Raw genomic sequence first — 45,909 nt, 5'->3', positions numbered from 1 at the left:
GCGGGGATGGTGGTGTTGCGCTCGATGAGCTTGGTCATCACGCCGCCCATGGTCTCAATGCCCAGGGACAGGGGGGTCACGTCCAGCAGCAGCAGGCCCTTTACGTCGCCCACCAGCACGCCGCCCTGGAGGGCCGCGCCGATGGCCACGCACTCGTCGGGGTTGATGCCCTTGAAGCCTTCCTTACCGGTCAGCTTCTTCACCATGTCCTGCACGGCGGGGATACGGCTGGAGCCGCCCACCAGCAGCACCTTGGAGATGTCGCCGGAGCTCAGGCCGGCGTCGCTCATGGCCTGACGGACGGGGCCGGCGGTGGCATCCACCAGAGAGGCGGTGAGCTGGTCGAACTTGGCCCGGGTGAGGGTCAGGTCCAGATGCTTGGGGCCGGTGGCGTCGGCGGTGATATAGGGCAGATTGATGTTGGTGGAGGTAACGCCGGACAGCTCGATCTTGGCCTTCTCGGCGGCCTCCTTCAGGCGCTGCATGGCAACCTTGTCGCCGGTCAGGTCGATGCCGGAGTCCTTCTTGAACTCAGCGGCCATCCAGTCCATAACGGCTTTATCGAAGTCGTCGCCGCCCAGGCGGTTGTTACCAGCGGTGGCCAGCACCTCGATGACGCCGTCGCCAACCTCCAGCACGGACACGTCGAAGGTGCCGCCGCCCAGGTCGTACACCATGATCTTCTGGTCGGTCTCCTTATCCACGCCGTAGGCCAGAGCCGCGGCGGTGGGCTCGTTGATGATACGCTTCACGTCCAGACCGGCGATGCGGCCGGCGTCCTTGGTGGCCTGACGCTGGGCGTCGGTGAAGTAGGCGGGAACGGTGATAACCGCCTCAGTGACAGGAGAGCCCAGATAGGCCTCGGCGTCCGCCTTCAGCTTCTGCAGGATCATGGCGGAGATCTCCTGGGGGGTGTAGGCCTTGCCGTCGATGTCCACCTTGTAGTTGGAACCCATCTCACGCTTGATGGACATGATGGTGCGGTCGGGGTTGGTAATGGCCTGGCGCTTGGCCACCTGGCCCACCATGCGCTCGCCGTCCTTGGAGAAAGCTACGACGGAGGGGGTGGTGCGGTTGCCTTCCGCGTTGGCAATGACGACAGCCTCGCCGCCTTCCATAACGGCGACACAAGAGTTGGTTGTACCGAGGTCGATACCGATGATCTTAGACATAATCAATTCCTCCAATATATCGTAAATTGTTTTTTAACATAGGGATAACGGGCGCGGTGCGCGCCCTGTTGTCACGCTTCCCACGCCTCGCGGGCGGGTCGCCTTCCCGCCGTCTCGGGCTGGTCTGCGGGCCGCTTTGTGGCCCTTCGCTCGCCCTCGCTCCGGTCCAGGCTCCCCTGCTCGGCGGCTCAGCGCTTCTTAGTTGGCTACCTTAACCATAGCAAACCGGATGACCTTGTCTCCGGTGCGGAAACCGGCCTGGAAGACCTCCACAATGGTGTTCTCTCCGGCGGCCTCATCCTCCACATGCATCACCGCATTGTGCAGGTTGGGGTCAAAGGTTTCGCCCAGGGCGGGAATTTCCTCGATGCCCAGCTTGGCGAGGACTTCTTTCAATCCAGCCATGGTCATCTCCACGCCCTTTTTATAGGCCTCGTCGGCGGTCTCCTGTTTGAGGGCCCGCTCCAGGTTATCGTATACCGGCAGGAAGGCGGAAGCGGTCTCCGCCTTGGCGTCTGTCCAAGCAGATTCCTTTTCCTTCTGGCTGCGGCGGCGGTAGTTTTCATACTCGGCGGCCAGGCGGAGGAACCGGTCCTCCTGCTCCGCCCGTTCCTGCTTCAGAGCCTCCAGCTCCTCCAGAAGCGGGTTGGAAGCCTCCTCCCCGGTCTCAGGGGCGGCGGTCTCTACGGTCTGCTCCTCGGGGATGACCTCTTCAGGCTGTTTTTCTTTCTTACTCATGGAACCTATTCATCTCCTATTTATGATCGTCGCTGCCGCCCGGCAGCTCGCCCTGCCCGAACAGCCGAGACAGACCCTCGGCCAGATAGGAAAGGCGGGCGGTAATTTTGGCATAATCCATACGGGTGGGACCCACCACGCCGATGACCCCCCGCATGCCGTCGCCAATGTCGTAGCTGGCCACCACAACGCTGGTATCCTTCAGCGCGTCGGCCACATTTTCCGGGCCGATGAGAATTTTCATGGCGGCGTCCTTGGGGATGGGGAAACGAGCGGGGTCGGCGTCCTCGGAGAGGTAGCTCAGCAGGGGCTGGGCCCGCTCCAAGGAGCGGTACTCAGGCAGCTCCAGCAGATGGGCGATGCCCGAGGTGTGAACGGTGCGCTGCTCCAGGCTCTCCAGTACCTCCATGGCAAAGGAGACCACCAGGGAGATGAGGCCGTAGGCCTCTCCGGCAGCGTGCTGGGCCACCCGCATCAGCTCCGGTGTAATTTCATCCAGAGGCAGGCCGGTAAAGGTGGTGTTGAGCAGGGTGTTGAGCATTTGCAGCTGGGCCTCCGTCAGATCGGAGGGCAGCCGGATCAGCCGGTTGCGCACCACGTTGGTATCGGTCATGACCACAATAATAAAGGCATTGTGCTCTACCATCAAAAGATCAAACCGGCGAATGGTCACCCGGCCCATACCAGAGGACAGGGCGAAGGCGGGATAGTTGGTCAGCTGGGATACCACCCGGCCGGCCTGGTCCAGCACCCGGTCCAGCTCCTGCATCTTCATCCGCAGAGCCTGGTTGATCTTCTGGGTTTCCTGAAGGGAGAGCTTGTGCTCCTCCATCAGCTCATTGACATAGAACCGGTATCCCTTGGGAGAAGGGATACGCCCGGCGGAGGTGTGGGGCTTTTCCAACAGCCCCAGACTCTCCAAATCAGCCATCTCATTGCGGATGGTGGCGGAGGAGATCTCCATACCGATGGAGGAGGCAATGGCCTTGGACCCCACCGGCTCCGCCGATTGGATATAACTTTCAATGATGGCGCGCAGGATTCGCTTTTTACGCTCTGTCAAATCCATAGCTGCCACCTCACTTCTGATTTAGCACTCCAACTCTCTGAGTGCTAAAGATAATGTAGCACCGTCTGGGGAAAAAGTCAATAGGCAGGGTTGTAAATTAAATGTGAACGAAAAAAAGATAGCAGAGCGGCGGAGAGATTGCGAATTGGGGCGGTTGACGTGGGGGCCGTTCAATGGTATTCTATCCAGGAAAGAACACGAATGACAAACGAGAGGGGTGTCTCTGTGGACGGTACGGTGCCCGTGGAGATCATTGACTATGAGGAACGCTACAAGCAGGCTCTGGAGGACATCTCCCTGCCCTGGCTGCTGGAGTACGACCTGTTGGAGCCGGTGGATCTGGAGATGCTGGCCGATCCCAACCGGTTTCTGGCCGGAGGCGGCCGGGTGCTGCTGGCCCGCCGGGGCCAGGAGATCGTGGGCATGGTGATGCTGGAGCTCCAGGGGGACGGGGTGTGCGAGGCTCTGAAATTTGGCGTGAAGGCGGAGTACCGGCAGAACGGCATTGGCACCGCTCTGATGGAGGCGGTGATCCAGGCCGCCCGGGCGGCAGGGCAAAAGACCATGGTTGTCACCTCGAACCACAAGCTGAAGGCAGCTCTGCGGATCTATGAGAAGCTGGGGTTTGAATACGTGGCGTATTCTGACAAATGGTTTCAACTTTCCGACGTCAGAATGGAACTGGAATTATAAGAAAAGGACGCGCTGCAAAGCGCGTCCTTTTCTTAATCGGCAAATTCATAGACCGCTCCGGCGGTGAGGTGGTGGAGCCGGTCCCCCAGTTCCTCCTGTAATAAAGCGTAGGCGGGAGCGCCGGTGCAGTGGCCGGTATAGATATCCTTCACCTTCAGGTCATCCCGCAGCGCGGCGGCCATGGCCCGCACCTTCTCGGGGGCAGGGCCCAGGGTGGAGGTGCCACCCTTTCCCATCAGGTGGAAGCCTCCCAGCACCGCCCGGATGGGCTGGCCGGAGAACCTCTCCTTTAACTGAGCGAGAATGTCCACCACCCCGGCGTGACAGCAGGAATTGAAAACCACCAGACCCTCCGCCGTTTCGGCTACCAGGGATTGCTCGTGCTTTACCCGGTCGGGGATCAGGTGGAGGCCGTCCGCCAGATCCCGGGGACCCTCCGCCAGGTCGAACCGCTTCTCATGCCGGCAGAACATACCCATGTTGATGCCGATATATTCCTTTTCCGCCCAGATCTCCGGGTCGGTGATCCTGGGCCGGGCATAGACCGGCGCGGCGGAATTGACCCGGAAGAAGGCGCTGAAGCCGTCGGCGTGGTCGTAGTGACCGTGGGACAGGACGGCCTTGTCCACCTGGGACAGGTCCACCCCCAGTTTGCTGGCATTGTACAGCACCGCGCCGCACTCCCCCGCATCCAGCAGATAGCGCCCGCCCCGGTATTCCAGGTAGAAAGACAGGCCGTGTTCACAAATCAGCCCTTCCTGGGCGGAGTTTTCCATTAAAACAATGATTTTCATGAGCTGACCTCCTCCTTTCCATATTGGGTCACGTCGTTGATCCAGGCCCGGGAGCGGAACCGGGGCACGCCAATGAGGAACTTAGTGATCTGCTCCATGATAACGCCGATATAGACCCAGAAGATGCCCCACTTCAGCACCAGCCCGAACAGGGCGGACAGGGGCAGGGCCACCAGCCACAGGGGGCACACGTCGATGAGGGAAGCGGCCCGCACGTCGCCGCCGCCCCGGAGCACCCCCACGGTATTCACCGAGTTGAACGCCCGCAGGGGGAGGCACACCCCGATCATGGTGAGCATCATGGTGGCGATTTCGCCGGCCATGGGAGACAGGTGGAAGAAGGGATAGACCCACAGGGGGAAGAACGTGTGGGTACAAATCACCAGCAGAGCTCCAATGACCAGGCCGCAGGCCATGGCCAGGGTATTGAGGGTGGCCCCCACCTCATAGATGTGTTCCCGCCGTCCTGCGCCGATCTCCCGGCCGATGATGATGGCGGTGGTGCCGCCCACAGCGAAGATGGCCACGGTACACAGATCCTCAATGTTGCCAGTCAGGGCCCGGGCGGCCAAAATTTCCGTGGAATGTTCCATATGACCCATAACCACCTTGTGCATGGAGGTGCCCAGCCCCCACAACGTCTCGTTGAGGACCACCGGGCCGGAGTAGCGGAAGAACTTGGCCAGCAGGGGGCGGCCGGGCCGGAACAAAACGGCGGGCTTCAGGCGGAACCGGCGGTTGGTGCAGGCATAGGTCATGGTGATAATAAATTCCAGCACACGGGAGAGCAGGGTGGCGATGGCGGCCCCCTCCACCCCCAAAGCGGGAGCCCCCAGATTGCCGAAAATAAACACCCAGTTGAGAAAGGTGTTGGTGCTCATGGAGATGGCAAAGACGATCATGCCCAGCTTGGGGTTTTCCATGGACCGGTGAGCCCCCACATAGACTCCGGTGATGCTGTTAAAGAGGTAAGAGGGCCCTACGATACGGGCATAACTGGCGGCCAGGGGGATCAGGTCGGTGTTGTCGGTGAGCAGTCCCATAAGCTGGGTGGGGAAGAAGCACATGACCGCCGCGAAGAGGGCGGCAATGGCCCCCGCTACATAACAGCCCAGACCGATGACCCGGTTGATGGTGTCGGTATCTCCCTTGCCCCAAAACTGGCTGATCAGCACAGAGGAGCCGCTTTGCAGCCCAAAGATCACCAGCTGGATAACGAACACCGGCAGGTTGGCCTGGGCCACAGCGGCCAGAGGGGCCTCCCCCAGACTGCCCACCATAAAGGTATCCACCAGGCCCAGCAGGGTGGTACACAGATTTTGCAGCAGGATAGGCAGGGCCAGCAGGACCACGTCTCGATAAAAGGCCCGGCCCCGGTTCAGATAGGAAAACAAAGCCTCACCTCATTGCAATGCGGGTTTGGGTGATCTCGGTCAGAGCACTGGCCAGGGCGTCGGCATCCAACCGGGTGCTGTCCGGGCCGAAGGAGATCCGCAGCACCCCCATCAGGGTACGCTTGGGCAGCCCAAGGGCGGCAAAGACATGGCTGGGCTTGCCCTTGTGGCAGGCCGAGCCGGAGGACACATAGATGCCCCGGTCGGACAGGTCCCGCACCAGCATCTCACTGGGATAGCCGGGCAGAGAGATGGCGCAGATGTGGGGGGCGTCCCCGGGACTGACCACCTCCAGGCCGGGGACAGCGGAGAGGACCTCCAGGGCGTGGGCCTTTACCGCCGCGATACGAGCGGGGGCCTCCCGGTCCCAGGCCTCACAGGCGGCGGCCAGGGCGGCCAGCTGGGCGGTGGGCTCGGTGCCGGAGCGCAGTCCGCTTTCCTGCCCGCCCCCCAGCAGCAGGGGCTTCAGATCCAGCCCCTTGCGGATGTATTGGGCTCCGATGCCCTTGGGGGCCCGGATTTTGTGGCCGCTGATGGTGAGCAGGTCCACCCCCAGCTCCTTGGGGGTGAAGGGGACCTTCAAAAAGGCTTGTACCGCATCGCAATGGAGCAGGGCGGGGCAGCGGGCGGACTGAATGGCCCGGGCGGCCTCCGCCACCGGCTGGAGGGTGCCCAGCTCATTATTGACCAGCATCATGGATACCAGCACTGTGTCGGGCCGTAGCGTGCGGGCCAGCTCCTCCGCTGATACATGGCCGGACTTGTCCGGCTTGAGATAGGTGACCTCGTAGCTCTGGGCGGCCAGGGCACGGATGGGCTCCAGCACGGCGGAGTGTTCGATGGCAGTGGTAATGATGTGCTTTCCCGTCCGCTTGCCGTATTCCACAGCGCCACGGATGGCCCAGTTGTCCCCCTCGGTGCCGCAGGAGGTAAAGGTGAGCTCCTCCGGCAGACAGCCCAGCCTGTCTGCCACCACGGCACGGTACTCCTTGACTTTGGCAGCGGCGGCCTGGCCGATGGCGTAGCCGGAGGAGGGATTGCCGTATCCCTCCGTCATGGCCTCATAGGCCGCTTGGGCCGCCTGGGGGCAAACTGGGGTCGTGGCGGCGTGATCGAGATAAATGGACATGGAGTCAGTCACCTCAGACAAAAAAATTACGGTTTCGCAATTCTTCATTGTAGCCTTACACAGAGGGAAAGTCAAGGCGGGCAGAAGGGCAGAAAACAGACGTGACAGTTTATCCCATACCGCTTGACAAGGGAGAAATAGGATAATATACTGTGACCTGCTAGGAAATATTTTTTCAAAAATGGAAAGGAAGAAACCGACATGAGCGCGATCAAGCTGCGTGAGAATCTCTGGTCTGTGGGTGTGCTCAACCCCACCCTGCGGGTCTTTGATATCGTGATGGAGTCCAAGTACGGCACCTCCTACAATGCCTACCTGCTGACCGGTGAGAAGAACGTTCTCATTGAGACGGTGCACACCGACTATTTTGATGAATATGTGGAAAACATCCGCCAGATCATCCCCCTGGAGGATGTGGACTACCTGATTATGAACCATAACGAGCCCGACCACTCCGGCAGCGTGGCCAAGCTGCTGGAGATCTGCCCCAAGCTGGAGGTCATTGCCACCAAGGCGGGCAAGAAGCACCTGCAGGATATCACCAATCTGGATCTGAACTGCCGCACCGTGGCCGCCGGAGACACGCTGGACCTGGGGGACCGGGTACTGGAGTTCATCCCTGCCCCCATGCTCCACTGGGCCGACTCCATGTTCACCTGGGACAGCAAGGGCAAAACCCTCTTTACCTGTGATTTCCTGGGCGCTCACTTCTGTGAGCCCACCATGCTGGACAAGAACATCCATGCCAAGGAGGCCTACGAGGGCGAGTTTGCCTACTACTACGCCGGAATCTTCGGGCCCTTCAAGCCCAGTGTGCTGGCCGGCCTGGACAAGATGCCCGCCGATGTGGAGCTGGTGTGTCCCAGCCACGGCCCCTGCCTGACCGAGACCATTGGAAAGGCCAAGGAGCTCTACCGGACCTGGAGCACGCCTGCCCCCAAGACCCAGCGTACCGCGTTCATCGTGTACGCCTCCGCCTATGGCTGCACCCGTACCCTGGCTGAGGCCGCCGCCAAGGCCCTGGAAGGGGAAGGCTATGCCGTCACTGTGGCCGACGTTACCGTGGAGCCCTACGAGTCCTGTGTCAAGCTGGCCCATGAGGCCGACGTGCTGCTGGTTGGTTCCCCCACCATCAACCGGGCCGCGCCCAAGGCGGTGTGGGATGTGCTCACCTCCATCGACCCCATCAACCTGAAGGGCAAGGCCGCTGGCGCCTTCGGCGCCTACGGCTGGAGCGGCGAGGCCGCCCCCATGCTCCATACCTTCCTGAAGGGTCTGCGCTATGCCGCTCCCGAGGCGCCCTTCCGGGTGTTCTTCACCCCCACCCAGGCCGATCTGGACGCCATGGCCGATTACGCCCGGAGCGTGGCTGCCCTGTGCACCGTACCGGTGGATGCCCCCGCCGCTCAGACTGACGGCGGCAAGTGGGTTTGTTCCCTCTGCGGCTACATCTATGATCCCGCCGAGGGCGATCCCGCCCACGGCGTGGCCCCCGGCACCCCCTGGGAGCTGGTGCCCGCCACCTGGTCCTGCCCCCTGTGCGGTGTGGACAAGGATATGTTCAAGAAGGCTGAGTAAGAAAAATTAAACATAAGGACGCAGGCCGCGCAAGAAATTGCGCGGCCTGCGTTTTTTCGTTTTTTAGACAGAGTATGAGGAGAGCGAGGAGGTCAATTCCCCCACAACATCATTGGGAATGGCATAGTAGGCGTGGGATTTCATGGTGCGGCCGGAATAGCCAAAGTAAAAGTCTGCCCGGCCATCCGACCAGAGAGACAGCTGATAGAGCTCCCCGAAGCGGAGCACCAGATTCGCCTCATCGTCCTGAAAGGGAGAGGTGGCGGTCCACTGGTCGGTGTGGAGCAGGGTGTCCAGGCCGGAATCCTCCGTAATGGTGTAAGAGGCGGTATCCCAGAGCGCGGTGGCGCCCAGGTCCAGCTGCTCCGCCGCCGCCTGGGGGGTGAGCAGGGGATTATTCTCCCGTAAGGCTTCCGGCGGGCCAAATACACGGCACCACAGCCAGAAAGCCCCCGCCGTGAGCAAAACGAGAAAGAGCAGCGTTCCGGTCAGGGCGATCAGGTTCCAGCGCTTTAATTTGCGGGCGTATGCTTCGGTCATGGTGCATCCCTCTTTTTTCCCTAGTATACCAGTGGGAAAGGAAAGATGGGTAACAGCCCGGTTACATCTTTCTGACGATTTTCTGTCGAAATCCTTTATAAAGCGGCGGCAGAAAAAATAAAATGGCCGTCCTGCCAAAACATGGCGGGACGGCCGGAAAGCTTTGATCTTACTTCATGGTCCGGACAGGGACATTCCAAATGTCCTTGGCGTAGTCCTGAATGGAGCGGTCGGCGGCAAAGATGCCGGAACGGGCGATGTTCATGAGAGACATCTGGTTCCACCGCTTGGGGTCCTGATAGGCCTGACCGGCCCGGACGTGGGCGTCCCGATAGCTCTCGAAGTCGGCCAGCAGCAGATACTCGTCGGCGGGGCCGCCGTCACCGAACAGGAGCCGGCGGGCCAGATCGTCGTAGTTGATGCCGTCGCCAAAGCCCAGGTTGAGCTGCTCCACCACAGAGCGCAGGTCAGAGTTGTGGATATAGTACTCATAGGACTTGTAGCCGTTGTGCTTCAGCTCGGCCACCTCGTGGGCCTTCAGGCCGAAGAGGAAGATGTTGTCGTCGCCCAGCACCTCGTGCATCTCCACGTTGGCGCCGTCCAGCGTGCCGATGGTAACGGCGCCGTTCATCATGAACTTCATGTTGCCGGTGCCGCTGGCCTCCTTGCCGGCGGTGGAGATCTGCTCGGAGAGCTCGGAGGCGGGCATCAGCTTTTCGGCCAGGCTCACCCGGTAGTTCTCCAGGAACACCACCTGAAGCCGGTCCTTACACACGGGGTCCTTCTCAATCATCTGGGCCACCGAGTTGATGAGGCGGATGATCCGCTTGGCCACAGCGTAGCCGGGGGCCGCCTTGGCGCCGAACAGGTAAGTGCGGGGGGTAAAGTCAAAGTGGGAGTCGTTCTTCATGTGCTGGTACAGGTAGATGATGTGCAGCACATTGAGCAGCTGACGCTTGTACTCATGGAGCCGCTTCACCTGTACGTCAAACATGGCGTCGGTGTTGAGGAAGATGCCGTGCTCCCGGGCAACCCAGGTGGCAAAGGCCTTCTTGTTGGCGGTCTTGATCTCGCCCAGGCGGGAGAGCACACCGGCGTCGTTCTTGAACTTCTCCAGCTCCTTCAGCGTGTCGGGCTGGAGCAGATACTTGTCGCTCTTGCAGCAGTCCCGGATCAGCTCATCCAGACGGGGGTTGCACTCGCTGAGCCAGCGGCGGTGGTCGATGCCGTTGGTCACGTTGGTGAACTTGTCGGGGGTGCGCAGATAGGCGTCGTGGAAGACGTCCTTCTTCAGAATGTCGGAGTGAAGGGCGGATACGCCGTTGATCTTGAAGCAGGCGCACACGCACAGATTGGCCATGCGCACCTCGCCGCCCCAGATGATGGCCATGGGAGCCACCTTGGACAGGTCGCCGTGGAAATAGTCGGTGAGCACCTTCTGATACCGGTTGGAGATCTCGATCAGGATCTGCCAGATGCGGGGCAGCAGGGACTCAATGAGCTGCTGGGGCCAGCGCTCCAGAGCCTCGGCCAGCACGGTGTGGTTGGTGTAGGCGATGGTGTGGGTGGTGATATACCAGGCCTCGTCCCAGCCGTAGCCCTCCTCGTCCAGCAGGATGCGCATCAGCTCGGGGATGGCCAGGGTGGGGTGGGTGTCGTTGATCTGAATGACGTGCTTCTGGTGGAAGTTGCGCAGGGTGCCGTACTCCGCCCGGTGCTTGCGCACAATGGACTGGATGGTGGCGGACACAAAGAAATACTGCTGCTTCAAACGCAGGGACTTGCCCTCGTAGTGATTGTCCTCAGGATAGAGCACCTTGGAGATGGACTCGGCCATGGCCCGCTGCTCCACCGCCTTCAGGTACTGGCCGGAGGAGAACAGGTGCATATCCACCGGCGTGGGGCTCTTGGCGTCCCACAGGCGGAGCAGATTGGCGTGATCGGTGTGATAGCCGGAGATCTCCATGTCCTTGGGCACAGCCAGTACCACGTCGTAGCCGGTGTGCTTGATGCGGTGGTGGCCCAACTCATCCCAATCGTCCTCCACCTTGCCGCCGAAGCGGACCTCCTCGGTCTCATCCATCTTGGGGATGAGCCAGGCGTCGCCCAGGCCCAGCCAGTTGTCGGGCAGCTCCACCTGCTGGCCGTCCACGATCTTCTGCTTGAAAATACCCAGCTCATAACAGATGGAGTAGCCGGTGGCGGGGATCTCCAGGGTGGTCATGGAGTCCAGATAGCAGGCGGCCAGACGGCCCAGACCGCCGTTGCCCAGACCGGCGTCGGGCTCGGTCTCAAACAGGTCGGGGGCGGAGAAGCCCAGGCCCTCAATGGCCTCCTTCAGGGGCTCCAGCACGCCCAGATTGTAAGCGTTCTTCATCAGGGAGCGGCCCATCAGAAATTCCAGGGACAGATAGTGGACCTGACGCTGGTGCTTCTCGATCACCTTGTCCTCGGTCTTCATCTGACGCTCAGAAATAATATCCCGCAGCACCATGGCGCAGGCTTTGAACATATGCAGACTGGTGGCCTCTTCCACATCGCGGCCAAAATTACGGCGCAGTTTACCGGTAATGAGGGTCATCAGTTCTTTTTTTGTGTAATTATGCAATGCAGACATCTCCTATACAGTTAGGATAGCAACAAAATAAGCACTCCGCAGGGAAATATCCTCTGCGGAGCGGAATTTTATCACAACACCCTTCTATTTGTCAAGAGAAGGAAATCCAGAGCCTTACTTTCCAGTAACCCAGCCGTAGATCTCCCGGTAGGCCGCGGCGGAACGGGTCCAGGAGAAGTCGGTGGACATGGCGTTTTTCTGCAAGCCCTTCCAGGCCTTCTTGTCGTTGTGATAGAGGTCTACCGCCTCGGCCAGCACGCCGGTCATCTCGTGGGCGTTGATGTTGGCGAAGGAGAAGCCGGTGCCCTCGCCGGTGAACTTGTTGTAAGGGAGGACAGAATCCCGCAGGCCGCCGGTCTCCCGCACCACGGGGATAGTGCCGTAGCGCATGGCGATCATCTGGCTCAGGCCGCAGGGCTCAGCGATGGAGGGCATGAGGAAAATATCGGCTCCGCCGTAAATGGCGGTGGACAGACTGGAGGAGTAGGTCATATGGGCGGCAAAGCGGCCGGGATACTGATTCTGCGCCTGCCGGAAGGCCTCCTCAAAGTTCCAGTCGCCGGTGCCCAGCACGATCATTTGCACATCCATGCCCATAATGTCGTGGATGACGGCGGTGACCAGGTCGAAGCCCTTGTGCTTCACCAGCCGGGACACGCAGGCTACAATGGGGGTGTCGGGAGCGTCCCGCAGGCCGGACATCTGCTGCAGGGCGGCCTTGCAGTTTTTCTTGCCGCCCATCTGCTTGATGGAGAACTGCTTGGTGAGCCCCTTGTCCTGCCAGGGATCGTACACCTCGGTGTCGATGCCGTTGAGGATGCCCCGCAGCTTGTGGCGGTTGTCGGCAATGACGCCCTCCAGCCCGTGGGCATAGAAGCTGTACTGTAGCTCATCGGCGTAAGTAGGGGACACGGTGGTGACATAATCGGCGGCGTAAATGGCGCCCTTCATCAGGTTTACGTCCCCGTGGTACTCCAGCATATGCTCGTTGAAGTATCCGGCGTTCAGGCCGAAGAGGTCCTTCAGGGTCTGGCTGCCGTAGCGGCCCTGATACTCAATGTTGTGGATGGTAAACACGCTCTTGGTGTCGCAGAGCTGAGGGATACGGTGGCGCTCCTCCAGCAGATAGATGGGCACCAGAGCGGTCTGCCAGTCGTTGCAGTGGAGCACGTCGGGGTGCCAGTCCAGGTGGCCCATGGACTCCACCACGGCCCGGGAGAAGAAAGCAAAGCGCTCGCCGTCGTCATAGTGGCCGTAGATGGAGGAGCGCTTGAAATAGTACTCGTTGTCCACAAACCAGTAGGTAACGCCGTCCCGCTTCAGCTCAAAGATACCGCAGTAGGGGGTGCGCCAGGCTACCGTTACATGAAAACATTGCAGAAAGGTCATTTGGCTGCGCCATTCTTCGCCGATCCCCTCGTAGAGAGGCAGGATCACCCGGACGTCGTTGCCCTCCTTGGCCAGGGCCTTGGGCAGGGCGCCAGCCACGTCGGCCAGTCCGCCGGTCTTGATGAAGGGAGCGCACTCAGAAGTGGCAAACAGGATATTCATACATTACCTCCAACCATAAGATTCTTTTGTCAGGCAGAGAGGCGGCGGCACGCCGCCGCCGCCTCCCCGTACATCGGTCAGACGATTTCGTTTTTGGCAATGGCCAAAGGATAGGTGCTGTGGCCCATCAGCATCCGGCCGGGGTTGACCCGGACGTTCTTGTCGGTGATAGCGTACTTCAGCACAGCGCCGGCCTGGATGGTGGTGCCCTGCATCAGAACGCAGCCGGACACCTTGGCGCCCTTCTCCACCCGAACGCCCCGGAAGAGGATGGAGTTCTCCACTTCGCCCTCAATGATGCAGCCATCGGCCACCAGAGAGTTGAAAGAGCGGGAGTCGGGGCCGTAGTAGGTGGAGGGGTCGGAGCGGTCCTTGGTGCGGACGGGGCGGTCGGGGACGAAGAGCTGCTCCCGCACCTGGGGGTCCAGCAGCTCCATGCTGCGGGCAAAGTAGCCCGCCACCGACTGCAGCCGGGCGGCGTAGCCGTCAAACACATAGGGGCAGATCTTCAGCTGGCCCACCATGCTCTGGAGCACGCCGGTGCTGAAGGAATAGATGTTGTGGGCAGCACAGTGGTCCACCAGAGAGAGCAGCAGCTCCTTGGAGAGCACATAGACCTCCAGGGATTCGCAGCCCTGGGCGATGGGGGGATGGATCGACACGTCGGTGATCCGCCCGCCGGCACCAATGGTAAAGTAGTCGCAGCCCTTGGGGTCGCCCTTGGGGTGGCCGGTGCATACGGCGGTGATATCGGCGTCGTTGCGGATGTGAGTCTCAAAGATGTCCTTCAGAGGCAGGTTGACCGCCAGATCGCCGCCGGCCAGCACCACATAGTCCTGCCGGATGTTCTGAATGTAGGAGCGGATACCGGCCAGGGCGTCCATACGGCCCCGGTAGAGGCCTTCCCGCTTGCCGGAGTAGCTGAAGGGAGGCAGGATGCGCAGGCCGCCGTGCTTGCGGGACAGGTCCCAATCCTTGCCGGAGCCCACGTGGTCCAGCAGGGACTGGTAGTTGGCGTGGACGATGAGTCCCACATCGCTGATACCGGCGTTGACCATATTGGAGAGCATGAAGTCGATGACACGATACCGGCCGCCGTAGGGAATGGAGCAGGTGTTGCGGTTCTGGGTCAGCTCCCGCAGGTCCGGGTTGGAAAGGTAGGAGAAGATGATGCCGTGCAGTTTGTTCATCATTTCACCCCACCTCCTTTCACATTACGAGTAATCATGGCCTTGGGAGAGACCACCGCGTCCTGGCCCACTGTCAGATTCTGGGCCACCACGGCCACGCCCCAGTCGTCGCTGCCGTCGGGGGAGGCGCCCACACGGGCCCGCTGGCCGATGACGCTGTTCTCCGCCACGATGGAGTATTCCACCACGGCGCCGGCCTTTACCACAGTGCCGGGCATCAGGATGGAGTAGCGCACCACGGCGCCCTCCTCCACGATGACAGAGTGGAACAGGACGGAGTTTTCCACCGTGCCGTACACCTCACAGCCGCCGGTGACCATGGAGTGGTCCACCTTGGCGTTCTTGCCCATGAAGTGAGGGGGCTTGGTGGGGGTGCGGGCAAAAATGGGCCACTCCGAATCGTACAGGTCGATGCCGTTGTCGGGGGAGAGCATATCCATATTGGCGTCCCACAGAGAGTCGATGGTGCCCACGTCCTTCCAGTAGCCCTTGAAGCGGTAGGCGGTCATCTTCTCGCCGGCATTCAGCATGGCGGGGATGATATTCTTGCCGAAGTCATTGGAGCTCTTCTCGTCCTCCTCGTCGGCGATCAGATACTCCCGCAGTTTCTTCCAGGTGAAGATATAGATGCCCATGGAGGCCAGGTTGCTCTTGGGCTTTTTGGGCTTCTCCTCAAACTCGTAGATGTCGTCGTTCTCATCCACGTTCATGATACCGAAGCGGGAGGCCTCCTCCATGGGAACCTCCAGCACGGAGATGGTGCAGGCGGCTTTTGCCTCCTTGTGGCGGCGGAGCAGATCGGCATAGTCCATCTTATAAACGTGATCGCCCGACAGGATGAGCACGTAATCCGGATCATAGGTATCCAGGAAGTTGATGTTCTGATAGATGGCGTTGGCGGTACCCTTGTACCAGGTACCCTTCTCACCCTCCCGCATGTAGGGGGGCAGGATGTGGACGCCGCCGTAGGAGCGGTCCAGATCCCAGGGCTCACCGTTGCCGATATAGGCATTGAGTTCCATGGGGCGGTACTGAGTGAGCACGCCTACGGTATCAATGCCGGAGTTGATGCAGTTGGACAGGGGAAAGTCGATGATGCGGTACTTACCGCCGAAGGGGACTGCTGGCTTGGCCACGTGGCTGGTGAGGGCGTGCAGGCGACTGCCCTGCCCGCCGGCCAGCAACATGGCGACACATTCCTTTTTCATTCTATCACCTCAGAGTTTGAACTGGGACTTGGCAAGATAAACTCCGGTCCGTCCGGAGAGGGGTCACTTTTCCTTCTTTTTCCGCACCGCAGGCTTGGGGGCCTCCGCCTTGACGGCAGGGGCCGGGGCCTTTTTGCGTACGGCGGGCTTGGGGGTCTCGGCCTTGACGGCGGGAGCGGCGGCCTTCTTGCGCACCGCAGGCTTGGCGGCGGGGGCCTTCACAGCAGGAGCGGCAGCCTTTTTCCCTGCGGCAGGGGCGGCCTCCTTGTCCGCTTTCTTTTTGCGGACGGGGAACTTGCGGGTACACTTGTAGATCACCGCGCTCATGGGCGGCAGGGAGATGGTGATGGACTGCTCCCGGCCCTGGCTCTCCACATAGCGGCTGCGGACCGGCTCATGATCGCCGCCCCCCTTACCGCCGAAGTCCAGCTCGTCGGAGTTGAAAATACAGGTATATACGCCGGGAATGGGTACCCCGACGGTATAGCCGGTGCGGTCCACCGGGGAGAAATTGCACACAATGACCAGAGCCTCCCCCTTGGCGTCCTTGCGGAGGAAAGCCACGGTGTTAGCCTGATTGTCGTCGGCCTCGATCCACTCAAAGCCCTCCCAGGAGAAGTCCAGCTCCCACAGTTCGGGGTGGGCCAGATAGAGGGCGTTGGCCTGCTTGAAGAACTGCTGCAGCTGGCGGTGGGGTTTGGACCACTCCTGATCGGGGTCCAGCAGGTGCCAGTCCAGAGAGTGCTCATAGTGCCACTCGTTCCACTGGCCGAACTCGCTGCCCATCATCAACAGCTTTTTGCCGGGGTGGGTGAGCATGTAGGTGTAAAAGGCACGCACACCGGCAAACTTCTCCTCGTTGCTGCCCGGCATCTTGTTGATGAGGGAGCCCTTCATATGTACCACCTCGTCGTGGGACAGGGGGAGCACAAAGTTCTCCGAAAAGGCGTACATCAGGGAGAAGGTAATATCCTTGTGGTTGAACTGACGGAAGTAGGGGTCCAGCTTGATGTAGTGGAGGATGTCGTTCATCCAGCCCATGTTCCACTTCAGGTTGAAGCCAAGGCCGCCCTCCAGACCGCCCACGCCCACCGGATGAGAGACCCGGGGCCAGGCGGTGGATTCCTCGGCGATCATCATGGTGTCGGGATGCTCCTGGAAGATATGGCCGTTGAGCTCCTGAAGGAAGTCCACCGCCTCCAGATTCTCATGGCCGCCAAACATGTTAGGCACCCACTCGCCGCCCTGGCGGCCGTAGTCCAGATAGAGCATAGAGGCCACCGCGTCCACCCGCAGGCCGTCGATGTGGAATTGTTCCAGCCAGAAGAGGGCGGAGGAGAACAGGAAGGAGCGGACCTCGTGGCGGGCGTAGTCGAATACCCGGGTGCCCCAGTCGGCATGCTCTCCCTTGCGGGTGTCGGCATACTCGTAGCAGGGCTCCCCGTCAAATTCGTACAGACCGAAGGCGTCCTTGGGGAAGTGGGCGGGCACCCAGTCCAGAATCACGCCGATACCGGCCTGGTGGAGCTGGTCCACCAGCCACATGAAGTCGTGGGGCGTGCCGAAGCGGCTGGTGGCGGCAAAGTAGCCGGTACACTGATAGCCCCAGGAGGCGTCCAGGGGGTGCTCCGTGATGGGAAGCAGCTCCACATGGGTAAAGCCCATCTCTTTCACATAGGGGATCAGGTAGGTCCCGATATCCCGGTAGGAGAGCATCTGATCGTCGGCGGTGCGCCGCCAGGAGCCCAGATGGACTTCATAAATATTCAGTGGCTTCTGGTAAATGGGATTCTTTTTCCGGTACTCCATCCAGCTGTCGTCTCCCCAGCCGTAACCGGACAGATCGTAGAGCTTGGAGGCGGTGCCGGGGCGGGTCTCCGCGTGGAAAGCATAGGGGTCGGACTTGGCCAGAACCCGACCGGAGGCGGTATGGACGGCATACTTATAGCTGTCGTACTGTTGCAGTCCGGGGATAAAGGTCTCCCAGACGCCGTCGCTGAGCAGTTCCATAGGGTGATCGGAGTCGTTCCAGCCGTTGAAATCGCCCATAACAGCTACGGATCGGGCATGGGGGGCCCAGACCCGGAATACCCAGCCATCCTGCCCGTCGCGGACCGCGGGGTGAGCGCCCATAAAGTCCTGTGCCCGGATCGCGTGTCCCTGCGAAAAGTCCTGGAGGATTGTATTCGGTTTGGTGGAAGCCATAGGTATCCTCTCCTTGTCGGCAACCTCCCCAGAAAAACTGGAATGGCGTAAACTGGGGGTTCTTGTCATTGGTAATAAATAAAATCCAAAATAATCAGATTTTATTTGTGTAAAGTATACAACGATATAACGAGATAGTCAAGACACGGTTTACCAATCGAGATGTAAAATTTCCAGAAATATATGCAATATCTTTTGTAAAGAACGCGCAAGGCCTGCCGCAGCTATTCCGCGGCAGGCCTTATAGGGGCTGGAGATCAGCCGGCCATCAGCAATGTGCGTATCAGGCGCAGGAAAATACCGGGGGTACTGAGCCGGGCAACGGCCTGATCGGCCACAATTGGGATGGAGGCCAAGGTTTCCTCCCCGGCGGTGACCGTCATTTTACCCAACGTCTGACCGGCCTCCACCGGGGCCTCCACATTCTCGCACAGCTCCAGCTGGGTGGTTACCTGATTGACCAGGGAGCGGTTGACCAGAATACGGCTGGGCTGGGCCAGCGCAGGCTGTACCGTCTCCGTTTCACCCAGCAGCACGTCCACCGGCGGCAGGGCCTGGGCGGGATATACGTCCATCAGCGTGTAATTGGCAAAGCCGTAGTTGAGCAGGGTCTGAGCGGCGGCCGTGCGGGTATCCTTGGTGGGGGACTTGAGGATTACGGCGATCAGCTCCATGCCGTCCCGCTCCGCTGTGGCGGACAGACAATAGCCCGCCGCATCGGTGGAGCCGGTCTTCAGTCCGGTAGCCCCCTCATAGAACCGGATGAGCTTATTGGTGTTGGCCAGCTGGAACTGACCGCCCCGAAGGGAATCCATCCAGATGGTGGTATAGTCCCGGATAGAGGGGTGGTTGAGAATCAGTTCCCGGCTCATCAGGGCGATATCGTAGGCAGAGGTGAGATGGCCCGCCGCCGGCAGGCCGGTGCAGTTGACAAAACAGGTATCCGCCATGCCCAGCTGGGCGGCCCGCTCGTTCATTTTGGCCACAAAGGCCTCTTCACTGCCTGCCAGGTGCTCGGCCAGGGCCACCGAGGCGTCGTTGCCCGAGGCCACCGCCACCGCCTTCAGAAGGTCGTTGACGGTCATCTGTTCCCCTTCTTTTAAATAGACCTGGGAGCCGCCCATGGAGGCGGCGTAGGCGGACACGGTGACCAGATCGTCTCTGGACAGGCTGCCGCTGTCGATGGCCTCCATCACCAGCAGCAGGGTCATTACCTTGGTGACGCTGGCGGGCTCCAGCTTGTCGTGGGCGTTTTGCTCATACAGCACGGTGCCCGTCTCCTTTTCCATCAGCACGGCCCCCGCCGCGTCTACGGTGGGCGCGCCGGCGGCGGCTGGGGCGGCCTCGGCGGCCTGGACGGGCAGAGCCAGTAGGGTGGCGGCCAGCAGGGCCGCGGCCAGTTTTTTCATCGTCTGTGACGCCTCCAATGCTCAAATGCTCTGTTGGAGAGGATATGGAGAGAAAAACACTTCTATACAGATTTTGACCGGGGTAATTTTTTCTGATAAAATAACAAATATTTGAAAAAAGCTGGGAGATAAGGACATGGGTCATACCATTGCAGTTATTTTGTCCGGCGGGCGGAGCAGCCGGATGGGCCGGGACAAGGCAGAGCTGCCGCTGGGGGGAGAGACCTTTCTGGAGCGGCTCACAACGGGCCTCACCCCGCTGTTTGACAGGGTCTATGTGTCGGTGGACCGGCCGGGGCGCTACCCGGGGCGGCGGGAGCTGCCCGACCTGCGGCCGGGACAGGGGCCTCTGGCAGGGCTGGAAGCGGCCTTCCGCTCCACGGCGGCGGAGGCGGTTTTTCTGGCTGCTGTGGATCTGCCCTTTGCCGCGCCCGCCCTGGCGGCCAAAGTGCTGGAGCGGGCGGGGGAGGGGGACGCCTGCGTCATCCGGCGGAGGGATGGAAAGGCCGAGCCCCTGTTCGCCTTGTACCGCCGGAGCTGTCTGGGTCCTTTGACCGGCTGCCTGGACCAGGGGCGGCGGGCCGTTATGGCGTTGCTGGATCGGGTGGACTGCCGCTGGCTGGCGGAGGAGGAACTGCCGGAGTTTGATCTGGAGCGGATGCTGTGGAATATCAACACCGGCCAGGAGTATCGCTGGGCCGTGGAGGAAGAGGGGTAAAATCGGAAAATTCCTCTTTACAATAATGCTTTAGTGTGGTAACATACGAAAGCAACCACGACATATACGGTTTGGAGGAATGTACATGAAACGCAGATGGACTGCTCTGGCTCTTGCGCTGGGCCTGACTGTCTCCCTGACCGCCTGCGGCAGCGGTACCACCGGCGCCGCCAACACCCCTGCGGGAGGCAACAATGAAGGCCCTGCCGGCAATTCCAATACCCCTGCCGCCGAGAGCGATCTGGCCTATGTGAAGGAAAAGGGCGCCCTGGTGGTAGGCATCACCGAGTTTGAGCCAATGGACTATCAGAACACCGACGGAGAATGGGTTGGCTTTGACGCCGACATGGCTAAGGCCTTTGCCGAGAGCCTGGGGGTGGAGGTCCAGTTCCAGATCATCGACTGGGACAATAAGGTGATGGAGCTGGACGGCAAGACCATCGACGTGGTGTGGAATGGTATGACCCTGACCGATGGGGTCACCTCTGCCATGGAGTGCACCAACGCCTACTGCAACAACGCCCAGGTAGTGGTGCTCCCCGCCGATCTGGCTGAGCAGTATCCCGACGTCGCCAGTATGAGCGACTTGAACTTTGCTGTGGAGTCCGGCTCCGCCGGTCAGGCCCAGGCGGAGGCCAACGGCTTCACCTATACTGAGGTTGTGGACCAGGCCACCGCCGTGTTGGAGGTCAGCTCCGGCACCGCCGATGCCGCCATCATCGACTCCCTGATGGCGGGGGCCATGGTGGGTCCGGGCACCAGCTACGCCGATCTCACCTATACCATCCAGCTCAACAGCGAGGAGTACGGCGTAGGCTTCCGCAAGGGCTCCGATCTGGCCCAGGAGCTGAACCAGTTCTTTGTGGACAGCTATGCCGACGGCACCATGACCCAGCTGGCCGAGACCTACGGCGTCCAGGCCGCTCTGATCCCGCAGGGATAAAACTGCTTTCCAACCAGTCCCTAAAAAGAAGAACGGTTATATTTTTGTTCGGTTTGTTGAAAAGCTTCTCTTGTAAGGGAGCCTCGCAGAGTTCCGCCGCCCGCAGGCGGCGGAATCAAATCAAAATCCGTCCTTTCCGGGGACATGTGCCTCGGAAAGGACACTTCTCATGACGGATGAGGTGACAATTTCGCAAGAAATCGAACCCCATCCGTCATGCAACCCTTTGTCTAAAAAGACCTACAGGTCTTTTTAGACAGCCTCAGCAGAGAACAGTTGCGTTCTCTGCTTTTGGCCGGTTTACGCCCTTGAAACACTTTGACTAAAGGTAGGTTCCGCCTATGTTTCTCACGGTCATCGGGGCCCTGAACGAGGGCTTTCTCCAGACGCTGAAGCTGTTCGCGGTCACGCTGATCGGCGCCATCCCCCTGGGGCTGGTGGTCTCCTTCGGCTCCATGAGTTCCTTTTTGCCCCTGCGCTGGCTGACCAAAACCGTGGTGTGGATCATCCGGGGCACGCCGCTGATGCTCCAGCTCATCATCATCTTCTACATACCCGGCTATGTGCTCCCCGGCGGCAGTCCATGGCCCAGCGGCGAGGGAGGGCGGTTTCTGGCCTCCGCCGTGGCCTTCATCATCAACTACGCCTGCTACTTCTCCGAGATCTACCGAGGCGGCATTCAGGGCGTGCCGGTGGGCCAGCAGGAGGCAGGCCAGGTATTGGGCATGACCAAAAGCCAGATCTTTTTCCACGTCACCCTGCTGCAAATGGTCAAGCGCATTGTGCCCCCCATGTCCAATGAGATCATCACCCTGGTGAAGGACACCTCTATTGCCCGCATCATCTCCATGCAGGAGATCATCTGGGCGGGCTACGCCTTCCTGAAGGGCTCCCACGGCTATTCCGGCCTGCTGTGGCCCCTGTTCTTCACCGGTGTGTACTATCTGGTTTTTAACGGGGCCCTCACCCTGCTCTTTGGCTGGGTGGAGAAGAAGCTGGCCTATTTCCGCTGAAAGAAGGTGCTGAAATGGCGATTTTGGACGTACAGAACATTGAAAAACATTTCGGCGCCACCCGGGTGCTGGAGGACATCAGCTTTTCCCTGGAGCAGGGACAGGCTCTGGCCATCATCGGCTCTTCCGGTTCGGGCAAGACCACCCTGCTGCGGTGCCTCAACTTTTTGGAAACCCCCAACCAGGGCCGTATCCTGGTTAATGGGGAGACCCTTTTTGACGCCGCCGACCCTGCCACCCAGCGGGAGGCCGAGGTGCGGAAAAAGCGGCTCCACTTTGGGCTGGTGTTTCAGTCCTTCAATCTGTTTCCTCAGTATACCGCTCTGGAGAACGTGACCCTGGCCCCCCGGTTGCTGGCCCAGGAGCGGCCCGACTTCAAGCAGAATAAAAAGACGATTTTGGAACAGATCCAGGCCGAGGGTCAGGAGCTGCTCCAAAAAATGGGCCTCAGCGACCGGGCCGGTCATTTCCCCTGCCAGCTCTCCGGCGGTCAGCAGCAGCGGGTGGCCATTGCCCGGGCCCTGGCCCTGAAGCCGGATATCCTCTGCTTTGACGAGCCTACCTCCGCTCTGGACCCGGAGCTCACCGGCGAGGTGCTCAAGGTCATCCGCGCGCTGGCCGAGCAGAAGACCACCATGATTATCGTCACCCACGAGATGGCCTTTGCCCGGGATGTGGCCGACCAGGTGATCTTTATGGATGGCGGCGTCATTGTGGAGCAGGGGCCCGCCCGGCAGGTCATCGAGTGCCCCAGAGAGGAACGGACCCGTCAGTTTTTGTCCCGCTATTCCGAGAATTGAAAAGTGGCTGAAAGCGTGGTATCATAACAAAGATGCTACGTTTCGGGCTGTTGAAAGACCTCCTCTATCAGGAAGCCTCGCAGAGTTCCGCCGCCCACAGGCGGCGGAATCCGATAAAAATCCGTCATTTCCGGGGACATGCGCCTCGGAAATGACACTTCTCATGGCGGGTGGGGTGACAATTTCGTCAGAAATCGAACCCCATCCGTCATGCAGCCCTTTGTCCAAAAAGACCTTTCGGTCTTTTTGGACAGTCTCAAGCGTGGTATCATAACAAAGATACCACGCTTTTCAGCTGCAAGGAGTTGACACCATGGATCAGGACCTGTTTTTACCGGTGCTGTCCCACTTTGAAAACGATAATTTCTGGACCGCTAGCGCCGGGCGGATGCGCTACCGGGTGGACCCGGTAAAGGGGGAGGGGGATACCCCGTCCTCCCTGACCGCCCAGGTGTGGGAGGGGCCCTGGCGGCTCCAGGACAGCACGGTGGAGGAGACCACCGCCTTTCCCATGACGGAAGAGGGACTGGAGGGGCTGCGGGACTGGGTGCTGGCCTGGCAGGAGAAGATCAACGCCCGCCCGCCCAGAAGCGTGGCCGAGACCATCCAGGCCAGAGACGCCCGCCGGGCGGCGCTGGCGGCGGAGGAGGCGGAGCGGCCGGAATGAACGCTGGACGGGGATGCGCATAGGATGACCGGGAGGGGTTGCCAATGCGCATCACAGAGCATATTCTCACCAACAGCGACTGCTACAAGGCAGGGCGCACCATCAAGCCCAAAGGGATCATGGTCCACTCCACCGGGGTGGCCCAGCCCGACGTCAACATCTTTCTCAAAGCCTGGGACAAACCGGGGGCCAACGCCTGTGTCCACGCCATCGTTCACCGGGAGGGGGTCACCGAGACCCTGCCCTGGAACTGGCGGGGGTGGCACGCCGGCGGCGCCGCCAACAACACCCACATCGGCTTTGAGATTCTGGAGCCCGCCGGACACACCTATGCCGGCGGCACCATGATCGGTTATGATCCAGTGAAAAACCAGGCCTATTTTGACACGGTCTACCGCAACGCGGTGGAGCTGTGCGCCTATCTGTGCCAAACCTACGGCCTGGACCCGGAGAAGGATATCATTGACCATGCGGAAGGCTGTAAGCTGGGCCTGGCCACCAACCACAGCGATGTGGGGCACTGGTTTCCCAAGCATGGCAAAAGCATGGACACCCTCCGCGCCGATGTAAAGGCGCTGCTGAAGGGGGGTGAACCGGAGATGACACAGGCGCAATTTGACGCCGCCCTTGCCGCCTATGAGAAGGAACGCTCCGCCCAGACGGTGAGCGACTGGGCTAAGGAGGCCTGGAAGAAGGCCAAGGACGCGGGGCTGTTTGACGGCACTGCCCCCGGCGCTCCCCTGACCAGGGAGCAGGCCGCTCTGCTGCTGGAGCGGCTGGGGCTGCTGAAACAATAATTGGAAACTGAGGAGGACGTGTAACATGACCTGGGGAACCTACTATTTCTTTTACGAGTGCCCGCAGTGCGGGAAGAAGTACCGCTATGAGCTGGAGTTTGCCTCCGAGCCTGAGTTCGGCTTCTGCCCGGACTGCCAGGTAATGGGCACCTTTGTGGGAGAGACCAAGGACAACAAGCAGGGCGAGGACAAATTCGCGGATTACGAGTTTGTATAAGCCGGTTAAAATGAGAAAAGGACGCCTTCCGGCGTCCTTTTCTCATTTAATCGTATCGTTTGGCGGTGCCGCTCTGGGTGATGTCCAGCATATCGGCGGTAATATCGGTGGTGTAGGGGTTGAGGCCGGAGGTGTTCACAATATCCAGCACCTTGTCGGGGTAGAGCTCATAGCACCAGGTCCATCCCTTGTAGGTCACGGCACCGTCCCCCGGCAGGGAGGTGGTGGTCACGTTGTCAAAGTCAAAGCTCAGCCCCTTGTCGGCGAAGAAGGCTAAGTCGGACAGCTTCAGGTCGGTCTCTACATTTTCCATAAAAATATCATAGTAGGTGGGCAGGTTCAGAGGCTGGGAGACAGCCTTTTTCAGTACCGCCATGATGAGCTCCCGCTGAGTCTTGGTGCGGCCGATGTCGGCGTCGGGATAGGCGTCATAGATGTTGTTGGGGTACCGGCCCCGGCCGTCAGAGTTTTTCCGGCAGCGGGCCACCTTCAAAGCGTCGGTGCCGCTGAGATATTGCATCCCCGGCTCAAAATGGATATACAGGTTCTGGCTGGGGTCGTCATAGGACATGTGGACAGGTACGTTGAAGTTGATCCCCCCCACCGCATCTACCAGCCGGACAAAGCCCCTGGTGTTTACCTTCACGTAGAAGTCGATGGGAAAGCCCACGATCTTCTGGACTTCCTCTTTCAGAGCGTCGATGCCGTTGTAGGGGTACATACTGCATAGCTTGTAAAAGTGTTTTCCCTTGGCGGTCACACCTTCCACCAGGGTGTCCCGTGGGATGGAAACCATGGCCATGGTTTGGTTCACTGTGTCATAGGTGGCCACGATCATGGTGTCCACATTGCCGCTGGACTGGTCGCTGGCACACAGCAGGAAGGTGTAGGTGTACTCCTTCCGCTGGCGGACAGGCTGGGCGCTCTGGCTGGGGGTGGGGGAGGGGTCGGCCAGGGCCACGCCGGCACTCTCTGCCGGAGGCGGGGTCTCCTGAGTGATCTTGGGGGGCTGGGCCAGCAGACGGAAGGCTCCGTACGCGATCACGATCAGGGCCGCCAAAATCACCAGCAGGACAAACAGGATGCGCAACACCCGCCTGCCGGGGGACAAGGGCGCTTTGCTCTTTTTCATCAGTCGTTTGGCCATGGGAGACCACGCCTTTCTTTGGTAACATCCGCTATTTCCTGCGGTCATATTTTATTAGACGGCATAAAAGGGCAAAAGGTTTTACAGAATTCGACTTTTTATTCCCCCCGACTCTTGCCCCACAAAGCGGCTGCGGATGCTGAGGGTGGCGGCGGTAAGGGCGTTGACCGCCCCCAGCAGCTCCACCAGCAGTTGATTCTGCCGGGCCAGCTCCTCCAGCACCCGGTCCATGTAGGGGCCGCCACCAGGGGCGGGAGCGGGGCCGGGGCAGTTTCCCCAGCAGGGGACGGGATGTATGTACCGCTTCATTTCCGGCTCCTCCGGCTGAGGGCGCTCCATCGGTCCCTGGCGGCTCTGGGCCAGGATGGCGGCGGCCCGCTGCCGGGCTGCCTGGTCCCGGGCGTGCTGATTGATGGGTTGATTCATCGGAAAATCCCTCCTGTTCTCCCCATCCTATGCGCCTGGGACCCGGCCGGTCCTTCCGGCACAGAATTGGGGAAATTGCCCGTTGACATTTCTGGGGGACATGGTACACTAAACTGGACCGTACAGAGGGCAGACCCTCCGACGGCAGAGAAAGGAACGAGATACCATGAAGAAGAAACTGCTTGCACTGGGCCTGACTCTGGCCCTGGCGCTGGGCCTGACTGCCTGCGCCTCCAATACCGATTCCCAGGAGAGTACCCCTCCCGCCGAGACCACTCCGGCCAGTGAGACTACTCCCCAGAACAGCGAGACCCCCACTTTGGAGGGGACCGATATCAACCTGGGCCTGCTCAACGGCCCCACCGGCATGGGAGCTGCCAAGCTGCTGGCCGACAACGACGCCGGTGAGACGGTGAACCACTACACGGTGACCATGGGCTCCGACCCGGCCAACGACATTGTGCCCAAGCTGAACAGCGGGGAGCTGGATATCGCCGCCCTGCCCACCAATGTGGCCGCCAACCTGTACAACAAGACGGGCAACATCCAACTGCTGGCCCTCAATACCCTGGGTGTGCTCCACATTCTGGAGAATGGCGACACCGTCCATTCCCTGGTCGACCTGTCCGGTAAGACCTTGTACGCCATCAACCAGGGCACCAACACCGAGTATGTGCTGGACTACCTGCTGACCCAGAACGGCCTGGACCCGGACACCGACGTGGACATCCAGTGGAAAACCAGCGAGGAGGTCACCTCTCTCATGGCCTCCGGTGAGATCGACCTGTGCATGCTTCCCGTCCCCGCCGCCACCACCGTGCTGATGCAGAATACCGATGTGCGGGACGCGGTGGACCTGAGCGACGCATGGACTCAGTCCGGCGCCTCCGGTACCTTTACCATGGGCTGCGTGGTGGTGCGTACCGAGTTTGCCCAGGAGCACCCTGAGGCTGTGAACGCCTTCCTCACTGAGTATGAGGCCTCCATCAACTACATCAAGGACAACCCGGAGGAGGGCGGCCAGCTCATCGAGCAGTACGGCATCGTACCCAAGGCCGCCATCGCCACCGCCGCCATCCCCCAGGCCAACATGATCTTTAGCGCCGGAGAAGATTTGAAGACCATCTCCAGCTACTATGAGGTGCTCTTTGCTGCCGACCCCACTTCGATCGGAGGTTCCATCCCCGATGACGCCTTCTACTACATCCCGTAATTCAACTGGAATCAAAATCCTGCGAGCTGTCATACCCCTGGCCTTCTGGCTGGGGGTTTGGCAGCTTGCGGCGTTTTTGGTGGACCTGCGCACCAGCGGACACGGGGCCCTGCTGCTCCCTGCCCCCATGGTGGTGGCCGGGCGGCTGCAAGTCCTAGCGGTCCAGCCCGCCTTCTGGCAGGCGGCGGTTGTGACCCTGGGCCGGATTTTTGCCGGTTTTGCGGCGGGGGCGGCAGCGGGCGCGGTGACTGCGGCGGCCACCTCTGCCTTGAAAGGGGCGGACTGGGTGCTCACCCCGGCGGTGAAGGTGATCCGGGCCATCCCGGTGGCCTCCTTTATTGTGCTGGTGCTGCTATGGGCTCCCTCTGCCGGGTGGGTGCCCGCCATTGTGTCCGGGCTCATGGTGCTGCCGGTGCTGTGGGGCAACGTTAGCAAGGGGGTGGCCCAGACCGACCCCCTGCTGCTGGAGGCTGCCCGGGCCTACCGCTTTGGCCGGGGCAAGACCCTTCGGCTGGTGTACCTGCCCTCGGTGCTCCCCTATTTTGCCAGCGGCTGCGCCACCGGCCTGGGGCTGGCCTGGAAGGCGGGGGTGGCCGCCGAGGTGCTGTGCCAGCCCAAGCTGGCCATCGGCACCCAGCTCTACCGGGCCAAAATCACCTTGGAGACCCCCGACCTCTTTGCCTGGACGGCGGTGGTTATTGTGCTGAGCTTTTTACTGGAGTATGCCATGGGCCTTCTGTTCCGACGGCTGGGAGGGAGTAAACCGTGATATCCGTCCAAGAAATTACCGTTTGTTTTGGGGAAAAAGTGGTGCTGGACCACTTCTCTCTGGAACTGCCGGAAAAGGGAATCACCGCCCTGTCCGGCCCCTCCGGATGCGGCAAGACCACCCTGCTGCGGGTGCTGGCGGGGCTCCAGCCCGTGCAGCAGGGGACCGTCACCGTCCCCCAGCCGCCGGTGATGCTCTTTCAGGAAAACCGGCTGCTGCCCTGGCGGACGGTGGAGCGGCACATCACCGATGTGCTGCCCAAAAGCCGCCGGGGAGAGGTCTCCCGCTGGCTGGCTTTGGCTGAACTGGAGGGGGAGGAGAAGCAATTCCCCCCAGCCCTGTCCGGCGGCATGGGCCGGCGGCTGGCCCTGGCCCGGGCCCTGGCCTGTGGAGGCAAGCTCTTTCTGCTAGACGAGCCCTTTACCGGGGTGGACGCCCCTCGGGCAGCCCGGATGGTGGAGCGAATCCGTCAGCTGGGGGTGCCGGTGATTTTGTCCAGCCATGAGGCGGAGGTAGTGGCCCTGTGCGACCGGGTGATCTCCTTGAAGGGGCCGCCGCTGGTGCGGGTCTGAATCTTACCGTTTGTTGAAAAAAGGCGGAAGTGCGTTGCACTTTTGCCTTTTTGTGATAAAATGAAGGACATCAATTTTCTGTAAAGGCAGCGGAATGTTATGAGCGATCCCATCCACACCCCTGAAATTCTGGAAGCGCCCTCTGACCCGGCGCCTACCCCCCAGCAGAAGCAGCGCTTCAAGCTGAAATGGCCCAAGCTCACCATGACCGCCCGGCAGTACTGGTGGACCACCATGGTGCTGCTGGCGGTGGTGCCCCTGCTCTCCTTCACCCTGGTGGAGCACCTCAACTACAACGACCCGTGGAAAGATTTTACCCCCGCCCAGATCGTGCTCAATCTGGTGTGGTATTATTTGGGGGAACTGTTCTTTTATTTCCTCCGGGGCCGCCGCAGCGGCGCGGTGAAGTTGGGGCTGGGTATTGCCTGGGGCTTCGGCTGTGCCAACCACTACCTCATCGCTTTCCGGGGCCGCACCCTCTTTCCGGGGGATTTCCTCAGCCTGGGCACCGCCGCCAACGTGGCGGGCAACTATGATTACAGCCTGTCCCAGCGGCAGATCGTTACGCTGGTCATCATGGTGGCCGTGATCCTGGCCATGAAGACGTTGCCCGACGAGCCCCGGAAAAAGTTCTCCTGGAAGGTGTTTCTTCCCTCGGCAGGTGTGACCGCGGTCTTTCTGGCAGTGTTTTTCGGCACCAGTCTGGTGGAGAAGCTGGGCATTGAGCCCTCCATGTGGACCACCCGGGGCAACGGCCTGTTTCTCAATTTCTCCGTGTGCATGAAGTACATGAAGGTGGAGAAGCCGGACACCTATTCTCAGGAGACGTTAAACACACTGGGAGAAGACTACACCAGCGACGACCTGTCGGTCATGGCGGTAAACCCCGACGGCACCACCCGCCCGGTGAACGTCATTGTCATCATGAACGAGTCCTTTTCCGACCTGAGCGTGCTGCCGGGGGTGGAGACCAACCAGGACGCCATGCCCTTCCTCCGCTCCTTAAAGGAGAATACCATCAAAGGCTACGCCTATTCCTCCGTGTTTGGCGGTACCACCGCCAACTCTGAGTATGAGTTCCTCACCGGCAACACCACCGCCTTCCTGCCTGCCGGAACGGTACCCTATCAGATGTATGTCTCCGACGGGGACCCCACCCTGGTGAGTCAGATGAAGGCCCTGGGCTACCGCACGGTGGCCGCCCACCCCTACCGCTCCTCCGGCTGGAACCGGCCCGCCGTTTATGCTAACTATGGCTTTGACGAGGTGTACTTTGAAAGCGATTTCCAGAACCGCACCTACATGCGGGGGGATGAAAAGAGCGGATACGTCACCGATCAGTGCGACTATGAGAATCTGATCCGGCTGTATGAGGAGAAAAAGGAGGGGGAGCCCCTGTTCCTTTTCAACGTCACCATGCAGAACCACTCGGGCTACCAGATGCCATGGACCAATCTGCCCCGGGAGGTGTGGCTTACCGGAGATTTGGAAAATCACTTCCAGACGGTAAACCAGTATCTGTCTCTCATCTACCAGAGCGATCAGGCCTTGGAGTACCTCATCCACTATTTCTCCCAGGTGGAGGAGCCCACCATGATCTTGATTTTCGGAGACCACCAGCCCCAGGTGGCTACCAACTTCTACACCGATGTGCTGGGTACTGCTCCCGACACCGCCCTGGCCCAGAAAAAGCAGATGGTGCCCTTCGCCCTGTGGGCCAACTATGACATCCCAGAGGCGGAGGGGGTGGAGCTCTCTCTCAACTATCTGTCCTCTTTGCTGGTAGACACCGCCAATCTGCCCATGACCGGGTATCAGAAGTTTCTGACCAGGCTGCGGGAGACGGTACCGGCGGTGAACACCGTGGGTATTCTGGATGCCGGCGGGACCTGGTACGGGGAGAACGAGGCGTTGCCCGCCGATTTGGAAGAGGCGATAGAAACTTACAAGGTCCTTCTGTACAACAACATTTTTGATAAGTCCAACCGGCTGGAGAACTTTTTCAGCCTCGCGGAATAAACGGCAGCGCCCCCGGAGGAATTTTCCTCCGGGGGCGCTGTGTTGATTGGCTTAACATAGTCCAAATACATACCGGCACAGGAGCTTCTTGTACCAGGGCAGGGTTTTGTCCACCTGAAGGGCGGCGGCATGAGCAGCGTCTACCGCTGTCCGGCGCTCCTCCTCGGTCAGGGTATGGGGGCTGAACTGGGCTTTTTTGGCCAGCTTGGCCACCTCCTCCGGCATTGGTCCGCCCCAGCGCGTCAGCCGGGACAGGTAAAGGTAGGCAGCGATGACTGCCTGGTTGGTGCTCTCCTGCCGGAATTTTTTCTCCCGCCGGACCCGGCCAATGGCCCGCCGGACAGGGAAGGCCAGAAGGACCAGCACCGCCGCTACGGGGATCAGAATGATCCGCAGGTCCAGAGGCTGGGTCTCAGTAACCGGTTGCTCTGTGCTGTCAGGGGCGGCGGAGGGCTTGGCGCTGGCCTGAGGGGTCTGGGTAGCGGTGGGGGCAGGCGTGGCGGTAGGTGTGGGGGTGGGTTCCGCTGTGCCGCTCTGGCCGGGATTGCTGCCGGCATAGGCGGGGGTGACCTCCACCGGCTCCCAGCCGTAGCCATCCAGATAGATTTCCACCCAAGCGTGGGCGGCGGAGTCGGGGACGGACACTTTGCCGGAGTCGGGCACGTCGGCCACATAGCCCGTTACATACCGGGCGGGGATACCCATGGTCCGCAGAATCAGAGTGGCGGCGGAGGCAAAGTGCATACAGTAGCCCCGGCGGCTTTCGGTCAGGAAGTAGGACACAAAATCCTCCCCTTCCGGGGTGACAGGGACCTCTGGGTCGTACTCTGCCAGACCGTCCAGATAGGCGGCCACAATTTTGGCCATGGCAAGCCGGAAGGCGTTGTTCTGAAGCGTGCGGTCCCCAGGCAAACGGCCATAGAGCAGATCCATATATTCCCGGTAAGCGGCATTATCTGCCCCGCCGGGCAGGCTGCCCTCCATATCGGTAGCCAGGTCCTGAACCACAGCATCGACGGCGTCCACTGCGTCGATATCCACGGCCAGATAGGAACTCTGATAGACAAAACTGGCGTAATTCTCTTCTGCAAGGGTAACCGCGTTTGGCAGCTTCGCCCTGGACAGGGGATCGCAGTCAGGCTGGATGTATACTGTGTGGGTCCATACATCATCCGCCCGGGCCAGGTAGGAGTCGTACACAAATTTAGCCCCGCTGAGTTCATCGGGCAGGGAGAGAATGTGGTAGGGGACGTACACATACCCCGGATCGGCCCCCACGTTGCGGATGGTGACCTTGGCGTAGTCCTTGTCGGGGAAGGTGTTCCGGTCTGCCAGGGCGGGGAAGTTCATGGGCTGCCAGCCATCCAGGGTGGGAGAGAGAATGGCGGACTGGGCATAGGCCTGGTCCACTGGCTCCCAGATCAGACTCAAATAATCAAACTCATCCAACGGTTCCCAGCTGTTGTCGTCATACACCGCGCTGGAAAAGCCCCGCAGGTAGATGCGCCCCCGCAGGTCGGTCTCCACCTCCAGCACCGTCCGGCCGGAGAAGTCCAGAGGGCCCGCGTCAGACAGGAACACCTTGCCGTCGGCGTCGGTGAAGGAGCCGCCGCTCCCAAAACCGAAAGGCCCCTTGCCGCTGAACAGGGTCACATCCAGATCGGATACCCAGTTGTTGATGGAGTCCAGGGCATCATCAGCCCACCGGGGGCGCTGATAATCCCCCTGGGGCATGGACAGATTGAGCAGAGCCAGCAGCAGAGCTACAGAAGGGAAGGCCAGCAGGGTGAGCCGGGCCGCCCCCCGCCGGTCCCAGCGGCGGGCCAGAGTACCCAGCCCCATCACGCACCAGGCCAGGATCAGAGCCATCAGGGGCATCCAGGCCGGGGTCACTGAGATGCACAGGGGGAGCAGCGGAAAGGGGGCGGTGAGCAGAAAAGATGCGGCACAGGAGGGGAAGCGGATCACCGTCAAGGCCAGCAGCAGCCCCAGCACCACGCCCGCCATCAGGGCCAGGAAGGTGGCCGACCATATCCATACATAGGCGGGCAGATGCTGGATGGGTTCGATGAAGCCGTCCAGCTCCAGGCTGGTACACACCGTGTTGACCACGGCGCAGCGCAGGGCGATCTCACCCCGCTGAAAGACCTCCAGAAACTGCCACACTGTCACCCCTGCCAGCCCCAGCACTGCCGCCATGCCAACCAGCATCCAGCGGGTGGGCAGGGCGCAGAGAAAGGTGTACAGCGCTGTCAGCAGGGCGCAGCCCCCCAGTATGAGAAGGGGAGGGGGTGTGAGCCCCACGGCGGTGAGGAAGGAGCACAGAGCGCCAAAGAGCAGCAAAAAGAGGAGCAGGCTGCCGCTGAGCAGCTCCAGGGGCCGGGGGCGGCCTCTGGGGGGATATCTGTGTTTCATCGTCCCCCTCCTTCCACGCCCTCGGTTGTCACATGGAAATGGCGTACCCGGCCCGGCCCGCCGGGCAGCCGGAGCGCGCCGTCCAGAATGGAGCGGCCCTCCAGCGGGGCGGGGGTGGAGAAGGCCAGCTCCAGGCAGGCCAGCAGAGCGGTTTCGCTGTCCACCGCCCGGTCCTCCGTTACTCCGGTGGCGGGGGCTGCCCACTGGATGTGGTGGGGCCTGTCCTGCTCCAAAAGCCAGCGGGACAGGGCGCACAGCTGGGTAAAGGTGCGGTCCAGCACCTCGGGAGTGCCGAAGTGGTCGTAGGTGACCACAATGGCGGCCTGTTGGGGCTCCAGAGTCTCCCGCACCACCAGCTCGTCCAGTTTGGAGGACAGCTTCCAGTGGACCGAGCGCAGGGGGTCCCCCGGCCGGTACTCCCGCAGGTCATAGTCCTCTCCGGGACCGCCGCCAGGCCGGGGACGGAGCACCGCCCCGTCATTCTGACCGCCGGTGAGATCCTCCCCCTGCTCCAGCTCCAACCGGGGCGGCAGCACCAATACGGCCCCCTCCAGGCCTTGACGTACCGGCAGGGGAAAGAGACCCAGCAGGTCACAGCTCCACACCCCTGCCGCCCGGCACACCAGCCGGCCGCAATGGGAGGCGGTCACTGTCAGGGAAACCGGCTCCTGAAGGCCCACATCCATCCAGCTCCGGTCGGTCTCGCCGGTGAGCTGGTTGGTCCACACCAGCCTGGCCCGGAGGCGGATCAGCGGAAAGGGGGAGGGATTGTGCAGCGTGATCTGAAAGACCGCCTGCTCGCCCTGGGTAGCGGTGGGACTTTGAGGGAGCACCAGCAGACTGCTGCCCACCAGCCCTGGCAGGGAGAGCAGCAGGGAGAGGATGGGCAACACCAGGATCAGTACCAGTACAAAGGTGGACAGGTAGAAGCGGAAAAAAATCTGGAAGAGAACCGCTGCGCCCACCAGAACCACATAGAAAATCCGACGGCTGACCATGGCCTCACCCGATCTTGGGGGGCGGGACCTGACCCAGAATCTCCGCCGCCGGGTCAAAGCCGCCGCTGGTTTCTGCCCGGGGGGAAAGGAGCAGCCGGTGGGTCACCACGTCGGAAAAAACCATGGACACGTCCTCAGGGTTCACATAGTCCCGGCCCAGCACCAAAGCGGCCGCCTTGGACATGGCGGTAAGGGCCAGGGAAGCACGGGGACTGGCTCCCTGGACGATCATGGGGTGGCTGCGGGTAGCGTTAATCAGCCGAATGATATAGTCCAGCACCTGGTCGGAGAGATACACCCGGTCTGCCTGGTCCCGCAGGTCGGCCAGACCGGACAGGTCCATGACCTGGCGCACCTGGTCCAGGGGATTGCCCCCCTGCTTGCGGCGCACCATGTCCAGCTCGTCTGCCGGGGCGGGGTAGCCGATGGACAGCCGCACCATGAACCGGTCCATCTGGGAGTCGGGGAGCAGCTGGGTGCCCGAGGCCCCCGCCGGGTTTTGGGTGGCGATGACCAGGAAGGGCTGGGGCACCGGATGGCTTACCCCGTCCACCGTGACCTGTCCCTCCTCCATGGCCTCCAGCAGGGCGGACTGGGTGCGGCTGGTGGCCCGGTTGAGCTCGTCGGCCAGAAACAGATTGCACAGCACCGCGCCGGGCTGGTACTCCATGGCGCCGGTGGCCTTGTTGTAGATGGAAAATCCGGTGATGTCTGAGGGCATCACATCGGGGGTAAACTGTACCCGGTTGTATTTCAGACCCAAAGCCTTGGAAAAGGCCAGGGCCATGGTGGTCTTGCCCACGCCGGGGATATCCTCCAGCAGAATATGGCCCCGGGCCAGAATGGCCAGCAGCACCTTGGCCAGCACGTCGTTTTTGCCTACCACTGCTTTCTGGACCTCGCTCAGAATCTCCAAAGCAGCCTTGTTTCCCGTCATATTGTCCTCCTTTCCGGGCGTTTTCCCCGTCCGGTGGATTGTATCGTCGATGGAAAGGAATTTACTTAGCATTATTGTAGCAAAGTGGAGGGTTATGTCAATCAGAAAATAGAACCGGCCTGTCCTGTGAAGTGGAACTGCTTTATCCAAGGGAAAAATCGCCCCACCCCCTTGCAACAAGGGATATTTTATGGTATAGTACAAACGATAGTAGTAGAGGTATGGTGAGAGTGGGGTTGCGGCTCCGCTCTTTCTTATTGAAAAAACAGGGTATGTAAAATGTTTACAGCCCTTGCCGGAGGTAGCGTATGGCCAAGGTAACAGAGCTGGTATCCGCGCTGGCCGCCCCCCTGGTGGAGGAGGCCGGCTGCACCCTGTGGGACGTGGAATATGTCCGGGAGGCCGGGCAGTGGTTCCTGCGGATCTATATTGATAAGGAGGGGGGCGTCTCCATCAACGACTGCGAGGCGGTGAGCCGCCCACTGTCCGACGCCCTGGACGAGGCCGACCCCATCGAGGGCAGCTATGTGCTGGAGGTGTCCTCCGCCGGTGCCGACCGGCCTCTGAAGAAGCCGGAGCACTTTGCCCAGTTTATGGGCAGCGAGGTGGAGGTGCGCCTCTACCGGGCCATGGATGGCCGGAAGGACCACGTGGGGGTGCTGTCCGGCTATGAAAACGGCAACGTGACCATTGAGACAGGGGCGGGCCCCAAGACCTTTGAAAAGAAGGATGTGGCCCAGACCCGGCTGTATGTGAGGATTTGACGCATCGGGCGGTTGTGCCCGGATGAGAGTGCAAGGAGTAAGAAGATTATGCCGAAGAAAAACGCCAAAGCGCAGAAGACCAACGAGCTGGACGGCAAGGAATTTTTCGCTGCCATCAATTTGATTGAGAAGGAAAAGGGCATTCCCAAGTCCTATATGCTGGAGAAGATCGGCCAGGCGCTGGTGTCCGCCTACAAGCGGGACCACGAGACTGCCGGTGACAACATCGTGATGGAGGCCGATGAGGAGGCCGGTACCGTCCGTATGTTCGTCAAGAAGGACGTGGTGGAAGAGGTGGATAACCCCTGCACCGAGATGAGCCTGGAGATGGCCCGCAGCAAGATCCCCCAGGCCCAGCTGGGGGATGTGATCCGCATCGAGATCAAGACCCGGGACTTTGGCCGCATCGCTGCCCAGACCGCCCGCCAGGTCATTATTCAGGGGATGCGGGAGGCCGAGCGGGGTATGGTGTACGACGAGTTCTCATCCAAGGAGCATGAGATCCTCACCGGCGTCATCACCCGCATTGATCCCCGCTCCGGCTCCGCCAGCCTGCGCATCGGCTCGGGCAGCGAGGCCACCGAGGCCTTCCTGGCCGCTGGCGAGCAGGTCAAGGGGGAGGAGTATGTGGAGGGCATGCGCCTGCGGGTGTATGTGGTGGAGGTCCGCCGTTCCACCAAGGGCCCCCAGGTCCTGATTTCCCGCACCCATCCCGGCCTGGTAAAGCGGCTGTTTGAGATGGAGGTACCCGAGATCTACGACGGCACTGTGGAGGTCAAGTCCATCGCCCGTGAGGCGGGCAGCCGCACCAAGCTGGCCGTCTGGTCCGCCGACCCCAACGTGGACCCCATCGGCGCCTGCGTGGGTCCCCGTGGCCAGCGGGTCAACAACATTGTGGAGGAGCTGCGGGGCGAGAAGGTGGATATCGTCAAGTGGTCGGAGGACCCCGCCCAGTACATCGCCGCCGCCCTGTCCCCCGCCGACGTGCTCAGCGTGGAGATCCATGAGGAGGGCAAGACCTGCCGGGTGGTGGTGCCCGACGATCAGCTCTCCCTGGCTATCGGCAAGGAGGGTCAGAACGCCCGGCTGGCCGCCAAGCTGACCGGCTGGAAGATCGACATCAAGCCCGCTTCCGCCCCCGCCGACGAGGTGCCGGAGGAGGAAGAGGACGTCATCCTGGAGGACGAAACCGAGACTCAGAGCGAGGAGTAAACTGTTCCCCAGACGGGGCCCCCGCCAAAGCCCAGCGCAGCGGGTTTGGCGGGGAGAGGAGGCACAGCGGAACGAGTGAGCTTTGCCGGATACGGCGAAGCGAGGGATATGGAGCTTGTGCCGACGAGGAGGCGAGAAAAATGCCCAAGAAAATTCCCATGCGCCAATGCGTGGGCTGCCGGGAGATGAAGCCCAAAAAGGAGCTGATCCGGGTGGTGAAGAGCCCGGAGGGGGAGGTCTCTCTGGATTTTAAAGGGAAGAAGCCGGGCCGGGGGGCCTATGTGTGCCCCGACGAGGCCTGTCTGAAGCGGGCCCGGAAGGCCAGGGCGCTGGAGCGGGCCTTTTCCGCCCCCATGCCCGACGAGGTATACGAGGCCCTGGAGCAGCAGATGCGGGAGGGGGAGCAGGATGGATAGCGTACTGCATCTGTTGGGTATCGCCCGCAAGGCGGGCCGGGTGGAGGTGGGCGAGGAGCCGGTAGGCGCCGCCGCCCGGGCCCATCAGGCCAAGCTGATCCTCACTGCCTGCGATGGGGCGGACAACAGCCTGCGCCGGGCAGCCCACTTTGCGGAGACCGGCAAGGTACCTTGCCTGACTACCCCCTATACCAAGGGCGGCTTGGGGAGCGCGGTGGGCCGGTCGGCCTGCACCATGCTGGCCCTTACCGATGTGGGGCTGGCTGCTGCCATTGCCGCCAAGCTGGCCCAGGCCGACCCGGAGGGGTGCGGCCCTGCCGCCCAGCAGCTGAAGGCCCAGTCGGAAAAGGCTCTCCAGCGGCAGAAGGAGCAGCGGGCCCACGAGAAGAATCTGCAAAAGAAGAACAAGAAGCCCTGGGCCCCGCCGCCAAAAGAGCGGAAAGAGGCACAGCCAGCGCCCAAGGCGAAGAAGCAGGTGAAACGGTTTGCCCCCAAGGGCAGGCTGACCATCAAGAAGCAGCCATGAGCATCCATGGCAGAGACAGATTGGAACGAGCAGGCTTGTTCCAATAAGAAAGCGCAGCGGCCCCGCCGCGTTTTCCTATTGGCGCAAGCCGACCAGTTGGAGGTGGCTTTATTTGCTGAACAACAAGTATCGTGTGCATGAGGTGGCCAAGGATTTCAACAAGAACTCTAAAGAGATCACCGACATTCTGACCAAATACGCGACGGCCCCGAAAAACCACATGCAGCCCCTGAGCGACCAGGAGCTGTCCCTGATTTTTGAGTATCTCACCCAGCACAATCAGGTGGAGAGCATTGAGAGCATCTACGCCGATGTATACCGGGAGCCCAAGGCCGCGCCCAAGGCGGCTCCCGCCGCCAAGGAGGAGCAGCACGCTCCCGCCCAGCAGCAGGGCCAGAAGGGCGGCAAGCCCGCCAAGGAGAGCGCCCAGCCCGCCAAGCCCGCCCCCCAGGCGGAGCAGCCCAAGGCCCAGCAGCCCCAGCAGCAGAACCGTCCCACCACCCGAGTACCGGAGAAAAAGGTAGTGGACACCCGGAAGGGCGGCCAGGTGAACCTGGAGAAGTACGACGAGCGGCTGGAGAACCTGGCCGCCGGCAAGACCAAGCAGATGCAGGCCGGCAAGCAGAAGTTCCAGGGCCGCAACCAGCGCAAGGGCGGCTTCCAGGGCGGCAACAAGCGCCGCCAGGAGGAGCAGGAGAAGATGCGCCGGCTCCAGATGGAGATCGCCAAAAAGACGCCCCTCACCGTCAAGATCCCCGACGAGATCGGCGTGGGCGAGCTGGCCTCCCGCATGAAGAAGACGGGCGCCGAGGTGGTCAAGACCCTGATGAAGAACGGCGTCATGGCCTCCCTGTCCGACGTCATCGACTTCGATACCGCTGCCATCATCGCTGAGGAGCTGGGCTGCAAGGTAGAGAAGGAGATCATTGTCACCATCGAGGAGCGGCTGATCGACACCGCCGAGGACAAGGAGGAGGATCTGCTCCCCCGGGCTCCCGTGGTGGTGGTTATGGGTCACGTCGACCACGGCAAGACCTCTCTGCTGGACTATATCCGCAACGCCCATGTGGCCGCCGGAGAGGCCGGCGGCATTACCCAGCACATCGGCGCCTATCAGGTGGAGGTGGGCGGCAAGCCTATCACTTTCCTGGATACCCCCGGCCATGAGGCCTTTACCGCCATGCGTGCCCGTGGCGCCATGATTACCGACGTGGCCATTCTGGTGGTGGCCGCCGACGACGGCATCATGCCCCAGACGGTGGAGTCCATCAACCACGCCAAGGCCGCCAATATCCCCGTTATCGTGGCCATCAACAAGATGGATAAGCCGGAGGCCAACCCCGAGCGCATCAAGGAGCAGCTCACCAAGTATGAGCTGGTACCCGAGGAGTGGGGCGGCGATACCATCATCTGCCCCATCTCCGCCAAGACCGGTGAGGGCATTGAGAACCTGCTGGAGATGGTCAACCTGACCGCCGAGATGCAGGAACTGAAGGCCAATCCCAACCGCTCCGCCCATGGCGCTGTCATTGAGGCCCGGCTGGACAAGGGCCGCGGTCCCGTGGCCACCCTGCTGGTGCAGAACGGCACCCTCCACCAGGGCGACGTTATCATCGCCGGTACCGCTGTGGGCCGTGTCCGGGCCATGACCAACGCCCGGGGCGAGAAGCTCACCGAGGCCGGTCCCTCTGTGCCTGTGGAGATCATCGGCATGAGCGAGGTGCCCGGCGCCGGCGACGACTTCCACGCCGTGGACGACGAGCGTATGGCCCGTGAGCTGGTGGAGCAGCGCAAGCACGAGCAGAAGATGGCCGCCTCCGCTCCGGTGGGCAAGGTGAGCCTGGAGGATCTGTTCAGCCAGATCAAGCAGGGCGAGATGAAGGATCTGAACATCATCGTCAAGGCCGACGTACAGGGCTCTGCCGAGGCGGTCAAGGCCAGCCTGGAGAAGATCTCCAACGACGAGGTGCGGGTGCGGGTCATCCACTGCGCGGTGGGCGCCATCAACGAAAGCGACGTCATGCTGGCCACCACCTCCAACGCCATCATCGTGGGCTTTAACGTCCGTCCCGACTCCAACGCCAAGGAGACCGCCGCCCGCAATAAGGTGGATATGCGGATGTACCGGGTGATCTACGACTGCATCAACGAGATTGAGACCGCCATGAAGGGTATGCTGGCTCCCAAGTTCAAGGAAGTGGATCTGGGCCAGGCCGAGGTGCGCAACGTGTTCCGTATCACCGGCGTGGGCATGGTGGCCGGCTGCTATGTCACCGAGGGCAAGATGCAGCGGGGCGCCCAGATGCGTCTGCTGCGGGACAATGTGGTCATCTACGACGGTTCCATTGCCTCCCTCCAGCGCTTCAAGGACAGCGTGAAGGAAGTCGCTCAGGGCTACGAGTGCGGCATCACCTTCGAGAAGTTCCAGGATATCAAGGAGGGCGACGTGATCGAGGCCTACCTGATGGAGCAGATTGAAGTGTAATCTGCCAGACTGGAGTGAGAACAGATTTTGCTCTGTCGCCCTCCTTTGGGCCCCGTCGCAGACGGGACGGCGCTTGCGCCGTGCAAGCGTTTTGCCACAGGCAAAACCTTGGCGCAGGGCGAATTCACTTCGCCCGAGCAAGTTTGGATGAGGGGGACCCCAACAATACACCGTATTGTTGGGGAAAGGCGACGTGATCGAGGCCTACCTGATGGAACAGATCGAGGTATAATTTAGAACATTGAAGAACCATACCCATAGAACTGCCTCGCAGAGTTCCGCCGCCTCCAGGCGGCGGAATCAAATGAGAATCAGTCCTTTTCGGGGACATGAGCCTCGAAAAGGACACTTCTCATGACGGACGGGGTGACAATTTCGTAAGAAATCGAACTTCGTCCGTCATGAAGTCTTTTGTCGAAAAAGGCGCTCGCCTTTTTCGACAGCTTAATTGAAACAGACCCGTTCCGTCCCCAAGTCATTTGAGGAGGGGACGGGTCTGTATTGTCTATCAAGGAGGATTTCCATGAGCTGTGTCTACCTGCTGTGTGCCGACCGGCCTATGCCTCTTTGGGAGGCTGGCACCCGGCGGACCCGCACCGCAGGATATGGCAGGGAAGCCATTACTGTGGAAGAGGACGGTTTTTCTGTCCAAGAGCACAGGTATTACCGCCCGGCGGTGGATGAACTGAATCTGCCCATGAAGCCTTGCCGGTATGAGTTGGACCTGCGGGCCACCTGGGAGGACGTCCAGGGGCTGCGGGCCTATTTGACGGCAAACGCTAATCCCAGCGAGCAGGTGGAGCTGTGGTATCTGTGGGTGGGGGATGCCCCCAGCCGGGTACGCCGCTTTTGCGGTCCTCTGTCGGATGTGGCGGTGGACACGTTGGAGCAGCTGGAGGAGTATGCCCCCACCTGCCTCACCATTGAGATCTAAGGAGAGCGGAAGCCCCGCTCCTGTGAAAAAAGGAGAACACTATGGCAAGTAATCGCATTGGACGCATCAACGAGGAGATCCAGCGGGAGATGTCCGCCCTCATCCGCACGGTGAAGGACCCCCGGGTCCACGGCCTGGTGTCCATCACCAGCGTGGACACCACCTCTGATCTGCGTTATTCCAAGGTCTATGTGAGCGTGCTGGACAAGAGCGATGTGAAAGAAGTGGTGAAGGGCCTCAAGTCCGCCGGAGGATACCTGCGGCGGGAACTGGGGGCGGCCCTCAAGCTGCGCTATACCCCAGAGCTGCAATTTGTGGAGGACGACTCCATTGGCAAGGGCGCCCACATTCTGAGCATGCTGCGGGACCCGGAGGTGGTCAAGCCCGCCAATCCGGCCAACGCCCATATTGACCTGGACAGTGAGGAGTAAGCGCTATGACCTATACCGAAGCCGCGGCCTGGCTGAATGCCCATGACCGCTATCTGATCCTGACCCACAAGCGCCCCGATGGGGATACCATCGGCTGTGCCGCCGCCCTGTGCCGGGGCCTGCGGAACTTGGGCAAGACCGCCCACATCTGCCCCGGCACCGAAGAGACCCACCTGTTCACCCCCTACCTGGAGGGCCTGCTGGCTCCCCAGGACTATACACCGGACACGGTGGTCAGCGTGGATATTGCCGCCCGGAGCCTGTTTACCAAATCCGGTCAGCCCTGGCTGGAGCGGGGGATTGACCTGGCCATCGACCACCACCCCTCTCAGGAGTTCTTTGCCAAGGAGACCTGTCTGGATGCCAGTCGGGCAGCCTGCGGAGAGATCCTCTATGAGATCCTCAAAGAGCTGGGGCAGGTGAACGCCGAGACAGCGGTGCCTCTCTATGTGGCGGTGTCCACCGACACCGGCTGCTTCCAGTACGGCAACACCACGGCGGAGACTCACCAGGTGGCCGCCGCCCTGATGGCCACCGGTATCGACGTGTTTCCCCTGAACAAGCGCCATTTCCGCACCAAAACCTGGGCCCGGCTCCAGGTGGAGCGGCTGCTTGTGGAGCGGATGCACCGCTATGAGGACGGCAAGATCGCCGTGGCTCCCGTGTCCCTGGGCCTGATGGACAAGGCCGGGGCCACTGAGGAGGATATGGAGGACATTGCCGCCTTTTTGGGGCAGATCGAGGGGGTGGAGACCTCCGTCACCATCCGGGAGCTGGCCGAGGGGGGCTGCAAGCTGTCCGTCCGCACCAGCGGCGGGCTCAACGCCACCAAGGTGTGCGCCCTGTTAGGGGGCGGCGGTCACGCCGCCGCCGCCGGCTGCACGGTCTCCGGCACTCTGGAGAAGGCGGAGGAGCAGATCCTGGATGCCATCCGGCAGGTGGAAGCCCATGCCTAACGGAGTTCTCATCATCGACAAACCCCAGGATTGGACCAGCATGGATGTGTGCGCCAAGATTCGTGGTATCCTCCATGAGCGGCGGGTGGGCCACGGCGGTACTCTGGACCCCATGGCCACCGGAGTGCTGCCGGTCTTTGTGGGCCGGGCCACCCGGGCGGTGGAGTTTGCCACCGAGGGGAAAAAAGAATATATCGCGGCTTTAAAGTTGGGCGTCATCACCAATACCCAGGATACCACCGGACAGGTGCTGGAGACCCGTCCGGTCCAGGTGGACCGGACCGCTTTGGAGGGGGCGCTGGCCTCCTTTCGGGGGGATATTTCCCAGATCCCTCCTATGTACTCCGCCATCAAGCGGGACGGCAAAAAGCTTTATGAGCTGGCCCGGGCGGGCAAAGAGGTGGAGCGCCCGCCCCGCCCGGTGACCATTTATGCCCTGGAGGTGCTGGACCAGGCCCCGGCGGGGTTTCCCCAGGAGGAGAATACCTGGTACTTGAAGGTGCGCTGCTCCAAGGGCACTTATATCCGTACCCTGTGCCACGACATCGGGCAGGCGCTGGGCTGCGGCGGCAGTCTGTCCGCCCTGCGGCGGACGGAGGCGGCTGGATTTACGCTGGACCGGGCGGTAACCTTGGAGGAGTTGCAGGCATCCCCAGACCCGGCGGCCCTGCTGGCCCCGGTGGACGGCTGTTTTGGGGAATATCCCGCCGTGACCATTGGGGCGGGGGCGCTGAAAAAGGCCAAAAACGGCAGCCCTTTTTCCTGTAAAGCCATGGATGGTATCTGGCGGGTATACGGTCCAGACGGGGACTTTCTGCTGCTGGGCCGGTGTGCCGGCGGCATAATGACCACCATCAAAAGCTTTTTCGAGGTGTGATAGACAGTGAACGGGACAGAGACAAGACGTGTGATCGCCCTGGGCTTTTTTGACGGCGTCCACCTGGGCCATGGGGCTCTGCTGCGACGGGTGGGGGAGAAGGCCGCCCAGCTGGGGGCCATTCCGGCGGCGGTCACCTTTGACACCCATCCGGAAAATCTGATCCTCAAGGCCCCGGCGGTGCCTCTGCTCAGCTCTCCCCTGGACCGGGCGGAGCTGATGCGTCGGTATTACGGCATCCGGGACGTGATCGTGGCCCATTTTGACGAGCGGATGATGCACCTGCCCTGGCGGGAGTTTGTCACCGACTATCTGGTGAAAGAGCACGGGGCGGTCCATCTGGTGGCTGGTCACGACTTCCACTTCGGCTACAAGGGGGAGGGCAACCCGGACCGGCTCCAGGCCCTGTGCCAGGAACTGGGCATCGGCTGCGATATTGTGCCCAAGGTGACCCGGGATCAGATCACTGTTTCCTCCACCTACATCCGTACCCTGGTGGCCCAGGGGGAAATGGAACGGGCCAACGAGTTTCTGGGTCACCCCCACACCCTCACCGACACGGTGGCCCACGGTAAAAAGCTGGGGTCGACCCTGGGCTTTCCCACGGTGAACCTGCGGTTTCAGCCGGGGGTGCTCATTCCCGCCTATGGGGTGTACGCCACCCGGGTGTGGTTTGCCGATGGCGACAGCCGCCTGGCGGTAACCAACGTAGGGGTGCGCCCCACGGTGGACGACGGCGACCGGGTGACGGTGGAGGGCTTTATTCTGGATTTCAGCGGCAATCTGTACGGACAGACCGTGCGCATGGAGTTTTACAAACGCCTGCGGGGAGAGCGGAAGTTCGAGAGCCTGGAGGAACTGAAGAGAGAAGTCATGCGTAACGCGGAACAGACCAGAGCTTATTTTGACGGCCTGTAATACGGCTGCCCATCCGAAAGGGGACACCATATGCGCTACCACAAGATCTATCCCGCCACCATCTGCTTTTGTGCTTATCTGATCGCCATCGGCGTGGTTTTGGGGGATCCCGCCCAGATCCTGCCCGGCCTTTGGAAGATCATTCTCACAGAGGACGCGTTGATAACCGACTATATCAAGATCGCGGGTATCGGCGCCGCCTTTGTTAACGCAGCCCTGGTCACCCTCATCAGTCTGGGTATCCTCCACTTGAGTAAGGACCCGCTCAACGGCTATACCATGGTGGAGATCGGTCTGATGGCTGGCTTTGCGCTCTTCGGCAAGAACATCGCCAACATCTGGCCCATCATCTTCGGTACCTTCCTGTACGCCAAGGTTCGCCGGGAGGAGTTCGGCAAGTACGCCTCGGTATCCCTGCTGGCCACCTCGCTGTCACCGGTGGTGAGCTATGTGGCCCTGGACAACGGTTGGGGCAACATCTGGTGGGCCATTCTCATCGGCGCCATCATCGGCTTTGTACTGCCCCCTCTGTCCGCCTATACATACAAGATCCAGAACGGCATGAACCTGTACAACATGGGCTTTGCCTGCGGCCTGCTGGCCACCATTCTGGTGCCGGTGATGACCTCCCTGGGTGCACGGCCCACCGTGGCCCACCACTGGGCCACCGGCTATAATCTGGAGCTGGGAATCTGCCTGGGCGGGCTGTGCCTGGTGCTGATCGTCATTGGTTTGTGGTTCAGCGGGCGGCCGGTATGGGCCGCCTGGGCGGGCTACCGGCGGCTGCTGCTCACCACCGGCCGGGCTCCCAGCGATTACCTGCGTATGTTCGGCGCGGCGCCTACTCTGGTCAATGTGGGAGTTAACGGTTTCATCGGTACGGCCTTTATCCTTGCTACCGGCGGCGATCTGAACGGCCCCACTCTGGGCGGTATTTTTACCATCATGGGCTTCTCCGCCTTCGGCAAGCACGCCCGCAACATCATCCCCATCATGCTGGGTGTGGTACTGGGCAGCTTCTGTATGCATTGGAGCATCAACGACAGTGCCGTGCAGCTGGCGCTGCTCTTCGGTACCACTTTGGCTCCCATCTCTGGCTACTTTGGCTGGCCCTTCGGCGTCGTGGCTGGCTTCCTCCACTCCTCGGTGGTGCTGCGGGCCGGAACCCCGGTGGAGGGCTTCAACCTGTACAACAACGGCTTTTCCGGCGGCCTGCTGGCCATCGTGCTCTATCCCATCATCACGGAGGCCATCCGCCACCGCCGTCCCGAGCTTCAGGACGAGGATTACTTCGACGCCTTCGAACAGGACAGTCCTATCGTTCCGCCCCCCATCTCCAAAAAGCATTAAAAAAAGCCTGTATCCCACGGGATACAGGCTTCAGCCTGTCGAGAAACCCGGTTTATGCATCAAGTATAAGCCGGGTTTCTGGCGTATAGAGGCCAAAGAAGT

General features: G+C 61.2%; 42 protein-coding genes. 24 read left to right on the top strand and 18 right to left on the bottom strand.

Annotation, left to right across the window (positions count from 1 at the left end; genetic code table 11):
* The 3 genes from dnaK to hrcA form a co-directional block, all read right to left on the bottom strand.
* A partial coding sequence (gene dnaK / locus Q0J75_RS06440) for a molecular chaperone DnaK (RefSeq protein WP_297198406.1) occupies nt 1-1,172 on the bottom strand: 1,172 nt, incomplete at its 3' end.
* A 198-nt stretch (nt 1,173-1,370) separates the two neighbouring features.
* On the bottom strand, nt 1,371-1,910 hold the full coding sequence (gene grpE / locus Q0J75_RS06435; RefSeq protein WP_297198404.1) for a nucleotide exchange factor GrpE: 540 nt from the start codon (nt 1,908-1,910) through the stop codon (nt 1,371-1,373).
* A gap of 16 nt (nt 1,911-1,926) precedes the next feature.
* Nucleotides 1,927-2,979, bottom strand: coding sequence for a heat-inducible transcriptional repressor HrcA (hrcA, locus tag Q0J75_RS06430; RefSeq protein WP_297198402.1), 1,053 nt, complete (start codon nt 2,977-2,979; stop codon nt 1,927-1,929).
* Between the two features lie 201 nt (nt 2,980-3,180).
* Here hrcA and Q0J75_RS06425 point away from each other — a divergent pair, with 201 nt between their 5' ends.
* The gene (locus Q0J75_RS06425; RefSeq protein ID WP_297198400.1) at nt 3,181-3,672 is read left to right on the top strand and encodes a GNAT family N-acetyltransferase; all 492 of its coding nucleotides are present in this window, start codon (nt 3,181-3,183) and stop codon (nt 3,670-3,672) included.
* 32 nt (nt 3,673-3,704) lie between these two features.
* Here Q0J75_RS06425 and Q0J75_RS06420 read toward each other — a convergent pair whose 3' ends face one another.
* From Q0J75_RS06420 to Q0J75_RS06410, 3 genes are read right to left on the bottom strand one after another with little or no spacing between them, the layout of a single operon-like run.
* Complete coding sequence (locus Q0J75_RS06420) at nt 3,705-4,466, bottom strand: MBL fold metallo-hydrolase (protein ID WP_297198398.1); 762 nt, start codon at nt 4,464-4,466, stop codon at nt 3,705-3,707.
* Nucleotides 4,463-5,860 (bottom strand): MATE family efflux transporter, encoded by a 1,398-nt coding sequence (locus tag Q0J75_RS06415; RefSeq protein ID WP_297198394.1) that lies wholly within the window; start codon nt 5,858-5,860, stop codon nt 4,463-4,465. The genes Q0J75_RS06420 and Q0J75_RS06415 overlap by 4 nt, the downstream gene beginning before the upstream one ends.
* 4 nt (nt 5,861-5,864) lie before the next feature.
* Nucleotides 5,865-6,989, bottom strand: a complete 1,125-nt coding sequence (locus tag Q0J75_RS06410) for a cysteine desulfurase family protein (protein ID WP_297198391.1) — start codon at nt 6,987-6,989, stop codon at nt 5,865-5,867.
* A 201-nt stretch (nt 6,990-7,190) separates the two neighbouring features.
* On the opposite strand from Q0J75_RS06410, the gene Q0J75_RS06405 reads away from it, so the two are divergent.
* Nucleotides 7,191-8,567 (top strand): rubredoxin, encoded by a 1,377-nt coding sequence (locus tag Q0J75_RS06405; protein WP_297198387.1) that lies wholly within the window; start codon nt 7,191-7,193, stop codon nt 8,565-8,567.
* Between the two features lie 63 nt (nt 8,568-8,630).
* Here Q0J75_RS06405 and Q0J75_RS06400 read toward each other — a convergent pair whose 3' ends face one another.
* The 7 genes from Q0J75_RS06400 to Q0J75_RS06370 form a co-directional block, all read right to left on the bottom strand.
* Nucleotides 8,631-9,107, bottom strand: coding sequence for a hypothetical protein (locus Q0J75_RS06400; RefSeq protein ID WP_297198384.1), 477 nt, complete (start codon nt 9,105-9,107; stop codon nt 8,631-8,633).
* Nucleotides 9,108-9,276: 169 nt separating this feature from the next.
* A complete protein-coding gene (locus Q0J75_RS06395; RefSeq protein ID WP_297198383.1) occupies nt 9,277-11,724 on the bottom strand; it encodes a glycogen/starch/alpha-glucan phosphorylase in 2,448 nt (815 codons plus the stop codon).
* A 114-nt stretch (nt 11,725-11,838) separates the two neighbouring features.
* A complete protein-coding gene (gene glgA, locus Q0J75_RS06390) occupies nt 11,839-13,275 on the bottom strand; it encodes a glycogen synthase GlgA (RefSeq protein WP_297198380.1) in 1,437 nt (478 codons plus the stop codon).
* Between the two features lie 77 nt (nt 13,276-13,352).
* The gene (glgD, locus tag Q0J75_RS06385) at nt 13,353-14,468 is read right to left on the bottom strand and encodes a glucose-1-phosphate adenylyltransferase subunit GlgD (RefSeq protein ID WP_297198375.1); all 1,116 of its coding nucleotides are present in this window, start codon (nt 14,466-14,468) and stop codon (nt 13,353-13,355) included.
* Nucleotides 14,465-15,673 (bottom strand): glucose-1-phosphate adenylyltransferase, encoded by a 1,209-nt coding sequence (locus tag Q0J75_RS06380; RefSeq protein ID WP_297198370.1) that lies wholly within the window; start codon nt 15,671-15,673, stop codon nt 14,465-14,467. The genes glgD and Q0J75_RS06380 overlap by 4 nt, the downstream gene beginning before the upstream one ends.
* A 63-nt stretch (nt 15,674-15,736) precedes the next feature.
* Nucleotides 15,737-17,878, bottom strand: coding sequence for a 1,4-alpha-glucan branching protein GlgB (gene glgB, locus Q0J75_RS06375; protein ID WP_297198367.1), 2,142 nt, complete (start codon nt 17,876-17,878; stop codon nt 15,737-15,739).
* 257 nt (nt 17,879-18,135) lie between these two features.
* A complete protein-coding gene (locus tag Q0J75_RS06370) occupies nt 18,136-19,287 on the bottom strand; it encodes a D-alanyl-D-alanine carboxypeptidase family protein (protein WP_297198364.1) in 1,152 nt (383 codons plus the stop codon).
* Between the two features lie 136 nt (nt 19,288-19,423).
* On the opposite strand from Q0J75_RS06370, the gene Q0J75_RS06365 reads away from it, so the two are divergent.
* From Q0J75_RS06365 to Q0J75_RS06335, 7 genes are all read left to right on the top strand, one after another.
* Nucleotides 19,424-20,005 (top strand): molybdenum cofactor guanylyltransferase, encoded by a 582-nt coding sequence (locus tag Q0J75_RS06365; protein ID WP_297198361.1) that lies wholly within the window; start codon nt 19,424-19,426, stop codon nt 20,003-20,005.
* 85 nt (nt 20,006-20,090) lie between these two features.
* Nucleotides 20,091-20,948, top strand: a complete 858-nt coding sequence (locus Q0J75_RS06360; protein ID WP_297198358.1) for a transporter substrate-binding domain-containing protein — start codon at nt 20,091-20,093, stop codon at nt 20,946-20,948.
* A 341-nt stretch (nt 20,949-21,289) separates the two neighbouring features.
* Complete coding sequence (locus Q0J75_RS06355) at nt 21,290-21,961, top strand: amino acid ABC transporter permease (protein ID WP_297198355.1); 672 nt, start codon at nt 21,290-21,292, stop codon at nt 21,959-21,961.
* Nucleotides 21,962-21,975: 14 nt separating this feature from the next.
* Complete coding sequence (locus Q0J75_RS06350; RefSeq protein ID WP_297198352.1) at nt 21,976-22,761, top strand: amino acid ABC transporter ATP-binding protein; 786 nt, start codon at nt 21,976-21,978, stop codon at nt 22,759-22,761.
* 313 nt (nt 22,762-23,074) lie between these two features.
* Nucleotides 23,075-23,428, top strand: a complete 354-nt coding sequence (locus Q0J75_RS06345) for a hypothetical protein (RefSeq protein WP_297198349.1) — start codon at nt 23,075-23,077, stop codon at nt 23,426-23,428.
* 44 nt (nt 23,429-23,472) lie between these two features.
* Nucleotides 23,473-24,225 (top strand): peptidoglycan recognition protein family protein, encoded by a 753-nt coding sequence (locus tag Q0J75_RS06340; RefSeq protein WP_297198346.1) that lies wholly within the window; start codon nt 23,473-23,475, stop codon nt 24,223-24,225.
* Nucleotides 24,226-24,250: 25 nt separating this feature from the next.
* Nucleotides 24,251-24,442: a hypothetical protein gene (locus Q0J75_RS06335; RefSeq protein ID WP_297198343.1), complete on the top strand. Its 192-nt coding sequence runs from the start codon at nt 24,251-24,253 to the stop codon at nt 24,440-24,442.
* A gap of 46 nt (nt 24,443-24,488) precedes the next feature.
* Here the strand turns inward: Q0J75_RS06335 and Q0J75_RS06330 are convergent, their stop codons facing one another.
* Together Q0J75_RS06330 and Q0J75_RS06325 are read right to left on the bottom strand one after the other, a co-directional pair.
* The gene (locus tag Q0J75_RS06330; RefSeq protein ID WP_297198341.1) at nt 24,489-25,589 is read right to left on the bottom strand and encodes an LCP family protein; all 1,101 of its coding nucleotides are present in this window, start codon (nt 25,587-25,589) and stop codon (nt 24,489-24,491) included.
* An 81-nt stretch (nt 25,590-25,670) separates the two neighbouring features.
* A complete protein-coding gene (locus Q0J75_RS06325) occupies nt 25,671-26,015 on the bottom strand; it encodes a hypothetical protein (RefSeq protein WP_297198338.1) in 345 nt (114 codons plus the stop codon).
* A 166-nt stretch (nt 26,016-26,181) separates the two neighbouring features.
* Between Q0J75_RS06325 and Q0J75_RS06320 the strand changes: the two genes are divergently transcribed.
* The 4 genes from Q0J75_RS06320 to Q0J75_RS06305 all read left to right on the top strand — a co-directional run bounded on the left by Q0J75_RS06320 (nt 26,182) and on the right by Q0J75_RS06305 (nt 30,588).
* A complete protein-coding gene (locus tag Q0J75_RS06320) occupies nt 26,182-27,228 on the top strand; it encodes an ABC transporter substrate-binding protein (protein WP_297198335.1) in 1,047 nt (348 codons plus the stop codon).
* Nucleotides 27,203-27,997: an ABC transporter permease gene (locus Q0J75_RS06315; protein ID WP_297198330.1), complete on the top strand. Its 795-nt coding sequence runs from the start codon at nt 27,203-27,205 to the stop codon at nt 27,995-27,997. Before Q0J75_RS06320 ends, Q0J75_RS06315 begins: the two co-directional genes overlap by 26 nt.
* Nucleotides 27,994-28,569: an ATP-binding cassette domain-containing protein gene (locus tag Q0J75_RS06310; protein WP_297198328.1), complete on the top strand. Its 576-nt coding sequence runs from the start codon at nt 27,994-27,996 to the stop codon at nt 28,567-28,569. Before Q0J75_RS06315 ends, Q0J75_RS06310 begins: the two co-directional genes overlap by 4 nt.
* A gap of 99 nt (nt 28,570-28,668) precedes the next feature.
* Entirely contained in the window at nt 28,669-30,588 is a 1,920-nt protein-coding gene (locus tag Q0J75_RS06305; protein WP_297198325.1) for an LTA synthase family protein, read from the top strand.
* Nucleotides 30,589-30,639: 51 nt separating this feature from the next.
* Here Q0J75_RS06305 and Q0J75_RS06300 read toward each other — a convergent pair whose 3' ends face one another.
* From Q0J75_RS06300 to Q0J75_RS06290, 3 genes are read right to left on the bottom strand one after another with little or no spacing between them, the layout of a single operon-like run.
* A complete protein-coding gene (locus Q0J75_RS06300) occupies nt 30,640-33,003 on the bottom strand; it encodes a transglutaminase-like domain-containing protein (RefSeq protein ID WP_297198322.1) in 2,364 nt (787 codons plus the stop codon).
* Nucleotides 33,000-34,001, bottom strand: a complete 1,002-nt coding sequence (locus Q0J75_RS06295; RefSeq protein ID WP_297198319.1) for a DUF58 domain-containing protein — start codon at nt 33,999-34,001, stop codon at nt 33,000-33,002. Before Q0J75_RS06295 ends, Q0J75_RS06300 begins: the two co-directional genes overlap by 4 nt.
* Before the next feature lie 4 nt (nt 34,002-34,005).
* On the bottom strand, nt 34,006-34,938 hold the full coding sequence (locus tag Q0J75_RS06290; RefSeq protein ID WP_297198317.1) for an AAA family ATPase: 933 nt from the start codon (nt 34,936-34,938) through the stop codon (nt 34,006-34,008).
* Nucleotides 34,939-35,246: 308 nt separating this feature from the next.
* Here Q0J75_RS06290 and rimP point away from each other — a divergent pair, with 308 nt between their 5' ends.
* From rimP to Q0J75_RS06235, 11 genes are all read left to right on the top strand, one after another.
* Entirely contained in the window at nt 35,247-35,702 is a 456-nt protein-coding gene (gene rimP, locus Q0J75_RS06285; RefSeq protein WP_297198314.1) for a ribosome maturation factor RimP, read from the top strand.
* A gap of 48 nt (nt 35,703-35,750) precedes the next feature.
* Entirely contained in the window at nt 35,751-36,914 is a 1,164-nt protein-coding gene (nusA, locus tag Q0J75_RS06280; protein WP_297198310.1) for a transcription termination factor NusA, read from the top strand.
* A 140-nt stretch (nt 36,915-37,054) separates the two neighbouring features.
* Complete coding sequence (locus Q0J75_RS06275; RefSeq protein ID WP_297198308.1) at nt 37,055-37,330, top strand: RNase P modulator RnpM; 276 nt, start codon at nt 37,055-37,057, stop codon at nt 37,328-37,330.
* Nucleotides 37,323-37,856 (top strand): 50S ribosomal protein L7, encoded by a 534-nt coding sequence (locus tag Q0J75_RS06270; RefSeq protein ID WP_297198305.1) that lies wholly within the window; start codon nt 37,323-37,325, stop codon nt 37,854-37,856. The genes Q0J75_RS06275 and Q0J75_RS06270 overlap by 8 nt, the downstream gene beginning before the upstream one ends.
* A gap of 115 nt (nt 37,857-37,971) precedes the next feature.
* Nucleotides 37,972-40,341: a translation initiation factor IF-2 gene (infB, locus tag Q0J75_RS06265; RefSeq protein ID WP_363315714.1), complete on the top strand. Its 2,370-nt coding sequence runs from the start codon at nt 37,972-37,974 to the stop codon at nt 40,339-40,341.
* A 523-nt stretch (nt 40,342-40,864) separates the two neighbouring features.
* Nucleotides 40,865-41,275 (top strand): hypothetical protein, encoded by a 411-nt coding sequence (locus Q0J75_RS06260; protein ID WP_297198299.1) that lies wholly within the window; start codon nt 40,865-40,867, stop codon nt 41,273-41,275.
* A 41-nt stretch (nt 41,276-41,316) separates the two neighbouring features.
* Nucleotides 41,317-41,706 (top strand): 30S ribosome-binding factor RbfA, encoded by a 390-nt coding sequence (rbfA, locus tag Q0J75_RS06255; RefSeq protein WP_297198296.1) that lies wholly within the window; start codon nt 41,317-41,319, stop codon nt 41,704-41,706.
* Between the two features lie 5 nt (nt 41,707-41,711).
* On the top strand, nt 41,712-42,662 hold the full coding sequence (locus Q0J75_RS06250) for a DHH family phosphoesterase (RefSeq protein ID WP_297198293.1): 951 nt from the start codon (nt 41,712-41,714) through the stop codon (nt 42,660-42,662).
* Nucleotides 42,655-43,539, top strand: a complete 885-nt coding sequence (truB, locus tag Q0J75_RS06245; protein WP_297198289.1) for a tRNA pseudouridine(55) synthase TruB — start codon at nt 42,655-42,657, stop codon at nt 43,537-43,539. Before Q0J75_RS06250 ends, truB begins: the two co-directional genes overlap by 8 nt.
* A 6-nt stretch (nt 43,540-43,545) precedes the next feature.
* Nucleotides 43,546-44,457 carry a riboflavin biosynthesis protein RibF gene (ribF, locus tag Q0J75_RS06240; RefSeq protein ID WP_297198286.1) on the top strand — a complete coding sequence of 304 codons (912 nt, stop codon included), beginning with the start codon at nt 43,546-43,548 and terminating at the stop codon, nt 44,455-44,457.
* 30 nt (nt 44,458-44,487) lie between these two features.
* Nucleotides 44,488-45,807: a DUF1576 domain-containing protein gene (locus tag Q0J75_RS06235; RefSeq protein ID WP_297198283.1), complete on the top strand. Its 1,320-nt coding sequence runs from the start codon at nt 44,488-44,490 to the stop codon at nt 45,805-45,807.
* The last annotated feature ends 102 nt before the right edge of the window (nt 45,808-45,909 follow it).

The sequence above is a fragment of the uncultured Flavonifractor sp. genome (genome assembly GCF_944385615.1).
GTDB lineage: Bacteria > Bacillota > Clostridia > Oscillospirales > Oscillospiraceae > Flavonifractor.
The sequence above is the reverse complement of the archived record's forward strand: the minus strand, read 5'-3'. Positions and strand labels throughout refer to the sequence as shown.

Bases quoted from the DNA above. Each gene is read 5' to 3' on its own strand.
- Q0J75_RS06235 (WP_297198283.1), top strand. From the start codon at position 44,488: ATGCGCTACCACAAGATCTATCCCGCCACCATCTGCTTTTGTGCTTAT.
- Q0J75_RS06300 (WP_297198322.1), bottom strand. From the start codon at position 33,003: ATGAAACACAGATATCCCCCCAGAGGCCGCCCCCGGCCCCTGGAGCTG.
- glgD (WP_297198375.1), bottom strand. From the start codon at position 14,468: ATGATGAACAAACTGCACGGCATCATCTTCTCCTACCTTTCCAACCCG.
- glgB (WP_297198367.1), bottom strand. From the start codon at position 17,878: ATGGCTTCCACCAAACCGAATACAATCCTCCAGGACTTTTCGCAGGGA.
- Q0J75_RS06365 (WP_297198361.1), top strand. From the start codon at position 19,424: ATGGGTCATACCATTGCAGTTATTTTGTCCGGCGGGCGGAGCAGCCGG.
- Q0J75_RS06325 (WP_297198338.1), bottom strand. From the start codon at position 26,015: ATGAATCAACCCATCAATCAGCACGCCCGGGACCAGGCAGCCCGGCAG.
- Q0J75_RS06305 (WP_297198325.1), top strand. From the start codon at position 28,669: ATGAGCGATCCCATCCACACCCCTGAAATTCTGGAAGCGCCCTCTGAC.
- Q0J75_RS06250 (WP_297198293.1), top strand. From the start codon at position 41,712: ATGACCTATACCGAAGCCGCGGCCTGGCTGAATGCCCATGACCGCTAT.
- Q0J75_RS06335 (WP_297198343.1), top strand. From the start codon at position 24,251: ATGACCTGGGGAACCTACTATTTCTTTTACGAGTGCCCGCAGTGCGGG.
- Q0J75_RS06380 (WP_297198370.1), bottom strand. From the start codon at position 15,673: ATGAAAAAGGAATGTGTCGCCATGTTGCTGGCCGGCGGGCAGGGCAGT.
- nusA (WP_297198310.1), top strand. From the start codon at position 35,751: ATGCCGAAGAAAAACGCCAAAGCGCAGAAGACCAACGAGCTGGACGGC.
- Q0J75_RS06395 (WP_297198383.1), bottom strand. From the start codon at position 11,724: ATGTCTGCATTGCATAATTACACAAAAAAAGAACTGATGACCCTCATT.
- hrcA (WP_297198402.1), bottom strand. From the start codon at position 2,979: ATGGATTTGACAGAGCGTAAAAAGCGAATCCTGCGCGCCATCATTGAA.
- Q0J75_RS06370 (WP_297198364.1), bottom strand. From the start codon at position 19,287: ATGAAAAAACTGGCCGCGGCCCTGCTGGCCGCCACCCTACTGGCTCTG.
- Q0J75_RS06355 (WP_297198355.1), top strand. From the start codon at position 21,290: ATGTTTCTCACGGTCATCGGGGCCCTGAACGAGGGCTTTCTCCAGACG.
- Q0J75_RS06410 (WP_297198391.1), bottom strand. From the start codon at position 6,989: ATGTCCATTTATCTCGATCACGCCGCCACGACCCCAGTTTGCCCCCAG.
- truB (WP_297198289.1), top strand. From the start codon at position 42,655: ATGCCTAACGGAGTTCTCATCATCGACAAACCCCAGGATTGGACCAGC.
- Q0J75_RS06420 (WP_297198398.1), bottom strand. From the start codon at position 4,466: ATGAAAATCATTGTTTTAATGGAAAACTCCGCCCAGGAAGGGCTGATT.
- Q0J75_RS06260 (WP_297198299.1), top strand. From the start codon at position 40,865: ATGAGCTGTGTCTACCTGCTGTGTGCCGACCGGCCTATGCCTCTTTGG.
- rbfA (WP_297198296.1), top strand. From the start codon at position 41,317: ATGGCAAGTAATCGCATTGGACGCATCAACGAGGAGATCCAGCGGGAG.
- Q0J75_RS06400 (WP_297198384.1), bottom strand. From the start codon at position 9,107: ATGACCGAAGCATACGCCCGCAAATTAAAGCGCTGGAACCTGATCGCC.
- Q0J75_RS06290 (WP_297198317.1), bottom strand. From the start codon at position 34,938: ATGACGGGAAACAAGGCTGCTTTGGAGATTCTGAGCGAGGTCCAGAAA.
- Q0J75_RS06425 (WP_297198400.1), top strand. From the start codon at position 3,181: ATGACAAACGAGAGGGGTGTCTCTGTGGACGGTACGGTGCCCGTGGAG.
- Q0J75_RS06360 (WP_297198358.1), top strand. From the start codon at position 20,091: ATGAAACGCAGATGGACTGCTCTGGCTCTTGCGCTGGGCCTGACTGTC.
- Q0J75_RS06315 (WP_297198330.1), top strand. From the start codon at position 27,203: ATGACGCCTTCTACTACATCCCGTAATTCAACTGGAATCAAAATCCTG.
- rimP (WP_297198314.1), top strand. From the start codon at position 35,247: ATGGCCAAGGTAACAGAGCTGGTATCCGCGCTGGCCGCCCCCCTGGTG.
- Q0J75_RS06270 (WP_297198305.1), top strand. From the start codon at position 37,323: ATGGATAGCGTACTGCATCTGTTGGGTATCGCCCGCAAGGCGGGCCGG.
- glgA (WP_297198380.1), bottom strand. From the start codon at position 13,275: ATGAATATCCTGTTTGCCACTTCTGAGTGCGCTCCCTTCATCAAGACC.
- Q0J75_RS06350 (WP_297198352.1), top strand. From the start codon at position 21,976: ATGGCGATTTTGGACGTACAGAACATTGAAAAACATTTCGGCGCCACC.
- Q0J75_RS06330 (WP_297198341.1), bottom strand. From the start codon at position 25,589: ATGGCCAAACGACTGATGAAAAAGAGCAAAGCGCCCTTGTCCCCCGGC.
- Q0J75_RS06405 (WP_297198387.1), top strand. From the start codon at position 7,191: ATGAGCGCGATCAAGCTGCGTGAGAATCTCTGGTCTGTGGGTGTGCTC.
- grpE (WP_297198404.1), bottom strand. From the start codon at position 1,910: ATGAGTAAGAAAGAAAAACAGCCTGAAGAGGTCATCCCCGAGGAGCAG.
- Q0J75_RS06320 (WP_297198335.1), top strand. From the start codon at position 26,182: ATGAAGAAGAAACTGCTTGCACTGGGCCTGACTCTGGCCCTGGCGCTG.
- Q0J75_RS06275 (WP_297198308.1), top strand. From the start codon at position 37,055: ATGCCCAAGAAAATTCCCATGCGCCAATGCGTGGGCTGCCGGGAGATG.
- Q0J75_RS06295 (WP_297198319.1), bottom strand. From the start codon at position 34,001: ATGGTCAGCCGTCGGATTTTCTATGTGGTTCTGGTGGGCGCAGCGGTT.
- Q0J75_RS06340 (WP_297198346.1), top strand. From the start codon at position 23,473: ATGCGCATCACAGAGCATATTCTCACCAACAGCGACTGCTACAAGGCA.
- Q0J75_RS06345 (WP_297198349.1), top strand. From the start codon at position 23,075: ATGGATCAGGACCTGTTTTTACCGGTGCTGTCCCACTTTGAAAACGAT.